Origin of the sequence: Sphingobium sp. YBL2 (genome assembly GCF_000943805.1) — a bacterium.
GTDB classification, from domain to species: domain Bacteria; phylum Pseudomonadota; class Alphaproteobacteria; order Sphingomonadales; family Sphingomonadaceae; genus Sphingobium; species Sphingobium fuliginis.
The window spans coordinates 57,672-114,488 of sequence record NZ_CP010954.1 but is presented as its reverse complement, the minus strand read 5'-3'; the positions used below and the strand labels follow the sequence as shown (position 1 = coordinate 114,488).

The following is a 56,817-nucleotide window of genomic DNA, read 5'->3' as shown; positions in this document are numbered from 1 at the left end:
TTTGGCGCCGGCTTCACCCTTATCGCCTTCGGAGGCGCGGATACGCGCGAGGCGGAGAATGACGCCGCGAAATCCGGCATTCCTCTCAAGATCGTGACAATCGACGAGCCCAGGGTGGCCGCGCTCTATGAACGGCGGCTGGCCTTGATACGGCCCGACCAGCATGTCGCCTGGCGGGGTGACATATGGCCGGCGGGCGACGTGCTCGCCCATGCCGCCGGCCTATCCCCGGCGTCCGACGACGGGGCAAGTGCGGAGTGAACGACCTATCGGATTCTCCCGACGCGTTGCCCGGCTTCTGGCAGGCGTTTCTCGATGCTCCTATGCATCGGGTGCAAAAGCTCTCCATCCTCGCGCTGACCGCGATGTGCGCGCTCGACGGACTGGATCTGTTCGCGATCACTTTCGCAGCGCCGGTCATCGGTCGAGAGATGGCGATCGGCAAGGCCGCCATCGGGCTGGTTCTGGCGGCGGCTCTGGCCGGCATGGCGCTGGGATCGCTCTTTCTCTCGCCGCTCGCCGACATCTATGGGCGGCGGCGCCCGCTGCTGTTCAGCTTGCTGATGATGATCGGCGGCACGCTTTGGACAGCGCTCGCGGGCAATCTCTTCGACCTTATCGGGTCGCGTCTGATTACCGGCCTGGGCGTCGGCACGATGGCGGCAGTCATCAACCCGCTTGCGGCCGAATATGCCAATGCGAAGCGGCGGGACATTTCGGTGGCCATCGTCAATCTCGGCCTGCCCGCCGGCGCGATCGTGAGCGGCATTCTGGCGGCGTGGATGATCCCGCTATTGGGCTGGCGGGCGCTTTTCCTTGTAGCGAGCGGTCTTGGCATGGTCATGCTGGCGATCGTCCTGCTCTGGCTGCCCGAGTCGATCGTCGGCATTCTGTCGAGGGGCGGGCCGGCGACGCAGACGCGGCTGAACCATTTGCTCAATCGGTGCGGCCAGCCGGCTAGCGTCGCACCCGACGCCATTCGCCCCCGGGCGCGGCGTCGGTCGATCCGCCTGCTGCTGACCCCAGCCGAACTCCCTGCAACGGTCGCCGCCGCGGCCATCTTTTTCCTGTTTACGCTTTCCCTTTATTATATCCAGAGCTGGGTGCCGTCGCTGATCACCGGCGCCGGGCACACCGTCTCTCAGGCGGCGCTGGCCGCCACGGCGATGAGCGTCAGCGGCGTGCTGGGCGGTTCCGCCTTTGCGTTTCTCGTGCCAAGGCTTGGGCTCAAGCGGGTCGTGATCGCCGCGGTCACGTTGAGCGGCCTGGCCATCGCGCTCTTCGGCGTGGTCCCCATGGATTTGCCGGTCCTCGTCGCCATGTCGGTCCTCGTCGGCGCCAGCACCATAGGCGGCATGGTCAACCTGTACGCCATTCTCTCGCGAAACTTTCCTCCCTCGGCGCGTGCCTCGGGCATCGGCTTCGTCATCGGGGTTGGACGGTTCGGGAGCGCACTTGGACCCGCGCTGGGCGGATTGCTGTTCTCGCTCGGACATGAGCGCGCAATGGTCTCCCTGGTCATGGCGATGCCGGCCCTGCTCGCGGCTGCCCTGCTTCTGCGCATCAGGCAGCGCGACTACGCCTGACATGAACGCTTGAACGCCGCCACCCACGCGCATACGATGCCTCCCACCTATTGCAGCCTGACATTATGATCGAATCAGGCATTGCTGGAGGATATGCATGAAGCTTAGTCATCTCCGCGACGTCGTCGCCGTCGCCGAAGCCGGAAGCCTGCGCGCGGCCAGCCGCCGGCTGGGCATCACCCAGCCCACCATCACGCGCAGCATACGCGATACGGAGAATGAGCTTGGCGTCTCGCTTTTCACGCGCCATGCCAATGGCGTGTCGCCGACCCCCCTCGGCAAGCTCTTCGTGCGCCGCGCGCTGGCGATCCAGTCCGAACTTCGGCGCGCGCATGAGGAGTTGGAGCAGGCCAAGGGCAATTTCGTCGGAGAGGTTTCGGTCGCATTGTCCTCCGCGTCCGGCCTGGCGCTGATGCCGTCCATTCTGGGACCGTTTCGGGCAAGCTATCCCCGTGCCCTGCTGAAACTCACCGAAAGCCTCTTCCAGCCGATCGAACATGACATCCTCACCGGTGAAATCGACTTTTACGTAGGGCCGCTGGACGAGCATCTGTCCGCCGCCACCTTGCTGGTGGAAAAGATTTTCGATAACAAGCGAATGGTCGTCGCGCGAAAGGGTCATCCATTGGCTCACGCGACAAGGCTCGCGGAACTGCGCGATGCCCAGTGGGTCCGCCCTTCCTTCTCGACCCAATATGGCGAAGTCGAGTTTGAGACGATGTTCGAAAATGCGGGCCTGACGGAGCCGGAGGTTGTCGTCCACTGCCAGTCCGCGCTGATGACGTTGCTTGCGGTCGCCAATTCGGATCTCTTGACGGTGCTCCCGATGCAGTGGCTCGATTTTGCGCCCAGCAGGGAAGGTTTGCAGACGATCGGCCTCGTTGACAGCCTCTATGCGGCGCCGATCTGTATCGTCCGCCGCGCGGACGTGCCGCTGACTCCGCTTGCCGAAAGGCTCTGCGACCTGACCCGCAAGGCAGGGCATAATTACCACCGGCGCAATTTGGGGCTCTAGGCGACGTGGATAAATTCAAGACCCGCTGGACTGAGTGATCCGGGTGGAACCAGGACATTCCCCCTCCCGCAGGCGGGAGGGGGCTAGGGGGTGGGCTGGCGCGGCACCTGCGCTGTTTTGCAACGGCTAAGTCAGAAGCTCGCTACGCTCGCGCCCACCCCTAACCCCTCCCGTTTACGGGAGGGGAAGGTCCTGAATTGGCCATTTCCCGGCATTCCTAATTTGTACACGCGGCCCAGGGTGCACGCAGGGAACCCGCGCAGGCTCAAATCTTGGGCAGCGCCGGGTTCCTTATACGGAACAATGTCTGCGCATTGCGGAAGCAGATATGCTCTGCATCGACTGGCGACAGCGGGGCCGAGCGGATGAACCGCACGGCTTCATCGCTGCGCTCATAAGGATAGTCGATTGCGAAAAGGATTCGCTCCGCACCCAAAATGTCCAGACAGTAGGCCAACACCTTGTGGGAGAAGGTTCCGCTTGTCGTGATGTAGACATTCGATTTGAAATATTGGCTGGGAAGTTGCCTCAGCGGCTTGAGGCCCAGCTTCTCCCCTCCTCGCGCCATGAGATTGCGATAACGATTGTCGATGCGCGTGAAATAATAGGGGATTCGTTCTCCCATATGCCCCAGCACCACTTTCAGCCGGGGGAACTCATCGAACACGCCCGCGAATATCATGCGAAGCAGGTGCAGGCTGCCATCGGCGCCATATCCCCACAGGGCGCCGCTCAACCCGTAATTCTCATAGGGTCCGATCATCGCCTGCGACGGAGAACGCGGATGCAGGTAGAGTGGCATGTCCTGCGCTTCGAGCGCGGCGAGAATGGATCTAAATTTCGGCTCGTCCAAATATTCGCCAAAGCTGTGCGAGTTGATGATCACGCCGTTGAGCGCCAGATCCTTCCGAGCGCGTTCGATCTCCGCGACCGATGCCTGGGGGTCCTGAGGCGCTATCGCCGCCAGCCCGGCAAAGCGCGTGGGATGGGCGCGAATGATCGCGGCAAGGCCATCGTTCAGGGAACGGGCGACGCGCGCGCCTTCCTTTGGCGGGAAGGCTTGCGGACCCGGAATCGTGATGCTCAACAGGTGCATATCGACGCCGTTCGCGTCCATTTCCGCAAGGCGCGCCTCCACGCTGCAAAGCTTGCGATTGAGCTCCGACGCTCCGGCGCCGGTTCCGCTGCGCAAGAGAGCGGTATAGGTCTTCTCAGCTTCAGTCATTCCAGGAGGTCCGGCGTCCAACGCGGCCATAAGCTCCGGCGTCGCATAGGCTTCTTCCGTGGCAATCAGAGGCGTTCCGGACGGTTGCGCCCGCGCGCCCTCGGCGCTGATGATCGGTCCCGCCAGGGCTCCCGCTATCACGGTGCGTCGATCCAGTTGCGTCATCAAGTCTCTCCTTTGGAAGACCTTTTGCCATCAGCCGCAATGGGTGAAAGATGTCGCTCTGCGGCACCCGATGCCTGCCGCCTATCTAAACCCGCAAAAAGCAATCGTCCCGTCGCGAGCAACACTGCCTATTGAACCGTCCAAACACCGCGCCCGGACAGGATGCCGCGCGCGAGGGGAGGATGAGATGCGCAGCAGTTTCTATCTTACGAGTGCCGCTTTGGCCTGCCTTACGCCAGGCGCTGTTTTGGCCCAGCAAGTCGATTCGGCTACAGGGAATGCGGTCGCCGACGCAGGCGAGATCATCGTCACGGCGCAACGCCGATCGGAACGGCTGCAGGACGTACCCATCGCCATTACGAACCTCGACAGCGGACGCCTGGCGAAAGCCAATATTCAGACGCTGCAGGATCTGCCGCGCATCGCGCCAACATTGAAGGGAGGCAATGGACCGGGGACATCAGGGGTGCGCCTGTCGATCCGCGGACTCGGTTCGCTCGGGAACAGCGCCATCGAACCCAGCGTGGCCACCTTCGTCGACGGGGTCTATATCGCACGCCCGGGCGCGATGTACGGGGCGCTCCTCGACCTCGACGCCATTGAGATATTGTCCGGCCCGCAGGGGACGCTCTTTGGCCGTAACGCATCCGTGGGCGCGCTGAACATCCGCACCAAGGCGCCGAGCGACCGGTTCGAAGGGAATATCGGCGTAGAGGCCGGCACCGGCGACCGGTACCGGCTGGACGGCGCGATCAACGTGCCGCTCGGCCAGGACGTCGCGCTTCGCGTTGCCGGTCTCGCGCAGCTTTTCGACGGCTATTGGAAAACCACGGGCACTGGCGGCAGAAGCGGTGTCGACAATTTTGCGGGGCGCGCGACGCTGCGCGCGAGATTGTCGGATAAGCTGACCTGGACGGGTCGTGGCGACTATACGCTCACGCGGGGCGGGGGATGGCAATATACGCCCCTGATCGCCAAGAGTCTGACGCCGGCGACGCTGGCGGCACTGACGGCGCGGATCGGCGCGCCTTCCGATCTCGACCGGGACGATGGCACCACCAACCAGTACACAGCCGGCAATCATGTGGATTCGAAGCATTGGGGCGTTTCCAGCCAATTCGATCTGGAGCTGGGCGATTTCGCCGTGAAGTTGACCGACAGCTATCGAGACTGGAACAATCTCGAACAGGATGGCGACGGATCCTTCCTTCCCATCCTGTTGCTCGCCCGCGACAATTTCTGGCGAAGCAAGAGCAACGCGCACGAGTTGCAGCTGAGTTCCCCCACAGATCTTCTGGGCGGCCGTTTCAGCTTCGTCAGCGGCGTTTATTATTATCATGAAGACTTGCGGATCAATTATAATTTCAACCTGTCGCCGGACTTCTGCAGGATTGTCGCGCCTTCGACCGCGACGGCGGCCTGCCTTGCGAACCCTCGGAATCCGGCGGCATTGTTCGTCTTCAACCAGAGGACGTCGAGTTTCGCCGGCTATCTTCAGGGAAGCTTCAAGATCGTGCCGTCGCTCGATCTGACGCTGGGCGCGCGCTACACCCATGATGACAAGGACGGAAGCTTCATAGGCAGGAATTTCAATCCCGCGGCGGCTTCGATTCAGACCAACGAAACGACGAAATTGTCTTACGCCGAAGGCCGTTGGACTTACAGGGCGAATCTCGCCTGGCGTCCAAGCAGGGAATTGATGCTCTTCGCAACCTATTCGACCGGGTTCAAGTCCGGCGGATTCAACTCCGGCAACTCAAATGCCGCCCTGGGCCAGCTTCGGGTCTTCAATCCGGAGATCGTCAAGGATTATGAATTGGGTTTCAAGTTCCAGACCCGTGATCGCGTCCTGACATTCAACGCCACCGCGTTCAGGATGGACGTGGACGACTTCCAGGAGCGCGCGCTCTTCGGAATCACGCCGGTCGTGCAGAATGTCGGTTCCTTGCGCCAGCAAGGCATCGAGGCCGAACTGACCGTCAGGCCGGTCGAAGGTCTTCAGTTGAACACCGGGATCGCCTATCTCGACTCAAAGTTCAAATCCTATCCCAACGCGCCCAACATTCCCGGCTTCACGCCAGCCACGCACGATCTGAGCGGCTTTCCATTGACCTTCTCGCCCAAGCTCGCGGGCACGAGCGGCGTCGAATATTCCGTGCCGGTCGGCGGAGACATGCGGATCAGCCTGCGAGGCGACATATCCTATACGACCAAATATTATGCGGGCACGACGATCGACGGAAACCCGTACACGATCCAGCCGGGTTATTCCTTGCTCAGCGCCCGCGCCACGCTGTTCGGCCGCGACGACAATTGGTCGATCGCTCTGTTCGGCGACAATCTCGCGGACAAGCGCTATTGCACCAACATCGCCGTGCAGGTGTTCGATGCGCCGCTGGGCTTGCGCAATCCCACCACGGGAACAGGCCTGCGCTGCTTTGTAGGCAATCCGCGCACATTTGGCGCCAGACTGACCAAGAATTTCTGACCGCGGCAAGGCGGGCGTGCGCCATTGTCCAGTTCCGGCATTCGAAGAGGCGGGTTAAGCGTGAACCCTTCGGGCCGCGCTTCCCAGGCTTCTCAGGCTCGCGGGAAAGGCGGGGTGGTGGCGGAATGGCGTGTGCCTGGTTGGAGACAGTGGCGTCGCCGACGAACAGGCGGTAACGGAATATCCCATTATGACCCGCAAAATACGCCAGGCCGCCTCCGCCCTCGACTATCGGGAACTTGCCCGTCGCCGTCTGCCACCATTCCTGTTCGAATATATCGACGGCGGCTCCTATGCCGAGGTGACGCTTGAGCGCAACCTGGCCGATCTCGCGGCGACAGCGCTGCGGCAACGCGTGCTCACCGATGTGTCGCGGCTCGATCTCACCACGACATTGTTCGGGCAGCATCTCGCGCTGCCGGTGGCGCTCGCGCCCATCGGCCTGGCCGGCATGAATGCGCGCCGTGGGGAGGTGCAGGCCGCGCGCGCCGCGGAGGCGGCGGGAATCCCCTTCTGTCTGTCGACCGTTTCGGCATGCCCGCTGGAGGAGGTTGCCGGGGGTGTGAATGCGCCTTTTTGGTTTCAACTCTATATGATCCGCGATCGCGGCTTCATGCGCGCCTTGTTGCAGAAAGCGAAAGCACTCGGCTGCTCCGCCCTCATATTTACCGTCGACATGCCGGTGCCCGGCTCCCGGTATCGGGACTATCATTCCGGCCTGGCCGGGGCGGCGGGCAAGGCTGGCGCCATCCGGCGGCTTGGCCAGGCGGCGCGGCATCCGCGCTGGGCGTGGGACGTCGGCCTGCTCGGGCGTCCGCATCAGCTTGGCAATATCGCGCCGGTGCTGGGGAAGAAAACGGGGCTCGAGGATTTCCTCGCCTGGATGCGCGCCAATTTTGATCCGAGCGTCAGCTGGCGCGACCTCGATTTCATCCGGGAGATTTGGGACGGCCCCTTCATCATCAAGGGCATCCTGGACAGGGAGGATGCGAAAATGGCGGCGCGCGTCGGCGCGGACGGCATTGTCGTGTCCAATCATGGCGGCCGTCAGCTGGACGGCGTGCCCTCTACGGCGCGGGCGCTCCCTCCTATTGCCGAAGCTGTCGGAGATCGCATGACTGTCCTGGTCGACGGCGGCGTACGATCGGGACTGGACGTCGTCCGCATGTTGGCGCTCGGCGCAAAGGGGGTGCTTCTCGGCCGCGCCTGGGCCTATGCGCTCGCGGCAGGCGGGCAGGCGGGGGTCGCGCATGTGCTGCAGCTTATCGAGGCGGAAATGAGGGTCGCCATGGCGCTGACGGGCAGCCCGGACATCGGCGCCATCGGCCGCCACATCCTTGTGGATGAGCTGTAAACGATCGCCCCGCCGCGGGATGCGACTGGTGTCCGCCCGCCGATGTTCAGGCCGATGCTATGCCCAACCCGCTTTGCGCGAGGTCTTTCCGATGCCCGGGTTGAAGCTGTTGCACGGGTCCAGCGTCATGTAAAAGCTGGCGAGTTCGGGCTTGGCCGCATAATGATGGCCGACATTATGCTCGGCGGGATATTCCGCTCCCTGCTCTGCGAGCCGATCCAGCAGGCGCTGTTTCACGGCTTCGACGTCGCACCCGGGCCGCACCAGATAGTCGCGGTGGAAGACGTGGCAGAAAAAATGCGCATAGGTGGCTCGCGCCACCAGTTGCGAGCCTATGTCGTCGGGCAATTGCTCGACCCAGTCCGTGCAGTTGCGCGGGAGCGCCACGTCAAGCGCCACGAGCCCGCCGACGGCGCCGTCCTTCAGCGAAGCGTATCGGATCGCCGCGCCTGCCGCCACGAACCGCAGGAGAAAGGCGCGTTCCGCCTCCGCATCGGTGCATTCGCGCCAACCGGTCGTCTCGCCCTCTCGCTCCACTCCCTCCAGATAGGCGCGCATTTCCTCGATGCCGTCGTCGGCAACCCGGATGACAAGATGATGTTCATATCGGTCGCGATAGTGCCGCAAGGTCGGCGGAAGCGGGCTGGGCAGGAGATTGCCCAGGCGCTGCAGCATCCGGTCGCCGGTGGCCTCCGAACCGGTCCCGAGCCATCTCGCCGCGCGGTCCAGCCCCCTTTTAAGGGCGAACAGGCGGGGCAGCCGCCGGGTGCCGAGATATTTGATCGCGAAAAAGCTGTCGCGACCATAGCGTTCCGACATCAGGATCGTCTCACGGCTCAGATATTCGGCGGAGACGGGAAGGTGTGAAAAGGTCCCCAGCACGGCGCGTCGCAATCGGGTGAAGACGGCTGCGTCGTTGGTCGCGACGTAGAATGTCCGGTTTCGATCGTCCCTCCGGAAGGTGTCGAGCCGCACGGCGAACACCGCGACGCGACCGGCGGAGCCGGATGCGCCATGGAGTCGCCCCGGATCGGCATTGTAGCGGGCGGGAGAAGGATCATCGATCTTTCTTACCCGCCGATCATAGTCGGTGTCCGAGGCGGCCCGGATATTGCCGGCCGGCGGCCCATCGTCGAAGCGACCGCTCTCCAGCCGGCCCAGAATCTCTTCGGCATCGTCGCCAAGTTCCAACCCCAGATCGTTCACGAGGCATAGCTGCCCGTCTTCCCGCAAACGGGCATAAAGCGCATATTCCGTGTAGGCCGGTCCGCGTCGCAAGAGCGCGCCGCCCGAACTGTTGCAGATGCCGCCGATCACGGAAGCGCCGATGCAGGACGATCCGATGACCGAATGCGGCTCGCGCCCCAGCGGTTTCAGCAGCGCCTCCAGGTCGTAGAGCGTGGCGCCCGGCAGGGCGACGATCTGCCGTCCTCCTTCCAGCAGGTGAATGCCGGACAGCCTGCGCGTTCCGATGATCACGACCGGGCGCCCGTCATAGCCGGCGACATGCGGCGTGGACCCGCCTGTCAGTCCCGTGTTTGCAGCCTGCATGATCACGATGCCCTTGGCCTCGACCACGGCCTGCAAACAACGCCACAGCTCGACGAGGGTGCCCGGCAGCGCCACGGCCGACGCCCCGCCACCGGGATATCGATAGCCCTGGGTGTAGGGGCGCATATGCGCTTCGCCGGTCAGGAGGTGTCGCCTGCCGACGATCCGGACGAGCTTTCCGGGCAGGTCCGCCGGATCCGAATTCAAATGCATGCCGAACTTGCCTGAAGGAAGAAACGAAGCGGACCAAGGTGACGGCGGATCGGCCTCGTAACAGCATCGGGGCGCCGATCCACGACTGATCGCTTCAGCAGCTTTGAACGTCGCCGGCGCCGCCATAGGCTGTCCAGCCGCCATCCACCGGCACCACGGCGCCCGTCATGTAACTCGCCATGTCGGACAACAGGAACGCGGCGACATTGGCGATTTCTTCGGGCTCGCCAAGCCGCGCCATGGGCGTCCGGCGCGCGATCCGGTCCGTATCGAACGCGCCGTCCTTCACAAGGCGATCGACCATCGGCGTCAGGATGTAGCCGGGCGCGATCGCGTTGACCCGAATGCCATGATGGCCCCATTCGGACGCCAGGTTGCGGGTCATGTGGGCGACGGCGGCCTTGGCCGGGCTGTAGGCGGGGCGCCGCGGAATTCCGCCAAGGCCGACCACCGACGAGATATTGACGATTGCGCCATGCCCTTGAGGGATCATGACCCGGCCCGCCGCGCGGCATATGAGGAAGGTGCCGCGCACGTTGATGTCGAGAATGCGCTGCCATCCGTCGATATCGGTCTCCACCACCGACCGCACATTGTCACTGACGCCGGCGCTGTGGAATAGCGCGTCAAGACCGCCGCAAACGCGCTGCACCGTCGCGATCATGGCATCGCAATCCGCTTCCGAGGTCACGTCGCCGGCCACGCTGGCCGCCGCGCCGATCCCGTCGGCCACCGCATCGAGCATTCCGGCGTCCCGGTCGGCCAGCACCACCTCCGCGCCAAGCGCACGGAAGATTTTCGCGCCCGCAAGGCCGATCCCGCTGGCGCCTCCGGTTACCAGAATGCGCTTGTTCTCAAGGGTCAAAGCCGACACCACAAGATCCTCTCCCTGGAGGACCGGGCCGGGCGCGGCTCCGCAAAGCCTTTCCCGGCCCGTCCCGTCTCCTCTGTCAAGCGGCGATCTTCATGGCATCGCGGCCCTTGAGCTGCAGCATCGCCCGGGCTTCGTCCGGCGTCGCCACCTCAAGCGACATGGCTTCCAATATGGTGCGGATGCGCTGGACCTGAACGGCGTTGCTGGTGGCGAATTTGCCGGGACCGTCCCAAAGCGAGTCTTCGAGACCGACCCGGACATTGCCGCCAATGGAGGCGGCGTGCGTGGCGATCGGAATCTGGTTCCGGCCCACGCCGAGAACGGACCATGTATAGGCATTGCCGAACAGGCGATCCGCCGTCCGGCGCATGGTGATGACATCTTCGTAATGCGTGCCGATGCCGCCCCGCGCGCCGAAGACGGTCTGGATGAAGATCGGCGGCTTCAGCAGGCCCTGCTCAAGGAAGAAGAGCGCATTATAGAGATGCGAGACATCATAGCATTCGATCTCGAAGCGCGTGCCGGTCTCGCTGCAGGCGCGCAGGATGCCGGCGATATCGCGGAAGCTGTTCTTGAAGACATAATTGTCGGAATTGCGGAGATACGGTTCCTCCCAGTCATGCTTGAAGTCCTTGAACCGCTTCAGCATGTCGAACAGGCCGAAGTTCATCGATCCCATGTTGAGGGATGCGATCTCCGGCTGGAACTCCAGGCAGGGCCGCAGCCGATCCTCAAGCGACAGGATGGGAGAGCCGCCCGTCGTGATGTTGATCACCACGTCGCATGCATCGACGATCCGGGGCAGGAACTGGCGATAGATGTCGACGTCCTGGCTTGGTTCGCCGGTTTCCGGGTTGCGCGCGTGGAGATGGACCACGGACGCGCCGGCCGCCGCGGCCTCGATCGCCTGGGTGGCGATTTCATCCGGCGTCACCGGCAGGTGCGGCGACATGGAAGGGGTGTGAATCGAACCGGTAATCGCGCAGGTAATGATAACCTTCTGTGGCATCCGACATCTCCAGGGGACGATAGGTGGTACAATCTGTCTTCGAACGGCGATCCATCCTGCGTGACGCGCGGTCCAGGGTCGGTCGCGCGCCTTGATTTGATCAGCCTCGTTTATGTTTTCCATCACCATTCTCGATGCCTGCTTCACCGTATGACGTCGTAAGTCATAGGGAGCGGTGCAGGGGCATCGATCAGGAGGCTTGTTTAGCGGGCGGCGGCCAGCTTGAGGTGATTGTAAGTTCGAGGGAGCTATGCATTTCAGGCATCGATTGGGATTTCACCGCGAATGTCGAATGCATGCCGGCCAGGCCAAGGCAGCATGATCGGAACTGAAGGGGGCGGCAAGACCCCAACATAAGCGAGAGGGAACAGGATGAAGTTGCATCATATCAGGGATGTTTCCGCCGTGGCGGAGACAGGAAGCCTGAGGGCGGCGGGCCGGCTGCTCGGCATCACGCAGCCCGCCATATCGAGAAGTATCAGAGACATTGAAAACGATCTGGGCGCGCCGCTTTTCGAGCGGCATGTGAACGGCGTCCGCCTGACGCCGATCGGCCACGCATTTCTGAAACGCGCCGAAGTCATCCAGTCAGAGATGCGGCGCGCACGCGACGAGGTCGATCAGCTCAAGGGCAATTTCGTCGGACAGGCGTCGATGGCCATGTCTCCGGGAGCGGCCATCGCGCTTACCTCGCGGATATTGCGGAGCTTCCGCCGGAAATATCCGAAAGCTCTGCTGCGCATGCGCCAGGATTTCTTCCAGCCGGTGGAACGCAGCATCAAATCCGGCGAGATCGATTTTTACCTGGGGGCCTACGACCATGAACTGTCGTCCACCTCGCTCTCGGTGGAACGGATCGCAGACAATCAACGGGTGATTATCGCCCGCGCCGGTCATCCGCTCGGCAATGCAAGGAGCATCAGGGAACTGCGTTCGGCTCAGTGGATCAGGCCATCACTCGCGAACCGGCCGGATGAAACGGCGTTCGAGGAGATTTTTGAGCGCGCAGGTCTGCCGCGGCCCGAAATCGTCCTGCATACCACGTCCACGGTGATGACGATGCTGGCGATCGCCGACAGCGATCTCTTGAGCTTCCTGCCCATGCAATGGCTGGAATCGCCGCTGATCAAATCCTTCGTTCAGCCGATTCCGGTCGCGGACGTCGCATTGGCCTGCCCTCCGCTCTGCATCGTGCGGCGCAGCGACCTGCCGCTGACGCCGGTGGCTCAGCATCTCTACGATCTCGCGCGCAATGCGGCCATGAACTATTCCATGGACAGGAAAGTGCCGATGGCGCCGATGGCGTTGTCGGTACCCGATCCGATCCTCGCGGAATGACGGCGGCGGCGGCGGTCGTTCCTGAGGACCGCCGCCGCTTTGCCTTGCTTTCGCGGCCAGGCCGCCGGCTCAGCGGATGCCGATGATTTCGGGGCCTGCCGGGCCGCTCGGCGGCCGAAGCTTGAGCTGCCGTTCGTCTTCTCCAGCCAGCAGGCGCTCGTACAGCGCATCGGGATCGAAGGGTACGCCGATGGGGTTGACGGCAAAGGCTTCGCTGTAGAAGAACGCCGTCGCCTCTTCCAGGCTGTCGTAATTGTCGACCTGGAATTCGACCTGGTTTCCGTCGGGGTCCGAATAGTAGAGCGATGTGGTCGGGCCATGATTGACCGACCATTTCGGCACAATCCCCTTTTCGCGGAGGCGGACATAATTGCCCAGCAGTTCGTGCAGCGACTTGTAGGAATAAGCGATATGCTGAAGGCCGACGACACCGTCCGGCTGTTCGGCCAATCCCTCCACGTTGAGGATCGCGACGCGATGATGTTCTTCGTCATAGGTGAGGAAGACCAGCATTTCCGTTTCGAAAGCGGCGTGCGCGTTCAGGGCGGTCTTGTACCAGTCGGACATCGCCTTGATCTGCGATGTACGGAAAACAACGTGCGCGAAGTGCGTGGGCGATACCACCGGCTGATGTTTTATATCTTCGATCGCGGCAGCGATGGCGGGCATTGGCATGGTTCACCTCCAGAAATTGGAACAAGGTTCCCATGCGCCCCCCGGGTGGGCAAGATTTCAAATTTCGCGCGATGATAACTGCCATGCAGCGCCCACCCTATGCGCCTAACCGGACGATCTTCGGCGTCGGGCCCGATAAGCAGCGTGCATCGCAATGATACACATCTCATCTCGGAAAGGGGCGGCATCGCGATAGTGTCCGGCCATCAGAAGCACGGTTAGCCGGCAACACTCAGGAGAGATCTTACATGACTGTCAGTGAATCCCGCGACGGCGAGCAATATCAGGTGATCATCGCCGGCGGCGGTTCAGTCGGAATGACCATGGCGCTCGAACTGGCCCATCGGGGCCTGCGGGTGCTGATGTGCGAAGCAAGTCCCGAAGGGCATTATCACACGGCGAAGACGAATCTGTCGAACGCGCGGACCATGGAGCATTTCCGGCGGCTCGGCGTGGCCGAGCGGCTGCGCGCCAACGATCCGGTACCCGCCAAATATCATCGCGACGTAACATTCGTCACCCGGGCGAACGGCCAGGTCCTGCTCAACATCGAAGGGGCCTGTGAGTGGAAGGAGCGCTTGCCCATCTCCGCGGAAGTGCCGGAATGGGCCCCGAACCAGGCGATCGAGAAGACGCTGCACGAATGCCTGCTCGAAAAGCCGACGGTCACCGCGCTGTTCGAGACGGAGGTCATCGACTTCTCGCAGGACGAAGGCGGAGTCTCCGTGCGCTACAACGGTCCGAACGGGCCAAGGACCGCGACGGCCGAATATCTTGTGCTGTGCGACGGCGCCCGGTCGAGGCTGCGGACCAAGCTCAACGCGGCCCTGTGCGGCGAGACGCTGGCCCAAAGCATGTCCTGGCACTTCCGGGCGCCGGAACTGACCCATCTGTTCGAAAAGACGCGACTGTCCTCCTTCACCTTTTTCCTCAACGAGGACGGCTATGCCGACGTCGTGCTGCCGCAAAGCGAGAATGACCATTGGGTCTATCTTTCCTCTCCGATTCCCCCGGGCATCGATCCGCTGAGCTTCGACGACTTTTCGAAGATGCTCTTCGCGAGCATCGGAACCGAATTTGAAATCACCGAGGCGACCGGCCGCGCATGGTCCAGCCACTCGCGCATGTTGCCGACCTATAATTTCGGCCGCGTGCTGGTGGCCGGCGATGCCGCCCACCTGACCTCGCCTTTCGGCGGGTTCGGCATGAACATGGGCATCGGCGACGCGGCGGACCTGGGCTGGAAGCTGGCGGCCGTGCTTCAGGGATGGGGCGGTCCGATGCTGCTGGGCACCTATTCTCTTGAGCGCAGGGAGGTGGAGCGCTTCATCATCGACGGGTCGGCCTATAATCAAAAGCTTCTCGGAAGCGAGTTGATCCGGCCTCATATGGAGGAGGATTCCGAGCGTGGCGAGGCGGCCCGAAAGGAAGTCTGCGAGCTGCTGGTCGCCGAGAAGATGCAGGAATTCCGAAGCCTCGGCGCCCAGCTTGGCTATCATTATTATTCATCGCCCATTATCGTGCGGGACGTTCGCGAGGCGCCGCGCATGGATTATGCGGAATATACGCCGATGGCCGTGCCGGGATGCCGGGCGCCGCACATCTGGCTGGACGACGGCAGCTCGCTCTTCGACCATTTCGGCGATGGTTTCTGCCTTCTGAAGCTTGGTCCGTCCGTATCGACCCGGGCGCTGGAAGAGGCCGCAGCGCGCTATGGCGTTCCCTTCAAGGTCTTCGAACTGGATCGCCAGGATGCGCGCGATCTCTACGAGCGCAGGCTTATCCTCATCCGTCCCGACCAGCATGTCGCGTGGAGAGGCGACGCGCTGCCCGACGATTGCGACTGGCTGATCAACACGGTCCGCGGCGCCCTCAGCTTCGCTTAGCCGGATCGCGCACCCTTCAGGAAGACCCATCACGATGAAGAAGTTCAATCTCACCATCAACGGGGTTTCGCTCGCCTGCATCGAGGCGGGCGAGGGGCCGCTGGTCCTGCTGATGCACGGCACCTTCGCCGGCAAGCAGCTCATGATGCCGCAATTGCTGCACCTCAGCCGGCACTTCCGATGCGTCGCGTTCGACTGGCCGGGCCATGGGGAATCCGGAGCGATCGCCGGGGGATGGACGGTTGAGGACCTCGTCCCCCTCCTGCCGGCCATGATCGAGGCGCTGGGCGAGGACCGCGCATTTCTGTGCGGGGTTTCGCAGGGCGGCGCGGTGTCCATGCGGGCAGCGCTGGCCTATCCGGACAAGGTCCGCGGCCTGGTCAACATGTGCGCGGGCCCGGGCGGGCCGCCGCCGCCCGCCGCGAAGGTGGTGGCCGACTTCGCGGCGCTGCTGGCCGACGAGCCGGACGAAACGACCCGACGGACGGCAGTCGAAGATTTCGTGAGGCGGATGTTCCACGATCCTCAATTCCCGACCCGCGCGCCGGACCGATTCAAAGAAGAAGTCGACCTTATCCTGTCGCATAAGCGCGGCTATGTGAAATATCTTCCGAATGTCCCGCTCACCTACAAGTTGCTGAACGACGAGGAGCTGGCCGCCATCCGATGTCCGACATTGATCGTCTGGGCCGAATTCGAAAATCGCCCGACGCTCGGCGCGCAGCTCGCGTCCGTGATTCCCGACAGCGAATTGGTGATCATCAAGAATGCCGGGCATCATGTGAATGTCGACCAACCGGAGGCGACATCGCTCGCGCTCGAAGGTTTTCTGCGCAAGCATGCCAAGGTCTAGGCCGCCCATTCGCCGGTGAAGCGATCCGCGCAGCGCCCTGGCCCGCCCGGATATGATGACCGGAATGCATCGCGACGAGGTTTTTCTCGTCTCTTCGATGTCCGGTAAAGCGCTAGCCTGTCGGCGCCGGGACAGCGTTCCAGCTTGGGCGGCCTGGGTCCCGATCGATAACCAACGAACAAAAATGGGGAGGAGAATATGGCGCACCGATATTTGACCGCAGGCGTTTGTCTCGCCGCACTTGTAGTCGCGCAACCGCTTTGGGCGCAGCAGGCGCCCGGCTCCGCGACCGCTGACGCGAGCGCGCAGTCCGGAGGACTGGAGGAGATCATCGTGACGGCACAGAAGCGGTCGGAAAGCCTGCAGAAAGTCCCGATCGCCATTGCCGCCGTCACTCCTCAGCAACTTACCAATTCCGGCATACAGAGCACCCAGGGTCTTGCCGCCGCGCTGCCCGGGCTGCAACTGCTGAATATCGGCGGGAACGTGACCCCCTATGTACGCGGCGTGGGCAGCGGTTTCGCTGCCGCCGGTCTGGAAAGCCCGGTCGCTACCTATGTCGATGGCGTCTATTACGCCAATCCGGCCGACGTGAATATGGATCTGTTCGACATCGAGCAGGTATCCGTGATCAAGGGACCGCAAGGCACGCTTTTCGGGCGCAATGCGACAGGCGGCGTCCTTCAGATCACCACCCGGGAACCGAGCGTGACATTCGGCGGCCGCGCCCGGATCGGTTTCGACGAGTATGAAACGCTGAGAGCCGACGGTTTCGTGGCGGGCCCCCTGTCGGAAACGGTTCGGGCAAGCCTTGCCGGAACGTTCAGCCATCAAGGGCAGGGCTGGGGACGCAATGTCTTCACCGGGCACGACACCTACAAGGCGGATCATATCGCCGGCGTGCGCGGAAAGGTGGAGGCCGATCTCAGCGACACGACCGTCATCCGCCTGTCGGCCGACTATTCGGATCGCCACGGGCCCATGGCCATGAACTTCCGCGCGCTGCCGGGAACGGGCATCGCATTTCCCACTCCCCAGCCGACGCGGCCATGGGACACCAAAAGCTATGTCGACGCCCAGAATGACTATAGCGGCGGTGGAGTCTCGGTCACGCTCGGCCAGGACCTTGGCGATCTGAAACTGACGATGATCAGCGCATATCGCAAGTCGAGGAACTTCTTCCGCCTGTCGCCATCGGTGACGACGACCCCCGTTCTGGACATTAATTCCACCGATCATTCCGAGCAGGTGACGCAAGAGATCCAGCTCGCTTCGTCCGACTCCGGGCGTCTGACGTGGCAGACGGGCTTCTATTATTTCTACAACAAGGCCAATCGGAAGCAGGCGCTTTTCTTCCGGCCGGGATTCGCCGCCAACCTCGGTCTGCAGGTCGCGGGCGATCCAGCTGTCGGACCGATGATCTTTCCCTTCGACGGAGAGAATGTCGATGGAACGCAGCGGGTGGATTCGGCTGCGGCCTATGCGCAGGCGACCTACAGGATCACGGATTCGACGCGGTTCACGGCCGGCTTCCGCTACACCTGGCAGTGGACGAAATTCCATGGCACCGATGTCTTTACGCTGCCGGGCGGAGGCGCGGTGACGGTGGCGGATATTGCCGGCGAGAAGAGCAGCTTCAGGAAGCCGACCTGGCGTCTGGCGCTCGATCATGATTTCGCGCCGAACGTCACGGGCTTCGTGTCCTATAATCGCGGCGTGAAGAGCGGCGGGTACAATATCAGTACGCCGATCAATCCCGTGTACCTGCCGGAACAGCTCGACTCCTACGAAGGGGGCCTGAAAAGCGAATTGTTCCAGCGCCGGGTTCGGCTGAATGTTTCCGGCTTCTACTATAATTACAAGAATATCCAGGTTCCGGCGTTCTCGACCGTCCTGATCATCGTCAATGGCGCATCGGCGGAGCTTTACGGCCTCGATGCCGAACTCACGGCGAAGGTGGGCGACAATCTGACGTTGAACGCCGGCGCCAACCTGCTGCATGCCAGGTTCAAGTCCTTTCCGGGGGCGACGTTCACGACGCCTCTGCCGAACGGCCAGCCGAACTCCGGCTTCCCCGGCGACGCGAGCGGGAACACCATTCCCTATTCGCCCAAGCTCACCTATACCTTCGGCGCAACCTACACGATCCCCAGTTCGGTCGGCGAATTCGCGCTCAATGCGACGGACAGCTACAATAGCGGTTTCATGGCGGAAGCGGACAACCGGTTGCGGCAGGACAGCTACCATTTCCTGAACGCCTCCATCGCCTGGACGTCGCCCAGCAAGGCGTTCACGGCGCGTCTCTACATCAACAACATATTGAACAAAGCCGTCGTCAGCCAGTTTTCGACCGTCGCCGGGATTTCCTACATCGGCGACTATACCAATCCGCCGCGTATATTCGGCGGATCGCTGGAATGGAACTTCTGACATGGCCCCGCGAAGGTCATCCAGGCTTATGGACGGTATCAGCCTCAGTGATTTCACGGGATATGGCCAAGCCGCTATGTTCGCTCAACAGCTATAAAGGACTAAGCATGACCGCATATATCATCGGCTGGTCGCACTCGAAATTCGGAAATCTTGCCAATGAGACGATCGAGAGTCTGATTGTCGAGGCTGGGGCCAGCGCGATCGCCGATGCAGGTCTGGAGCCCGGCGACATCGACGCGATTTTCGTCGGGACCATGAATGCCGGCATGACGCGGCAGGAGTTCGTATCCTCGCTGCCACTGGCCATCAGCGACGATCTCCGCTTCAAGCCTGCGACGCGGGTCGAGAATGCCTGCGCGACCGGCAGCGCCGCGGTCTATCAGGCCCGGAATGCGATCGCGGCAGGCGCGGCGCGGCGCGTGCTGGTGATCGGGGCGGAAAAGATGACAGAGCTCGGCAGCGCGGCGGTCGGCGATTGCCTGATCAAGGCATCCTATCTGCCGGAGGAAGGCGAAACGCAGGGCGGCTTCGCCGGTGTGTTCGCGGGCATCACGGACGCCTATTTCCAGCGCTACGGCGACAAGTCGGACGTGCTTGCCCGCATCGCCGCCAAGAACCACCGCAACGGCGTCGCCAATCCCTACGCCCATGTGCGGAAGGATCTTGGCTATGAATTCTGTCGCGGCAACGACAAGAACCCGCTCGTTGCGGGCCGTCTGCGGCGGACCGATTGCTCCATGATCTCCGACGGAGCCGCCGCGCTGGTGCTGGCCGACGCCGATACGGCCGCCGCCGCGGCGAAGGCGATCGCGTTTCGGAGCGCCGTGCACGTCAGCGATTTCCTGCCCGTGTCCAGACGGGACATCATCGCCATGCCCGGACCGAGCCGTGCCTGGCGGCAGGCGCTGGCCGATGCGGGCGTCGGCCTTGACGATCTCAGCCTGGTCGAGACGCATGATTGCTTCACCACGGCCGAACTGCTCGCCTATGAGGCCATGGGGCTCACTCCCCAGGGACAGGGCGAGCGGGCGATCCTGGAAGGCTGGACCGAAAAGGACGGCAAGCTGCCCGTCAATCCCTCAGGCGGCCTGAAGGCCAAGGGCCACCCGATCGGCGCGACGGGCGTATCCATGCATGTCCTGGCGGCCATGCAGTTGCAGGGCGAGGCGGGCGATTTCCAGCTTCCCGGCGCCGACCTCGTCGGGCTGTTCAACATGGGCGGCTCGGCGGTCGTCAACTATGTCAGCATCCTGGAAGCGCGGAAGTAGTCGTCACGCATCCGCGCAAACGGCTTCTCAGTTGGCATCCTTCCGGGCTTCCGACCTCTGGGTTGGGGCGTCGGCTCACGGCCAAAACCACGCTTGCACCCTTTCGGCGCGCGCGCCATGATCGAATGCCTATTCGGCGGCCCACCGTTCGCGCCCAGGCCTTCCAGCATGGGAATCGCGGCGGGGTGCGCTGAAGGGATTTCGATCGGGACCTGAACCGCCAGCAACAGGATTCCGGCTGGAGGGGATAGGATGGAGCTGACCCAGTTCGACATCAACCTGCTACGCGCCCTGGATGTGCTGTTGCAGGAGAAAAGCGTGACGCGGGCGGCCCGCAGGCTCTTCGTGACCCAGCCGGCGGCGAGCGGGTCCCTGCAGCGGCTGCGGGAGATTTTCCAGGATCCGCTGCTTATTCGCGTCGGCCGTGGGATGGAACTGACGCCGCAGGGGCAGGCGTTGGTCGATCCGGTCCATGAGGCGATCCTGGTCATTGAGCGGCTGCTGCAGGTCGGCCCCAGCTTCCATCCACGGACGTCGCAGCGCACGTTCCGCTTCGCCATGTCGGATTATTGCACCCATACGATCCTGCCGGGCCTGATGCAGCGGATCAGCATCGAGGCGCCCAATGTCAGGATTGCGGTGGCTGAGCGGTTCACCAAGGATTTCGATCCGCTTCAACTTGGCGACCTCGACATGCAGATCACCCTCGACGATCAGAGGGTCTTCGCCGATGATGACCAGTTTCAGGCGATGAACCGGATGCCGCTGATCGAGGACCGTTTCGTCTGCGTCGTCTCCGCCGATCATCCGGTGTCGTCGCCGTTGACGCTGGCCGAATATACGCGCTTTCCCCATGCAAGCTCCAACCATGACATTCCCACCGTGCCCGATGTCGCTCATCGGCTCGCGGGGGTCGCCACCCATGACCGCGTCATGATCGGCAGCTTCACCAGCCAGCTTTTCCAGCTCCCCGGAACCGACATGATCGCCATCGCGCCCTATGAATTGGCGGCGATGCTCGCGCCGATGCTCCATCTGCGCATCATGGAGCCGCCATTCGCCGTCGATCCGATCACGGAGGCGGCATTCTGGCATGCTCGCAACAACAGCGATCCGGGCCATGTCTGGTTGCGGGGGCTGCTCCAGGAAATCAGCGCGGACATCCGCAGCAGGCGAGAAGCGAGGCAGCGGGAAACGCCAGGCGCTGCCGCGTCAGGAGATCGCGGTCGCTTGAAACGCCTCTAGCCGCCACTGTCCGTCCTGCTGGACCCAGACCTGCAGGACCTGGGCGCGCAACGAGACGGTCTGGTCGTTCGCCCGTATCTGAATCACACTGTCCATCGAACCCGTCATGACCGCGACCGTGCCGAAGAGCCGAACGGCCAGCTTGTCCCGCCTTATGTCGAGGAAGAAGACATCTTCCCTGACGAAGCGCAGATACTCTTCCAGTGTCTCGCTATGTCCTGGCGTATGCGTGTGGGACAAGGTGGGCGACAGAAGCCGGGTCAGCGCGTCATGGTCGCGCGTCACCAACGCTTCGCGCCGGCGACGCTCGGCGTCATATACCGCCTGCACCTCTGCATCGTTCGTATCGGACATCATTGCCTTCATGCACCATGGGTTCTGAAATGCCGGCACTCTATTGGAACATGGAACGGCGGGCCAATCGGCGGCGCTGATAGGCATTATCAGTTACCGCGATACAAGCGGTGTCCTATCGAGGGGAGCGCGGTCGATCCGAGTTGCCGCGCGGCCGACAGATCCATCATCGATATTTATGTGCTGCATCATCCACAGCGATTTTGTGGCTTGGCCAAGGCCATTTAAGCGTTGGCGGTAACAGGCGGGGCTGGCGCCGTCCGGTCCCGGCGACACCCGGTCCCGTCACGGGCCGTCAGGACCGTCGGGATTCGCCCGGTTTGCCGCTGATGAAGCGGACAGGAAGCGAACGAATTGGGGAGGAATAAAGGCGATGGATCTGCAGGGATTGCCCGCTATCGTGACCGGGGGCGCATCGGGGCTTGGCCTGGCGACGGCGCGAATGCTCCGGGAGCAGGGGACCAAAGTCGCGATCTTCGACCTCAAGGAAGATCAAGGTGTCTCCCGAGCCGCTGAGATCGGCGCGTCTTTCCATCAGGTCGATGTATCCGACGATCTCAGCGTCGCGCGGGTAATGGAGGCGGCGGCGGCCCGGGACGGTACCGCGCGCCTGCTGGTAAATTGTGCGGGCGTGGCGCTTCCGGCGCGCACGGTGGACCGGGACGGGCTGGCGCACGACTTGGATCGGTTCCGCAGGACCATCGACGTCAACCTTGTCGGCACGTTCAACACAAGTTCGAAATTCGCAGCGCGCCTGGTCGCGGCCGACATTGCCGATGAGGACAAGGGACTCATCGTCAACACGGCGTCCATCGCCGCGTTCGACGGGCAGATCGGGACGGCGGCCTATACCGCGTCCAAGGCGGGCGTCGCAGGCATGACCCTATCGCTGGCGCGCGATCTGGCGGAGCATCGCATCCGCGTCGTGTCCATCGCTCCCGGCGTATTTCTGACCCCGATGGTGGAGGGTTTCAGTCCGCAGGTACAGAGCAGCCTTGCGGCACAGGTGCCCCATCCGCGCCGCCTGGGCCAGCCGAGGGAATATGCGCAATTCGTGCTCGCGATCGCGAGCAACCCCATGCTGAACGGAGAGACGGTCCGCCTCGACGGCGCGGTACGCCTCGGTCCCCGCTGAACCGGGACCGGCCAACGCGGCGGCCCGACCGAACCGCGCCAGCATCATCATCGGGAGAATATTCATGCCGGGAAGCAGCCAGGGAAAAGCTCTGACAGTGTGCGTCGAAGATGGCGAAGCCCGGCTCTTCATGACCGACGTCGCTTTGCCGCCGCTCGCCGCGCATGAAGTGCGGGTGCGAACAGCGGCCGTCGCGCTGAACTATCGCGATATTGCCATGATCTCGGGAAAGTCGATCGATCGACCGGGCCGGGCCTATATCCCGTTCTCGGATGCCTGCGGGATCGTGGAGGCGGTCGGCGACGGCGTCACGCGATGGCGGCCGGGGGATCGCGTCTGCTCGCTCTTTTTCCCGGAATGGATCGCTGGCGCACTCTCTCCTGAAAGCCGCCGCCCGCTTGGGGCCGCGCGTGACGGCGTTGGGCAGACGATGTTCACGGCGGCCGAGCAGGCGCTGGTTGCGGCTCCATCGCATCTTTCGGCGGCAGAGGCGGCAACCTTGCCCTGTGCGGCCTTGACGGCCTGGAACGCCGTCATGCACTCCGGCGCGGCGAAGCCGGGATCGGTCGTGCTCGTCCAGGGCACGGGAGGCGTCTCCCTCTTCGCCCTGCAATTCGCGAAGATGGCTGGCGCGGCGGTTCTGGCGACCAGTTCGTCCGACGCCAAATTGCAGCAGATGCGTGCGCTGGGCGCCGATGGCGGCATCAACTATCGAGACGATCCCCAATGGAGCGCCCCTGCGCTTTCGATGACGGACGGCCGCGGCGTAGACCTCGTCGTGGAGGTCGGCGGAGCCGGCACGTTTACGGAGAGCCTGAAGGCCATTCGGCTGGGCGGCGCGATTTCCGTGGTCGGCATGTTGAGCGGCGCGGTCGAGCCGATCGATGTGCGGCACATCTATGGCAGGAATGCCCGAATTCGCGGCGTCACGGTCGGTTCGCGAGAGATGTTCGAGGCGATGAACCGTGCGCTTGTTCAGCACGAGATCCATCCCGTCGTCGGCCGCGTCCTGCCTTGGGAGGAGGCCGGCGCGGCGATGGAGGCCCTGCAACGGGGAGATGTCGTCGGAAAGATCGTGCTGGATTTCGGCCTGGCGTGAATTACGAAAGATGCTGTTGGTTCAACGAACCGGCGGCATATCTCAGGATGAAACAACACCGGTATGGCAGCTATTTTGCCTCCAATTGTCCGCGTCGCGGGTCCACGTCTGGGTGACCACTGCATTCATGTCGATCCGCTTGTCGTCTCCCTGAAACGAGACCGTTTGCGACAGACGACCTACTACGATCGCCACATTCCCGAAAACGCGTATGTTGAGATCGCCTCGCTGGATGGAATGGTAACGATATTTGCTGGCCACACCTTGCAGATACTCTTCCTTATCGTCGATTTTCCCGTTTCCGTGCACATGCACGAGATCATCGGCAAGGAGATTGTTAAGGGCAGCCAGGTCCGTTGACACGAGAGCGGCGATCCTCCGATTCTCCAACTCCCGGATGACGTCCTCGACCGAGTGATTCATATGCTCGTCCTTTATGCTTGCCCGGTTCAGAGAAGTGCACTGGCGCCGCGACCGCCGGAAAAGCCCCTCATCGCGGCGTCGATCGCCGCTTCAGCGCATCGAGCTCCGCACGCATGTAGAGGCGTCCGGCGCGCATCACGGCGGCAATGCCGTGAAGGTTTCCAGCCGCCGCCAGTGGATTGGCATTGAGGACGACCAGATCGGCGGCCATCCCCGGCTCCACCGCGCCCATCGTCCGTTCCCGTCCGAGAAAGCGCGCCGCGTCGATCGTCGTCATCTGCAAGATGCGCAAGGGAGGAATGCCGGCTCGCGCGAGCAGGTCGAACTCATGATGCAATGAAGCAGGGGGCAGCCACCCTCCGCCGAAGTCCGTTCCAGCCAGCATCTTGACGCCCGCTTCGTCGAACAGCTTCGTCACCTTCAACTGGAGTTCGAACAGATTCCGAAGCGTCTCCCGGTCGCCCGCGGCCATTCGGCGGCTGAACGCATCACCGACCGAGTTCCAGAGCGCGCGCGATTCCGCGGGCACATATTTATTGTCCGGATTGTCGCGCAGGGATGGGCCGTCGCCTATCTCCATCGCTTCCAGTCGCGCCAGAGTCGGAACCTGCCACATGGTCCCGGCCGCGAGATCGCGGGCGAGCGTGCGGCATTTCGCTTCGTCGAACGTCGCTACCGTCCGCGCGATCAGCCTGATGGCGGGCGGCGGAAGCTGCGCCATGGGATTGGCCAAGAGCCGCTTCCACTCCTCCGGCGCGGCATTCGCCGGAGCCTCCGCCGGTTCCGGTGCCGAAGACAGGATTCGCCGCAACGCGTCCTCGTCGCGCGAGCAACTCAGCAGGACGCTGATGCCTGGGCCAAGATGCTCAACCGACGTCATCCCATGCCCGGCGGCCTCCCTGATCGTGACCGACGGGACAAGATGGCCTGCGATCGGAAGCCCGTTGAGACGCGCTTCGTCAATCGCCGCCAGATAGGCTTCGCGACCGGCATCCGCTATCTTGATGAAATCGGCGCCCTGTTGCTTCTGCCGGCGGACTTCGGCCCGCATCCACTCGGCAGTGGCGCTTGCTCCGGGGATGAGTATCGCACCGGGCATAGCCAACAGGGCCGGGGATTCTGGCGGCAGGATAGGCTTCCCCGATGCACGCGCCGCCAGCAATTCCGGAGAGCCGGCCATCTGGCGGAACCCCGTAATTCCGCTCGCCAGCATGAGCGGCAGGCTCGTCGCGGGACTTGCGCTATTCAGGTTGTGCGCATGCATGTCGTTGTAGCCAGGCACGACAAACCTGCCTGGCAGCGACACGCGGCGTGCTGTGCGAGCGACCTTGAAGCTGTGCGCCGGCGCAACCTTGACGATCCGTTCGCCCTGTATCCACACGGCGCTGTTGGGTCTTGCCGCGCCGGTGCGCGTATCGATGACGGTCACGCCGTCAAGGACCACGCCCTGGCGCACCATGTCCACGGGCGGCGCGGCGGCCAGCGGCGCGGCGGCGACTATCGACAGCAAGGCCGTTGCGAAGGATTTGACTTGGTTTCTCTTATGCACGGACATTTCCCAGCTAGAGCGTTTTCCAAGCAGATGGAATCATCTGCTGACTCGGAAAACACGACAAAACAAAAACTTAGAGCAGTCGAGCCGATGCAATCGGATCGGAATCTGCTCTAGAATTTCACAGCGGCGCGGGCGCCATAAGTGCGCGGCGCGGCGCGGGTCGATACGAGGATGTTGGCGATGGGTTGCGTCGAGGAGAAGACCGGGGTGCGGTTATTCTCGATGTTGCGAACGAACGCAGCGATCGACCAGTTTCCGTTCGCCGGACCGAAGCTCAACTGCGCATTGCTGCGCCAGACGCCCGAGGCGCGCTGTTCGGGGAGATAGAGGAAACCCAGATACCGGGAACTGCGATATTGCGTATCGGCACTGGCGACGAGGTCGAAATCGCCGACATGAATTGTCTGTTGGGCAGCGATGTTCAGCGTCCATTTCGGCGAGTTGAAGCCCGGCTTGCCCGCGCAATCCACATTATAACGGTTCGCCGCGGTATCCAGAGTGGCGATGCAGCCGGTCAATGGCGGCACGCCGCTATTCTGGTTTACGTAGGTGAACGACTTGTTGCGGCTGTCGAGATACTGGACGTCGCCACTGATCAAAGTCGTCGGAGTGGCCAACACCCGCGCCTCCACCTCGATACCGCGAATGCGCGACTGCCCGATATTCTGGGTGATATTGGTGATGCGTCCGGCAAGGTCGGGACGGACGGACGACACCTGCTGGTCCTTATATTCCCACCAGAAACCCTCGATGTTGAGCTGCACCCGGTTGTCGAAAAACCGGTTCTTCGATCCGACCGTATAGGCTGTGATAAATTCGGGATCATATGTCTCGAAACCGGTGGCGGCTGAAAAGCCGCCCGACCGATAGCCGGTTTCGACGCTCGCATAGAGCATCGATTGCTGGGCCAGATCGAACTCGACCGCGCCGCGATATGTCACGCGGCGGTTGGTCAGGCGCTGATCGTCGTTTCGGTCGCCGCGGATGAGGAGAGCCCCTGTGGGCACGCCGCCAACGCGCAGCGGCACCGGCGGTGATCCCGCCGCGGGGAAGGCGAAGGGAAACTGCGCCGGCGTCTCCACAACGGGAAAGAGCGGAGCGTTGGGACAGGTGGGCACGCCCGCGACCCGTAGCTGGCAGACGATCGCGCCTGAGATGCTCGTGCCGGCGAACCGCTTGCGATCCTCGGTATAGCGGATACCGCCGACAAGTCTGACGCGGTCGTTCAGATGGAGTGTCAGCCGGCCGAAGGGCGCGATCGATTCCGTGACGTAGCGCGCGTTGGAGAATGCTGCCGAAGCCGAGGTGCTCAGCGCGACATCGGCAGAGATGTCCTCATGATAGTAAAGCGCGCCTATCGTATAGTCGATGCTGCCGACGCGGTTGCCGGCGAAACGTGCCTCAAGGCTGTATTGCTCATCGGTCTCGCGCTGGAGCGCCCCGAAGGCGCCGCTGGTCGCCAGATAGTCGAGCTTGTTGTAGCGCCATGCAGGGATGACCGAGAGCGTGCCGATTGGCGTTGTCCACTCGATCAGCCCGTTGGCGCCGTAAAACCGATTGTTCTGATAGGGCGCGATGGCCAGCGGGTCCAGCTTGCGGCCTGCGGGGCCGGCGTTGACGGTGACGCGATAGGCCTGCGCCAAAGGCGTGAGCACGCCATCGGAGGCAGGCACGCTCGCCGGCGCAAAGGCGTATCGGCCGGCCAGAGGATTATAGACATAGTGCCCGTCGTAACCGACGCTCGTACCCACGCCGCCCAGATCCGCATGGTCGGCGGCGAGGCGAACGGTCAGGTTGGGCGTCAGGCGTGCCTTCAACTGCACGCGCAATGCGGCAATATCCTCGTCAGATGTTCCATCGCGATTATAGCCATCCCGCTTCGAGCGCATGCCCGATATGCGGAGAGCCCCGTCATCGCCCATGGGTATGTTGACCGCTGCTTCCGCGATGAGGGCATCGTAATTGCCATAGCTCAGGGAGCCATGGCCGGAAAAATCGCCAGGCTTCGGCTGCACGGGGATGACGTTGATCGCGCCGCCCGTCGCGTTGCGGCCGTACAGCGTTCCTTGCGGACCTTTCAACACCTCGACCCGTTCGAGATCGTAGAAAACGCCGACCGTGCCGGTCGGGCGGCCCACATAAACGCCGTCATAGTTGAACGCAGAGGCCGGATCGCTGTTCTGGGTAAGGGTAAAATTGCCGACGCCCCGGATGAAAATCAGATTGCCGGTACTCGTCGGCTGGATGGAGAGCGCAGGAACCTGTTCGTTGAGCCGATCCGCCTGCGTCACGCCGGCCTTCAGCAGCGCGGCGCCGTCGACGACATTTATAGCAACCGCCGCGCGCTGCGAGCTTTCGACCCGGCGCTGGGCGGTTACGATGATTTCTTCCAGACCCGTTCCATTGGCGGTGGATTCCTCCGCCGATGCGGGTTCCTGCACGGCCGACCCCGCCGGCGCGCCTTGCGAGAGGGCGATCCCCGGCATCAAACAAACGGACGCAACGGTCGTCACCAGCCATACACGCATCTTTTCCTCCCGACATTTATCTATGATCTGCCGACATTCACCGGCTTTGTTGTATTATTGAAGATTAGCTATTCAAGGAAACGATGGCGGTTTCTGTCCCATGATAGGCAGCGGGCATCAGGGCCGTCGGTTCGATGAAGCGGATGAAGCAGCCGGCGCCGCGCGTGCGCCAGCCGCAAGTTACGAGCAGCCCTGGGCCGACGGAATCCCTCGACCCTGTTCAGGCCCGGCACGCGGTTCCCGATGGAATCCCGGCCTCGTCAGATCTTGACTGCGTCCAGTCCCACCGGTCCGCTTGCAGGACGCCGTTTGAGTTCCGTCTCGTCCTCACCCGCAAGCATCCGCTGACGCAACATGTCCGGGTCGAACTCGACGCCGATGGGATTGACGTTGAACTCTTCCGTAAAGAAGAACTTCGTCGATTCTTCGACAGTCTCGAAATTCTCGACCTGGAATTCGAGATGATTGCCGTCCGGGTCGCGATAGTAGAGCGAGGTGGTGGGGCCATGATTGATCGCCCATGCAGGCGCGATCCCAAGATCTTTCAGGCGCTGATAATTTTCCAGCAGGTCGTGAAGCGAGTCATAGGTGAAGGCGATATGATGCAGGCCGACATCGGAACCGTCCTGGTCGTGCAGATCGGGAACGGCCACGATCGCGATGCGATGATGCTCTTCATCGTAGGACAGGAAAGACAAGCCCGGATTTTCGTAGGCGGCCGTCGCATGCATCACGAGCTTGTACCAATCCACCATCTCCGTGAAGCGGGACGTGCGGAGAACAAAATGAGCGAGTTTCGAAGGCGGAACAATTTTCGCCGCGATCTCGGATCGGCGTTCATCAAGCATCTGCATTGTCTTCTCCTTAGTCTCTCTTTTCCGTCGGGACGGCCACGCCGCCCATCATTTGTGCGCCTTGTTTCCTTCGGGCGCCGCCCTTCGCCGAACAAACCCGCAGGATTGCGCGCTCCGCATCGCGGGAGTTTAGTCGCCCAAAGCTATAAAACCGATATGGCAGAAACTTGCCGGCGATAGCTGGCACCTATCGGCTGCCTGGCATCCGCACATCCGCAGCAAGCGCAATCAAGGGACCTGAGCGATGCCTGCCACGCATCTCAGGGCGGGATGCGCCATCTGCCCATGCCATGGGGGCGCGCCTATTGGGAGGCTCATGCCGTCCGCTAGGCGAGGCAATAATCCAAGCGATCCGAGAGGTTTGCGCGGTGGCCTATTAATGGAGAGCTTCATGGCCAAAGTCATCATTTCATGCGCAATCACGGGAGGCATCCATACGCCGACCATGTCCGATGCGCTGCCGATTACCCCCGAACAGATCGCTGAGGAGTCGATTGCCGCCGCCGAAGCAGGGGCCGCGATCATCCACCTGCACGCACGTCGGCCCGAGGATGGCCACCCGACCGGCGATCCGGAGGTGTTCGCGCGTTTCCTGCCGGTGATCAAGCAGCGCACCGACGCGGTCATCAACCTTACCACCGGCGGCAGTCTGACCATGCCCGTCCAGGAGCGCATCGCGGCCGCGCTCCGGTTCCAGCCCGAGATATGCTCGCTCAACATGGGGAGCATGAACTTCGCGCTGTTTCCCGTGGCGGGCAAGATCACGGAATGGAAATATCCGTGGGAAAAGGACTATATTGCCAATTCGGACGATTATGTCTTCCGCAACAGCTTCCGTGACATCGCCTATATGTTCGAGACGCTGGGCGGCATGGGCACCAAATATGAGCATGAATGCTATGACCTTTCGCATCTCTACACGCTGGCGCACTTCATCGATCGTGGCCTGATCAAGCCGCCATTCTTCGTCCAGATGGTCTTCGGAATCCTGGGTGGAGTGGGCGCGCACCTCGAAAACCTCGTGTTCATGAAGGAAACCGCGGACCGGCTTTTCGGCAAGGAGAGCTATAAATGGTCGGTGCTGGCGGCGGGCCGCCACCAGATGCCGTTCATAACCCAGGCGGCGCTGCTGGGCGGGCATGTTCGCGTCGGGCTTGAGGACAGTCTTTATATCGGACGTGGCGAACTCGCCGCATCGAACGCCCAGCAGGTCGAGAAGATCAAGCGCATCCTGGCCGAACTCGGCCATGAGCCCGCGACACCCGCCGAAGCGCGCGAAATGCTGGGCCTGAAGGGCGCCGACCGGACGCTCATCTGATCACGCAAGAAGCCGCGGAGGGTGTGACACCCGCGGCGGCCCTCCTCAATTTATCGACCGCCGATCGAATTCGAAGGATCAAGTGCATGGAAGCCGCGAGCAGCCAGTCGCGACGCGACATCGTCAACGCGCTCGAGCATCTCGATACGCGATTATTGTGGCTTTCCTCCTGGATGATTCACAACGCCAATCATCTTCGGCCGAAACGTGATGGCCTGAAGGTCGGCGGCCATCAGGCCAGTTGTTCGTCGATGACCGCGATCATGGCGGCGCTCTACTTCCATGCCCTTCGTCCGCAGGACAAAGTGGCGGTCAAGCCGCATGCGGGGCCGGTACTGCATGCCATCCATTACCTGCTCGGCAACCAGACCCTCGATCGCATGCAGAAATTCCGCGGTCTGGGGGGTGTGCAAAGCTATCCTTCCCGTACCAAGGACACTATCCCCGTCGACTTCTCCACGGGCTCGGTCGGCCTGGGCGTCGCGGTCACGGCTTTCTCTTCACTCGTCCAGGACTATCTTATCGCGCACGGCCAGGTGCGGGAGGAGGATGCGGGTCGCATGATCGCGCTGATGGGCGATGCCGAACTCGACGAGGGCAATATCTACGAATGCCTGATCGAGGGTTACAAGCACGATCTGCGCAACTGCTGGTGGATCGTCGACTATAACCGCCAGTCGCTGGATGCGACCACGGCGGATCGCATGTTCCGGCGCTTCGACGATATCTTCGAGACATGTGGCTGGCGCGTTGTCACGCTAAAGTACGGAAAGATGCAGCAGGCCGCCTTCGCTCAGGCAGGCGGCAAGGCGCTGGAAGAGTGGATCGACAGCTGCCCGAACGCCGAATTCGCTGCGCTGACCTATCAGGGTGGTGCAGCCTGGCGCGAGCGGTTGATGGCCGACATCGGCCAGAAACCGAACGCCCGGAAGCTGCTCGACAGCTATGACGACGAGGCTCTGGCGCGGCTCATGACCAATCTGGGCGGCCATTGCATCGAAACGCTGGTCGACGCATTCGACAGCGCGCAGGACGACCGGCCGACCCTGTTCATCGCCTATACGGTCAAGGGCCACGGGTTGCCGCTCGCGGGCCACAAGGACAATCACTCGGGCATGATGAACCCGGCCCAGATGGAGCAGTTCCGCACCGGCCTGGGCATCAGGGAAGGCGAGGAGTGGGAACCCTGGGGCGGCCTTGGCGACAATGCCGCAACAGAGCTGAAGGCTTTCATCGCCGACAGTCCGATCGCGAAGGTCAAGACGGAACCGCTGGCGCCCGCAATCGCCGTTCCGGCGATCCGCGCGCCCGAGGGTGCCGAACAATCCACCCAGGCCGCTTTCGGACGCATCCTGCTCGACCTCGCCAAATCGGGCGAGGAGCTGGCCGATCGCATTGTCACCACCGCGCCTGACGTCACCCAGACCACCAATCTCGGCGCCTTCGTCAACCAGCGCGGCCTGTTTCGCCGGCAGGAGCTGGCCGACGTGTTCCACAAGGCGAAGATTCCCTCGGCACAGAAATGGGCGCAGCATGCGGCGGGTCAGCATATCGAGCTGGGCATTGCAGAAAACAACTTCTTCCTCATGCTGGCCTCGCTGGGCCTTGCCGCACCGCATTTCGGTACACGGCTGCTGCCGGTCGGCACTGTCTACGACCCGTTCATCGCCCGGGGTCTCGATTCGCTGAACTATGGCTGCTATTCGGACTCCCGCTTCCTCCTGGTGGGCACGCCGTCGGGAATCACGCTGGCAGCGGAAGGCGGCGCGCACCAGTCGATCAACACCCCGCTGATCGGCATGGGTCAGCCCAATCTCACCTATTTCGAGCCGGCCTATGCCGACGAGCTGGCCATGATGATGGCTTATGCCTTCGACCATATGCAGCAGCCTGACGGCAGCTCCGTCTATCTGCGCCTGACGACCCGATCGATCCCGCAGGTCGCACGCGATGACGTCAGCTGGCAAGCCGACCTGTTGAAGGGCGGTTACTGGCTGCGTCGTCCTTCCGAAGGGGCTGAAGCCGCGATTGCCTTCACCGGCGTCGTCGCGCCCGAAGCGTTGGCGGCGTGGGAAAAGCTTGTCGACGACATTCCGGGTCTCGGCCTGCTCAATGTCACCTCACCTGACCTGCTCCATCGCGGCTGGTCGGCCCGTCGCGCCGCGCGCTGGACCGATGAAACGGCCGCGCCCTGCCATGCTGAGACGTTGCTATCCGCGCTGGCACCGGGCGCGGGCCTGGTGACGGTGCTCGACGGATCGCCCGCCGCGCTGTCCTGGCTCGGCGGCGTCAAGGGCATGCGGGTGAGCCCGCTCGGGACCGACCGTTTCGGCCAGACCGGGGACCTGCCCGATCTCTATCACGCCTATCGGCTGGACAGCGACGCCATCATCGAAGCCGCCGCCGAACTTTTCCTGGGAAACTGACATGGCCATCGAACTGAAGATCCCGGCGCTGTCGCCGACGATGGAAAAGGGCACGCTGGCAAAATGGCTGGTCGCCGAGGGCGATCTGGTGAAGGCCGGCGATCTCCTCGCCGAGATCGAGACCGACAAGGCCACGATGGAATTCGAAGCCGTGGACGAGGGGAGGATAACGAACCTCGTGGTTCCCGAAGGAACGGCAGACGTTGCGGTCGGCACGGTCATTGCCGTCATGGCGGAGAATGGCGAGACCGCGCCCAGGCCGGTGCTGGCCGGCGCCGAGCCGACGATCGCCCGACCTGTCGAGGCCGCGCAAGCGCTCGCTCCATCCGCTCCAGAGTCGGTCCGGCCAAAGCCCGCGCCAAGGGTGCCGGCGCCGCGCACCCGTGTGTCGCCCGCCGAGCGGGTGAAGGTTAGCCCGCTTGCATTGCGCATTGCGGAGGCGAAGGGCATTGACCTTGGCGGCATCACCGGTACCGGCCCCAACGGCCGCATCGTTCGCGCCGATCTTGGCATCGGGCCATTGGTCACCCCGCGCCACGACCCGGTCGCACGGTCGATCGACGCCGTGCCGTCCCCTGTCGCGACCATCGCCCCACCGCCTTCCGGCGTTCCTGTCGAGACGGTCAAGCTCAGTTCGATGCGAAAGACCATCGCGCGGCGCCTCACCGAATCCAAGCAGACGGTGCCGCACTTCTACCTGACGGCACGCTGCAACATCGATCCGCTGTTGAAGCTGCGCAGAGAATTGAACGCCTCTCTCGCGCCGCGCAGCATCAAGCTCAGCGTCAACGACATGCTGATCAAGGCCCTGGCGCTCGCGCTCGTCGAAGTGCCGGACGCGAACGTCCAGTTCGGCGGCGAGGAGCTGCATCGCTTCGCGCGCGTCGACATATCGATGGCGGTTGCGATCGACGGCGGCCTCATCACTCCGGTGATCAAGGGCGCTGAGGCGCTGTCGCTTTCCGCCATAGCGACGCAGACGAAGGCGCTCGCCGCGAAGGCGCGCGATGGCAAGCTGCTGCCCGAGGAATATCAGGGCGGCACCTGCTCGATCTCCAATCTCGGCATGTTCGGGATCGACGAGATGTTTCCGGTGATCAATCCGCCCCAGGCTCTCATTCTGGGCACGGCCGCAGGGGTGGAGCAGCCGTGGAAGGTCGATGGTGCCGTGGGGCTCGCGACGATCATGGCGACGACGGCGAGCTTCGATCATCGCGCAATCGACGGCGCCCTGGCGGCCCAGTTCATGCAGTCATTCCGCGGCCTTGTCGAAACGCCGATCCTGCTGTGCAGTTGATCATGACAAGTGCCGGGGGGCGCTTGTTCTTCCTCAAATCATTCGAGGAAGGCGCTGTCCAGATCCGTGGAGCAGGAGCGGACATATCCGCCTGAAGCTGAAGGAAATTTATGCAGACCGACCCTATCGTGATTGCCAGTTATGCCCGCACTCCGATGGGCGGGTTTCAAGGCGCGTTTTCATCGGTCGCCGCAACGGAGCTTGGCGCTATCGCCGTCCGTGCGGCAGTCGAACGCGCCAAGGTGCCGGGCGAAGCAATCGACCGCATCTACATGGGATGCGTGCTGCCGGCGGCGCTCGGCCAGGCGCCGGCGCGACAGGCCGCTCTCGGCGCCGGGCTTCCGGAGAGCGTTCAGGCCACGACAGTGAACAAAATGTGCGGCTCTGGCATGCAGGCAATCATCATGGCGGCCGAAGCGCTGCGAGCGGGCGCCGCCGACGTCATCGTCGCCGGAGGCATGGAAAGCATGACCAATGCGCCCTATGCCCTTCCCAAACATCGCTCTGGCGCTCGGATCGGACATGACCGCGTCATCGACACAATGATGATGGACGGTCTCGAGGATGCCTATAGCGTGGGCAAGCCGATGGGCGCGTTCGCGCAGGATACGGCGGATGCCTATCAGTTCACGCGCGAGATGCAGGATGCCTATGCGCTTCGGTCGCTGGAGCGGGCGCGGGCCGCAATCGAAACGGGCGCCTTCGCCGAAGAAATCGTGCCGGTGCCTGTAAGGACGCGGTCAGGCTCGCAATTCATCGCAACGGACGAGCAGCCGGGGAGGGCGCGGCCGGAGAAAATACCGACGTTAAAGCCTGCATTCGCGTCAAACGGCACGATCACTGCGGCGAGTTCGGCATCGATCTCCGATGGCGCGGCGGCCATTATATTGACTCGGCGGAGCGTTGCCGAGCGGCTCAAAATGCCGGTAATAGCGCGCTTGAGCGGGGCCGCGGCGCATGCGCATGCTCCCGCGCTCTTCACCACCGCTCCCGTTCACGCCATCCGGACGTTGCTCGGCAGAACAGGCTGGTCGGTTGAGGATGTCGACCTGTTCGAGGTGAACGAAGCCTTTGCCGCGGTAGCGATGATCGCGGCGCGCGATTTGGCAATCCCCGATGACCGCCTCAATGTAAATGGCGGGGCGACAGCCCTGGGCCATCCGATAGGCGCGTCGGGCGCGCGCATTCTGGCAACCTTGCTGGCGGCGCTTCAACGCCGGGGCGGTCGGCGCGGCGTCGCGGCCCTGTGCATCGGCGGCGGCGAAGCGACCGCAATGGCAATTGAACTGATTTGAGGGAGAGACAAGCGATGAACATCGATGGCGTTGCAGCAATCGTCACGGGAGGCGCATCGGGGCTCGGGGCTGGCACGGCACTGCGCCTTGCCCGCTTAGGAGCCAGGGTCACGATCTTCGACCTCAATTCGAAGCTCGGCTCCGCACAGGCGGAGGAGTTGGGAGGACATTTCCTGGCCGTGGATGTGACGGACGAAGTCGCCGTTCACGCGGCGATCGCGGAAGCTGAGGCGCGGCACGGCGTCGCTCGCATCCTGATCAATTGCGCCGGCATCGCCACGCCGCGCAAGGTGATAGATCGCGACGGCAGTCCGATGCCGCTTGCCGACTTCTCCAGGATCGTGACGATCAATCTCATAGGTTCGTTCAATGTGCTCTCCGCCTTCGCCGCGCGGCTTCACACCGCCGAACCTGTTGGCGAGGAGCGCGGTGTCATCGTCAACACGGCGTCGGTTGCCGCCTATGATGGGCAGATCGGTCAGGCCGGCTATGCCGCGTCGAAGAGTGGAATCGTTGGAATGACACTGCCGATAGCGCGAGAGCTTGCGCGTTATGGCATAAGGGTCATGGCGATCGCACCGGGCATCTTCTGGACGCCGCTGCTCGCCGGACTGCCCCAGGAGGCCCAGGACTCCCTCGGAAAGCAGGTGCCGTTCCCCAGCCGGTTGGGGCAGCCCGGCGAATATGCGCAATTGGTGGAAAGCATCATAACCAACCCGATGTTGAACGGAGAGGTCATTCGCCTGGACGGAGCGATCAGGATGGCCCCCAAATAAGCGCGCAGCGGCGGCCCGAATGTCAAGGCAGAAATGATCGAGCGCTTTTCCGCAACGGCGCCAAATGCCGAAGCGGTTCGGGCGACTGCGGCGAGAGCATGGCCTCGCGGTCCATGCCGCCCTTGCCCTGTTCGACCCGGATCAGCATTCGCTTGCTGTCGATATTGTCGTCCTCTGTCGGAGATCCGCCTGAACGGCGTGGAGCCATGGCTTTTCAGAGGTCGGGTTTTGGGAAGAGAGAAGCGCTTCATCTTGGGGCTTCGTGGCTGAACATCTGTTTCCCGCGCGGCGACCAAGCTTGTCATCGGTGATCTCAACCGCCGGGATGGTTCGCCTTCAGAACATCCTCGATGCGATCCGCAACTTGGGTCATCGCCATCAAGCCGGTTCCACGGTCAGCACCGCAGCTTCCGCGCCCGTCACTCTCATTCTTGCACCGACTGGCGAGTCGGGGCCTCTGCACGACCAGACGCTGTCGCCCACCTTCACCCGGCCCCGGCCATTGTCGATGGGTTCGACGACGGTGACGACCTCTCCCACCAGCCGGGCGGTGCGGTCGTTGAGGAGCGGGTCTTGCGAGTCCACCGGATTGGCGGTGTACCAGCGTCGCCCGCCCCAGACCGACAGCAGGCAAAGGCCCGCGAAAAGCAGCAACTGAAGGGGGATGGAGACCGGAAACGCGAGAGCGACCAGACCGGTCAGCGCGGCGGCCAGCGCGACCCAGATCAGGAATACGCCCGGTATCACCACTTCACCCATGGCGAGCAGCGCGGCGAAGACCAGCCAGCCCCAATGGTCGTCCAGCATGGCGAGCCAGTCGGTCATGCCTGCCCCTGTCCGAACGGCCCGCGCCGCGACGGGGCAGGGGGCGGCGGTGGAGGCGCGGCGTCTCCCAGAGCCTCCCTGGCCAGCGCGCCGATGCCGCCCAATGTGCCGATCAGCTGAGTCGCCTCCACCGGAAAAAGGATCGTCTTGGCGTTGGGGGAGGTGGCGAACTGGCTCACCGCCTCGACATATTTCTGGGCGACGAAATAGTTGATCGCCTGCGCGTTGCCGCTGGCGATCGCTTCGGAAACCATCTGCGTTGCCTTGGCTTCGGCCTCCGCCTCGCGCTCGCGGGCTTCGGCGTCGCGGAAGGCGGCTTCGCGGCGGCCCTCCGCTTCCAGGATCTGGCTTTGCTTCTGCCCTTCGGCCTTCAGGATTTCCGATGCGCGCAGCCCCTCCGATTCGAGGATCAGGGCGCGCTTCTCGCGTTCGGCCTTCATCTGGCGGCCCATGGCGTTGACGATGTCGGCGGGCGGGCGGATGTCCTTGAGTTCCACGCGGGTGATCTTGATGCCCCATGCATTGGTGGCATGGTCGACCACCGAGAGCAGGCGGGCGTTGATCTCGTCGCGCTTGGACAGGGTTTCGTCCAGGTCCATCGACCCCATGACCGTGCGCAGGTTGGTGGTCGCGAGCTGCATGATCGCGACATAGAGTTCCGACACTTCATAGGCCGCCTTGGCCGCGTCCAGCACCTGGAAGAACACGACGCCGTCGACCGAGACCATGGCGTTGTCCTTGGTGATGATCTCCTGCCCCGGAATGTCGACCACCTGTTCCATCATGTTGATCTTCCGCCCGACGGCGTAGAAGAAGGCAGGGTAGAAATTCAGGCCGGGGCGCGCGACTTCGGTGAAGCGGCCGAAGCGTTCGATGGTATATTGATAGCCCTGGCGCACGACCTTGACGCTCACCGCCAGGTAGAACAGCACCAATAATGTCACCGTCAGCGCGAATGTCGTCAGCATCTCTGCCTCTCCCCCGAAATCCGCTTGGACTATGACGCGAAATCATGAATGGGAAAAGGCAAAGTGATAGGAGTTCCATCATGTTGTTGCGCCACGCCCGATCGCTGCTGTTCCTTCCCGCGTCCAACCCGCGCGCCATTGCCAAGGCGCGGACGCTGTCCTGCGACATGGTGATACTGGATCTGGAGGATGCGGTGCCCGACGGCCGCAAGGAAGAAGCGCTGGCCAATGCGGTCGAAGCGGTTGCGGAGGGATTTGGCAGTCGTCTCTCGGCAGTGCGCATCAATGTCGAGGGCGCGCCCTCTCATGGGCGGGAGATGGTCGCGCTCAAGGCATCGGCCGCGGATTATGTGGTGCTGCCCAAGGTGGAAAATCCCCGTCAGGTGAAGGATGTGTTCAGCGTCTGCCACAAGCCGGTGATCGCGATGATCGAGAGCGCGACGGGCGTGCTGGCGGCGCAGGCGATCGCGGCGGCGGAGGGCTGCGCGGGGCTGTTCATGGGGAATAACGATCTGCGGCAGGATTTGGGGATACCGCCGTCGGCCGGGCGGGAAGGGCTGGCCCTGTCCCTGCAATCCGTCATCCTTGCGGCGCGAGCGGCGGGGATCGCCGTGTTCGATGGTGTCTTCAACCGGCTGGACGATGAAGCGGGTTTCGAAAGCGAGTGCGCGGCGGGGCATGCGCTGGGCTTCGACGGCAAGACGCTGATCCATCCGAGCCAGGTGCCGGTCGCCAATCAGGTGTTCGGTCCCGACCCCCAGGCCGTCGCCGATGCACGGCGGCTGGTCGAGGCGGCGACGGGCGGGGCCGAGCGGTTCGAGGGGCGAATGATCGAAAGCATGCATGTCGAGGAGGCGAGGGCGCTGATCGCGCGGGCCGACGCCGTGACGGCATAGCCGATGCCGGAACTGAAATATCCGCATGGATAACCCGGTGCAACGGTCATAAAATCAGGGAAAGGACGTGAATCCGCGATGTTTCCGGATGCGTCATAAATGTCACTGTCAAATAAAAATTAATGGCATTTTTATGGCAAAATGTTAATGTTTGATTTGCGGGGTCGGAGATTCTGCGAGGTCCATCATGTCCAGGTTGAGGATGGCGGCGAGTGCCGCCAGTTGTATCGTTGCGCTCTTTTTCGGCGGCGCTGCGTCCGCGGGGGAGGTACAGTGCTGGCAGCCTTATGAAATAGAGGCAGCGCGTGTCAGAGATCTTCAGATCATGTTGATGCTGGGATCGCTGAAATGCCGATCGACCAATAGCGAAATCACCGCGAAATACGATAAATTCTATGAGAGGATGGGAAATGCGGACAAATATAATAATGCATTGAAACTGCGTTTCATGCGTGAAAACGGCATTGCCGACGGGCAACGTGCCTATGACGACTTCATCACGAAAATGGCCAACAGTCATACGGATGGCGTGCAATCGGCGGGTTTCTGTCAAATGGCCGACACGCTGATGACGTTGGCCACCAACGCCGGTCAGGACGAACTGCCTGTGTTGGCGCGGAATTTTTCGGAAAAGCCGGCTGGCGTGGGCGATGTCTGTGAACTGAAGACGGCTGCTGCGGCGCCTTTGGCCGCGCCGCCGCCGGTGGCGGAACCAGCGATGCCGGTTGCCGTGGCGGAAGCGGCACCGCCCGCCGTCACGCCGCAATCGGCGGCCGCAGCGCTGGAGGCGGCGGCCATTGCGCTACAATCGGCTGCCGCGAGCCTCAAGACTCCGGCTGCCGATGTGGCGCCGAAGGATGCCGTGTCGGATGCCCAGCCGACGATGGTGGCTGTGGCGAAGCCGGTGAGTTGAGGGTGTCATGGGTGCCGCGCCTTTGGGGAGCGCGGCACGGGGAAATGCGAGCCCCGGAACGCTTTTTCAGTCCCCGCTGCGTTCCTCCGGTCTCCATCCCCGGCTCACCGCTTCTCAGCGTTTTTCATATCTCCAGTTGCGGCCCTTGCCCGCCGCGATCCATTCGACCGCCTGTGCGATGCGCCTGTCGCGGGTGGCATCCGTTTGCGCATCGTTGATCCACTCGCAATAGTCGCGCACCTTGCCGGGCGGGAAGCCTGCCCATGTTGCCGCGGCGGCAGGGTCGGCGTCGAGGGCCGCCGCGAAAGCGGGATGCAGGGGGAGCGGTGCGCGAGGCGTCTTCACGCCGCTGCGTGGCTCGTTGCCTGCCTCTATCAACGCCATGGCTTTCCTCAAAAGAGCTGCGATCGTGGCATCGTCCGGCAGATCTTGCAGGCTTCGAATCCGGCCGAACTGGCCCATGGCTTCGCCACGACTGCTGTCCGGCGCAACCTTGTCATGCCAGAAGCCGAAGGCGACATGCCGCTGGAAGCCGGCCATGTTGCAGAGGTTTTTGTCCCGATAGGTGAAGAAGGGCATGCCCCATTTGACGGTTTCCGCAATGTCCGGCGATGCCGCGTGGATCAGACCGCGCAAATGGCGGAGGATCGGCTGTGCGAAATCGGCCTGCCGGGCGATGTAGGCGTCGATGCGGGGATCGACCGCCATCGCCATCAGCCCTGCCGGTGCCGGGCGGTCAGCAGATAGTTGATCGCCTTGTTGGGCGAAAGGATGAAGCCCCTGGCCGGTGAGAAGCTGAGTCCGCTGCTGTCGATCACCTCCAGCCCCGCATTCTCCAGCAGCTTCGCAAGTTCCTCGGGATTGAGGAATTTGTGCCAGTCATGCGTGCCCTTGGGGATGCCGCCGATGCTTTCCCCGATGGTGATCATGGCAAGGCGGGAGAGGGGGGTGCGGTTGGGCGTCGAAAGGATCAGCAGGCCGTCCGGGGCCATCTTTTCCGCCAGCGCGGCGACGAAGGCTGCCGGGTCCGCCACATGTTCGATCACCTCCATGCAGGTGACGAGGTCGAAACCTGTTTCCTCCAGTCGTTCCACCGGCGTGGCGCGATAGTCGATGGCGAGGCCTTGCCCCGCGGCATGGTTGCGCGCCACGGCGATATTCTCCTCCGCCGCATCCAGCGCGGTCAGGCTAGCGCCCAGGCGCGCCAGCGGTTCGGCCAGCAGGCCGGCGCCGCAGCCGACGTCCAGGGCGCGGCGGCCCGCCAGCGGACGGAAATCATGGCTCCGCCCCGGCCAATGCCGGTCGACGGCATCGCGAATATAGCGCAGCCGGACCGGATTGAGCTTGTGCAGCATGGCGCTGCTGCCATGGGGATTCCACCAGTCGGCGGCCATGGTGCCGAAATGGGCGGCTTCACGCGGGTCGATGGTGCTGGACGCAATATTCTCCATGGCCTCCTGCTACCAGTGTCCGGGGGTGCAGGCTATGGCTGTTTTTCGGCCTGTCTTGCATTGCCCGGCGCCGCCGATCCGAATTCGCGCGCCTTGTCCTCCTGGTCGAGGCGACGGTAGAGGTCCCGCGTCGCATCCTCGGTGCGGCGCATCTCTTCCGGCGTCCGGTGCCTGCGGTTGCTGAGCATCACGAAAATCAGCACGATCCCGAGCAGGATCGGCCCGCCGATCGTCACCATCGCCCATAAGCTGCTTTCCATCGCATCCTCCGTTCCTGGTCCCCGGACGGGCAATGACCGGCAGGCGGGTCGGTTCCTTCCGCTGCTGCCGCTACTCTGTCGCTTTGCTTGCCATATTCGCCGCTGCTGCTAATAGGAGCGCCGTTTTCGCGCCCCTCCGGGGCATTTTATTTCTTTTCAGCAGGCGGGTTCGACAGGCAAATGGCGCGCATCGTGATGAAATTCGGCGGCACCTCCATGGCGGGGATGGAGCGAATTCGCAACGTGGCCGCACGGGTCAAACATGTCGTCGAACAGGGGCATGAGGTCGCCGTCGTCGTATCCGCCATGGCGGGGGAGACCGACCGGCTGGTGGGTTTCTGCAAGGAAGCCTCGCCGCTCTACGATCCGGCGGAATATGATGTCGTCGTTGCTTCCGGCGAACAGGTGACGAGCGGCCTGCTGGCCATGACGCTGAAGGCGATGGGCGTGGATGCGCGGAGCTGGCTCGGCTGGCAGCTTCCGATCCGCACCAACGAAGCCCATGCCAAGGCGCGCATCGGGGACATCGACACGATCGACCTGCTGGCGTCGATGCGGTCGGGCACGGTGGCGGTCATCCCCGGCTTTCAGGGCATGATGGAGGATGGCCGCATCTCCACCCTCGGCCGCGGCGGGTCCGATACCTCGGCCGTTGCCGTCGCGGCGGCGGTGAAGGCGGACCGCTGCGACATCTATACCGACGTCGACGGCGTCTACACCACCGATCCCCGCATCGTGGCGCGGGCGCGCAAGCTCGACCTCGTCACCTATGAGGAGATGCTGGAACTGGCTTCGGTCGGCGCCAAGGTGCTCCAGACCCGCTCGGTCGGCCTCGCCATGAAGGAAGGCGTGGTCGTGCAGGTGCTTTCCTCCTTCGATGATCCCACCCAGGACGACCTCCCCGGCACGCTGATCGTCAGCGAAGAGGAACTGGAAGCCAAGCTCAAGGAAGACAAGATGGAACGTCAGCTCATCACCGGCATCGCCCATGACAAGAATGAGGCGAAGATCACCCTGACCCGCGTGCCGGACCGTCCGGGCGCGGTGGCGCACATCTTCGGGCCGCTGGCCGACGCCGCGATCAACGTGGACATGATCATCCAGAATGTCGGCCGCGACAAGGGCGAGACGGACGTGACCTTCACCGTGCCGGGCGCGGATCTTGCACGGGCGCTGGACGTGCTGGAAAGCCAGAAGGACGTGATCGGCTTCAACCGGGTGATCCCGGATACGAAGGTGGCGAAGGTGTCGGTCGTCGGCGTCGGCATGAAGAGCCATGCGGGCGTCGCCAGCACCATGTTCAAGTCGCTGGCTGATCGCGGCATCAATATCCTCGCCATCTCGACCAGCGAGATCAAGGTTTCGGTGCTGATCGACGAGGATGAGACCGAACTGGCGGTGCGTGTGCTGCACACGGCCTATGGCCTGGACGCGCCGGTCGCTTGACCTTTCCTTCCCTGCCCTTCAGGGGAGGGGCCGGGGATGGGGGACTGCCCCACAAAATAGCGCGTGGGGAGAACCCCCACCCCAACCCCTCCCCTGAAGGGGAGGGGCTTTATGATTCTAAGGGCTTGAACATGACCAACGCCAAACTCGCTTCCCTGATGGCCCGCGGCACCGATTTCCTGGGTTGCGAGGTCGCGATCCTGTGCGGGGCGATGAGCTGGGTGTCGGAGCGCAATCTGGTTGCGGCCATCTCCAATGCGGGCGGCTTCGGCGTGATCGCCTGCGGGGCCATGACTCCCGAGCTGCTCGACAGGGAGATCGCGGCGACCAAGGCGCTGACGGGCAAGCCCTTCGGCGTCAACCTCATCACCATGCACCCGCAGCTTTTCGAGCTGATCGAGGTTTGCGCGAAACATGAGGTCGGACATGTCGTCCTCGCCGGCGGCCTGCCGCCCAAGGGCAGTATCGAGGCGATCAAGGAGAAGGGCGCGAAGCTGATCTGCTTCGCTCCCGCGCTGGCGCTGGCCAAGAAGCTGGCGCGTTCCGGGGTGGATGCGCTGGTGATCGAGGGCATGGAGGCGGGCGGACATATCGGCCCGGTGTCGACCAGCGTGCTGGCGCAGGAAATCCTGCCGGAAATGGCGTCGCAGCTTCCCGTCTTCGTCGCCGGCGGCATCGGGCGTGGCGAACTGATCGCCGGCTATCTGGAAATGGGCGCGGCGGGCGTGCAGCTGGGCACCCGCTTTGCCTGCGCGGTCGAGAGCATCGCCCATCCGAACTTCAAGAAGGCCTTTTTCCGTGCATCGGCCCGCGATGCGATCGCCAGCGTGCAGATCGACCCGCGCCTGCCGGTCATCCCCGTGCGGGCGCTGAAAAACGCGGGAACCGAGGCCTTTACGGCCAAGCAGCGGGAGGTCGCCAATCTGCTCGACAGCGGCGCGGTCGACATGGGCGAGGCGCAGCTCCAGATCGAACATTATTGGGCGGGTGCGCTTCGCCGCGCCGTGATCGACGGCGATGTCGAGGGCGGTTCGCTGATGGCCGGGCAGTCGGTGGGCATGGTGTCGAAGGAGGAGCCGGTGGCCGACATCATCGCGCAATTGATGGACGAAGCGGCGGCGGCGCTGGAACGGCGCATCTAGGATATCGTGCAGAAAAGCGGGACCGGTTTTCTGCTTCAAAGGATACGCAACAAAAACTTGGAGCGCGCGACCAGCGTCCGATTTTGACGCAGCGGCCTGGGGCATACCGCATTCCCTTCGCAGGTGCGCGTCGCAGGGCAAATGGGACGAACCGAATCCCTCCCCGGACGAGCCGAGCCCGCTTTGGTCGTCAGGAACGCTTCGCTCTGCGATGAGTTGTGACGTCCGGATAATGATCAAAGGGATGCCAGGGTGCCGCCGCGTACCGTCGTTCGCCGTTTCTGTGAGTTTGCATCTGTCACCGCGCTCGCGCTGATCGCAGGCTGTTCCACGCCCGAGAAGAAGGCGCCGCCCACGCCGCCACCCCCGGTGGTGCCCACGATAAAGCCCCTGCCGCCGATGGGGGCGGTCGAGGAAATGGGCATTCCGGATGTGGGCGAGGACGGTAAATATCTGACGCCCAATCGCGGCGTGACGGCCAATACGGCGCTGTGGCACGTGCGCATGGCGCTGAACGTCGCGGCGCTTTCCTGTCATGGCGTGAACGAACCGGCGCGCATCCAGTATAACCGGATATTGCATGTGCATGAGGCGGCCCTGCGCGAAGCGAACGCGGCGGTCGACCGCAATTATTATGTCGCTTACGGTCAGGGCGGGCTGAAGGCGCGGGAACTGCTCAACACCGTCGTCTATAATTTCTTTGCGCTGCCGCCGGTGACGAAAAGCTTCTGCCCCGTGGCCATAGAGGTGGGGGCGAAGATACTGGCCATGCCGTCGAACCAGCTGCTGGCCTATGCGCCCGAAGCGCTCACCCAATTGGAAAAGCCGTTCCAGGAATTCTACGCCGCCTATGCCGATTATCTGCGGCGGCTGGCCGAATGGCAGTCGCGCTTCGGCGGGACGGTGAGCGTGGTGGTGTCGCCAACGCCGCTGCCGCCGCCGCCGACCCCGCCCAGGGAGATCGCGGCCGGTTTTGCGCCCGGTGCGCCGGGGACGCCGCCATCGGCTCTGGTGCCCGGCGCTCCGGTACGGGTAGAGGTGCCGACATTCCCGCTGACGCCCATGCGGGAAACCTTCATTCCCGCGCAATAATCCCTCAGTCGCGCGTGTCGAAACGGCGCCGGGCTTCCTCCACCGCTTCCAGATTGCGCTCCGCCCAGACCCAGACGCCGCAAAAGGCGGCGCTGAGGCTGTTGCCGAGCGGCGTCAGCGCATATTCGACGCGCGGCGGCACCACGGGATGGACGGTGCGGATGACGAGGCCGTCGCGCTCCATCTGACGCAATGTCTGGGTCAGCATCTTCTGGCTGATGCCTTCCACCTGTTCGGCAATGCGGGTGAAGCGGAGCGTGCCCCTTTCCTCCAGCAGTTCGAGGACCAGCAGCGTCCATTTATCCGCGACCCGGCCGATCAGATCGTTGACGAGTCGTTCGATCCGAGGGTCCAGCGGCGCTTCGGGATTGGTGTCGATAAAGGCTTCCGCTTCGGCGATTTCAGCCGGGGCAAAACGTTTTTGCAACGGATTTTCCATTTCTCACCTCTTGGTGCGTATGGCACTTTTCGGTGCCTTCTTTCAAAAAGAGAGTGTAGCTCTAGATTGCCGGTCACACCATCGCAAAAGGAGAAGACCATGCGTAAGAGCGGCAACACCATCCTCATCACCGGCGGCGGTTCCGGCATCGGCGCGGCGCTGGCGCATGAATTCCATGCGGCCGGCAATCAGGTCATCATCGCCGGGCGGCGGCAGGCGGCGCTGGACGCCGTGGCGGCGGAGCATCCGGGCATGGCAGCCCTGACCGTCGACATGGAGGACGCGGCGGCGATCGCGGCCTTCGCCGGAAAGCTGGTCGCGGACTTCCCCGCGCTCAATGTCGTGATCCATAATGCCGGGATCATGGTTGTGGAGGAGCGGATCGACCTTGCCATAGCGGAGGCCACCGTCGCCACGAACCTGTTGGGGCCGATCCGCCTGACCCATGTGTTGCTGCCGCATCTGCTGGGGCTGGAGGCGGCGACGCTGATGACGGTGACGTCGGGTCTGGCCTTCGTCCCGCTGGCGGCCACTCCCACCTACAGCGCAACCAAGGCGGCGCTCCATAGCTGGTCGCAGTCGATGCGGCATCAGCTCAGGGGTAGCAATGTCGAGGTGATCGAACTGGCGCCGCCGGGAGTGCAGACCGACCTGATGCCCGGCCATGCGGAAAATCCGCAGATGATGCCGCTGGACGAATTCATAGCGGAAGTCATGGGGCTGCTGGCGCAGCAGCCGCCGCTGGAGGAAATCTGCGTCGAACGGGTGAAGTTCCTGCGCGAAGCGGAGCGGCGCGGGGAGTTTGAGCAGGTGTTCGGGATTTTGAACGCCGGGCATTGAGCGGACATGAAACCTCCCCATGCCCGGCATGGGGAGGATTATGGGGCCTCATGACGCTGGCGTGGTCGTCGAAGGCGCCTTTGGCGGCAAGGGGAACAGGCGGACGAAGCGTGCCGCAAGGGCCCTGTCCCCCTCCACCTGAAGCGAGTCGGCCACGTCCTCGAACGTCAGGCCGCCATAGATCACGGCGGCCAGTCCATTCTGGTCGCCGGAGAAGATTGCGTCCGCACCGCCCGCTTCGCCGCGCCCGGCGGTGAAATCGCCATCCTTCAGGGTCAGGCGGAACTCCTCCTCCCCGAAGCGCAGGCCGATGGTCGCATCCAGATCGCCTATGCGGTCTCGGTCGATCATCGTGCGCATCGACAGGATCACCGACGCATTGCTCATCGGCATGCCGGGCTGCATCGTGGGAGAGCGGGATGCCCAGCGTCCCAGCACCTGGAACAATATCTCCGACTCGCGGCCCCATTCCGTCAGCTCATAAATCTGGCTGGCGGCGGGCGGGGGCAGGCGGCGGCGGATGAGGATGCTGGCCGCTTCCAGCTCCTCCAGCCTTTGCGTCAGCACGTTGGCGCTGATTCCGGGCAGGCTGGCGCGCAAATCGGTGAAACGCTTGGGACCGAGCATCAATTCCCGCATGATCAGCATGGCCCAGCGATCCCCGATCAGGTCCAGCGCATGGGCCGTTGCACAACCATCCTGATAGGCCCGCTTTTTCACGAGAGGAAGTCCTTGGTTATTTTTCCTAACTTATAGGTTGTATAAGATAATCTATCAGTGCATAAAGTTCAAGCCGGTGAGTCGGGAAAAGGCCACAGGCCAGGATGATCCCAAGGAGATGTGTGATGCCGAACGCCCCCGCTCCGAAAATGATTTTCGTCAACCTGCCGGTGAAGGATCTGGCCGCCTCGATAGCCTTTTACGAGGCGGTGGGCGCGGTCCGGAACAATGATTTTGCGGACGACAGCGCGCAGATGCTGAGCTTTTCCGACAATATCCACGTGATGCTGCTGACGCGGGAGCGGTTTGCCGGCTTCACGCCGCGTCGCATTCCGGACGCGCATGAAACGGCCCAGGTGCTGCTTGCCCTTAGCGAGGCGAGCCGCGCCGATGTCGACCGGACGACGGAGAAGGCGTTGGCGGCGGGCGGTGCGGAGCCCAATCCCCGGCAGGACCATGGCTTCATGTACGGCCGCAGCTTTGCCGACCTGGACGGCCATATCTGGGAAGTGGCGTGGATGGATATGGAAGCGGCGCTGGCGGTGAACAAGGAAGCCGCCGCCTGAACTCCGCCTTTCCTTAAGGAGAGAAACGATGAGCTATATGGACGGTTTCGTGATCCCCGTGCCCAAGGGCAACAAGGAGCGGTACAGGGAAGTGGCGGCCTATGCCGCGCCGATCTTCATCGAACATGGCGCGCTGCGGGTCGTGGAATGCTGGGCGAACGACGTCAAGCCGGGCAAGGTCAACGATTTCCGCACCGCCGTGATCGCGGAGGAGGATGAGGAGGTCGTCTTTTCCTGGATCGAATGGCCCGACAAGGCGACTCGCGATGCAGGGGCGGAGAAGGTCATGAACGATCCGCGGATGGAGCCGAAGGAAGGGGAAGACATGCCTTTCGCCGGTGCGCGGCTGATCTATGGCGGGTTCGAAGTGCTGCTCGACGCCAGGGCCTGAGGGCAGGGATCGAAAACTGGGCTTGAGGGAGGCTGGAAATGACCGACCTGAACGGCAAATTCTTCTGGTATGAACTGATGACCAGCGATCCGCAGGCGGCGATCGCCTTCTATGGCGACATCGTCGGCTGGACCGCGCAACCTTTTGGCGGGGAGCGGACCGATGATCCCTATCATGTCGTGTCGGGCAGCGCCGGGCCGATGGGCGGGATCATGTCCATTCCGGCCGAAGCGAAGGATCGCGGCATGTCGCCCTGGTGGGGTGGCTATGTCGGTTCGGCCGATGTGGATGCGGATGCGAAGCGGCTGGCCGGGGCGGGCGGCAGCGTGAAGCGCGCGCCGGAGGACATTCCGGGCGTCGGGCGCTTCGCGGTGATGAGCGATCCGGGCGGGGCGGCGTTCATGCTGCTCAAGGGGTCCAGTCCCGACGGGATGGAGCCCGCACCACCGATGGCGAACGGTCATGTCGGCTGGCATGAACTTTACAGCGGCGCTTTCGACGCCGACCTGGCCTTCTACACCGGGCAGTTCGGCTGGGCGAAGGGCGAGGCCATGGATATGGGGGAAATGGGCAGCTATCAGCTCGTCTCCCAGACCGGCGGCACCGATTTCCAGAGCATGACGGGCGGCATCATGGCCCGTCCCCCGGAGGTGCCGGTGCCGGTCTGGCTCTTCTACTTCGTCGTGCCGGACATCGACATCGCGACGGAGAAGGTGAAGGCCGGCGGCGGAACCGTGCTGAACGGCCCGATGGAGGTGCCGGGCGGGGCCTGGATCATCCAGGCGACCGACCCCCAGGGCGCGATGTTCGCGCTGGTGGGCATGCGATCCGGCACGGCATAAGGAGAGGAACCATGTCGAAGATTTCACCCTGCCTGTGGTATAACGGGCAGGCGGAGGAGGCCGCGCGCTTCTACACATCCCTGTTCGGGGGATCGGTGGATTTCATCAGCCGCTATCCCGACGATAATCCCAGCCCCAGTCCGTTCAAGGGCGGGGACGTGCTGCTGGTGGAATTCACCCTGTTCGGGGAAAGCTATCAGGCGCTGAACGGCGGGCCGAAATTTCCTTTCACAGAGGCGGTCTCGCTGTCCGTCGCCTGTCGGGATCAGGCGGAGATCGATCGGTATTTCGATGCCCTGACAGCCGATGGGGGGTCGCCGGGCCCGTGCGGCTGGCTGAAGGACAAATATGGCCTGTCCTGGCAGCTGGTGACGCAGGAGATCATGGACCTTTACAAGACCGGCGACCGACCGGGCATCCAGCGGATGATGAACGAGATGATGACCATGCAGAAGCTGGATACCGCCCGGATGAAGGCGGCTTTCGAGGGGAGGCCGGCATGAGCGCGGCGGAATTCGAACTATCGGTGACCTGTCACATCGCCGCCCCGCGCGAAATCGTGTGGAAGGTATGGACGGACCTCAAGGACCAATGGTTCTGCCCGAAGCCCTGGCGCGCCGAGGTGATCGAGGAGGATCTGCGGCCCGGCGGGCGGAGCGCGGTGCGGATGTTCGGCCCGAATGGCGAGGACACGGGGCCGATGGAAGGCATCGTGCTGGAGGTGGTGCCGCAGGAGAAGGTGGTGACGACCGACGCCTATGCCTCCGGCTGGATACCGCAGACGCCCTTCATGACGGCGATCTGGAGCTTTGCCGTGGAGGGGGAGGGGACGCGCTTCACCGCGACGGCCCGGCATTGGGATGCCGGAGCGATGGCGAAGCATGAGGAGATGGGATTCCACCCCGGTTGGGACCAGATGGCCGAGCAGTTCAAGGCTTTGTGCGAGACTTCGGCGGGCATGGCTTAGAGCCAATCGACATTCAGCCCTGACGGCCTGCAAATGACGCTTTTCCGTGCTTCCGGTGCTCACCTACTTTGAGTAGGCTGCGCTCCGGGTCACGGAAAACCACCATTTTCGGCTCGTCATCTTCTGAATGTCGATTGGCTCTAGGTCGGCCGCAGAGCGGACATCCCCCTCCCGACTACGGGAGGGAAATGCCTTGGATTGCCCCAGGATGGAAAGAAGGGTGCCCGGATATACCGGACGCCCTTTCTGCGACCCCTAGGGAAGGAAATCAGGCCTTGTACACCTTGTCCACGGCGGCGCGGAACTTCGCCATGTCGTCGGCCGAACCCACGGTCACACGCGAGACTGTGGGCCAGATCGGCCAGTTGCGCCCGATCTGCACCTTTTCCGGCGTGGCGATCAGGGCGGCCTGCATCTCCTTGGCCGGCTTGGTCTTCCAGTCGACCATGAACATATTGGCCTCGCTGCCGGGGTGCACCTCTATGCCCTTCTTGGTGAGCCAGGCGATGGTTTCCTCGCGGTTCGCGATCATTTCCGCGCGGCGTGCCTTGATGAGGCCGGCTTCGGGATAGACCGCATTGCCGCAGGCCATGGCGGTGATCGACAGACCGCCCGCCGTCGGGCCGAACAGGCTGATGCGCTTCTGCACTTCGGGGTCCGCGAAGGTCAGGCCGAGGCGCACGCCCGCCATGCCGAACAGCTTGGAGAAGGTGCGCATGACGATCAGGTCCTTGCGACCCGCCACCAGCTTCGCGGCGTTCGGGCCGTCGAACCAGTGGATATAGGCTTCGTCGACCAGCAGGAACGAATCCTTGGGCTTGTTCGCCAGCAGCCATTCGATGTCGGCCAGCGGCGTGATGGTGCCGGTCGGATTGTTGGGCGTGCAGATATAATAGAGCCCGGCATTGGGATTGGCGGCCAGCATCGCCTTGACATCGTGCCCCTTGCCAATGGCCTGGGGGGCCTTGGCGATAGGGGCCTTCAGATAATCGGCGGTGCGCCAGGCGGATTCGAAGGTCGGATCGGCGGTGACGAGGCCCTTGGTGGGCGAACAGAAGGCCGCGACCGTGCTGACCAGCGGCCCGCCCGAACCCGGCCACAGCATGATGTGCGATTCCGGAATCCCCTCCACCTTGGCGATGGTGGCGATCAGGTCGCCCTTGTAATTGTCGGGATCGTACCAGTTGCCGACGGCGGCGGCCCTGGCCGCGGCCTGAACGCCCGGTTCGAACGGGCCGGTCCAGCATTCGTTGGCGCCGATGCGCACCGCGCCCTTCACCCCGCGCGCCGCCTGCTGCTGCGCGAGGGCGGGCTGGATCAACAGGTTGCCGGCAGCCGCCCCGGCCGCCATCAGAGCGGAAATCTTGCCGATCGTGCGGCGGGAATAGCCCCGGTCGAGCAGGTCTTCGCGGGCGTCCTTTTCCAACATCATGGTCATGTCGTCTGTTCCCCTAGTTGTTCCATCAACTGCGCATATTCCACCGGGGGAAACGAAGGAGGCGGCGCATTTCCACAATGCGCCGCCTCCGGATTCCTGAAATTTTATGAGCCGTTAACCTGGATCAGGCTTTCCAAACCTTGTCGATGGCATCGCAGAAGGCCTTCATCTCATCGGCCGAGCCGACCGAGACGCGCGACACATTGGGCCAGATCGGCCAGTTGCGCCCGATCTGCACCTTTTCCGCAAGGATGGCGGCCTGCATGGCCTTGGCCGGCTTTCCCCAGTCGACCATGAACATATTGGCCTGGCTGCCGGGGATGACCTTGATCCCCTTCTTCCTGAGGTGGGCGATGGCCATTTCGCGATTGGCGACCATTTCCGCGCGGCGGGCCTTGATGAGGTCGGCCTGCGCCACCGACACGGTCCCGCAGGCGACGGCGGTCATCGGCAGCATCGCGGTCACCTGCCCGCCGTCATAGCGCATCATCTTTTCCATGATCGCGGGGCTGGCGAAGGTGAGACCCAGCCGCATGCCCGCCATGCCGAACAGCTTGGAGAAGGTGCGCAGGATCAGCACGTCGTCGCGGCTGGCCGCCATCTTCGCGGCGTTCGGACCATCGAACCAGTGGATATAGGCTTCGTCGACGACCAGGATCGCGTCCTTCGGCTTGTTGTCGGCCAGCCACTGGATGTCGGCCAGCGGGGTCATCGTGCCGGTCGGATTGTTGGGCGAGCAGATATAATAGACACCCGCATTGGGATCGGCCGCCAGCATCGCCTTCACGTCATGGGCATAATCCTTGGTGAGCGGCACCTTCGTCACCTTCGCGCCCAGCCAGTCGCCGGTGCGCCAGATCGCCTCATAGGCAGGGTTGCCGGTGACGATGCCGCGCGTGGGCGATGCATAGGCGACGGCGACGCGGCTCAGCGGATCGCTGGAGCCCGGCCAGGCGGTGATGCGGTCGGCCGGGATGCCCTCCACGGCGGCGACGGCGGCGAACAGCTTCGCATGTTCGTCATTCGGTTCGTAGCGATTGCCTTCCTGCACCAGCTTGAACGCGGCTTCGGCGGCGACGGGGAAGGGGCCGGTCCAGCATTCATTGGCGCCGATGCGCACCGCGCCTTCCACCGGCTTCGCCGCCTGCTGCGCCATGGCGCCGGTGACGCGCAGGGCGGCCGCGCCCGCGCCCAGCAGGGCCGCGACCTTGCCCATCTGGCGGCGGGAATAGCCGCGGTCGATCAGATCCTGTTCGAAGGCTTTAGTATCGATTTCTGCCATATGCTCGTCTCCCTGACTCGCTGACTTTCGAGATTTTAAGGCTGTAAACGAAAGCCTCGTCCATTTCCGCCATATCCATAGACGGAAAATCCGCTGGAACCGCGCATATTCGCCTTGGAAAGCGGACGCGCGATCTGTTAGCGCTTGGCACATGCCCAGCACGCCCGCCGCCGCCGCCCGCCAGATCCTCATTCGCCTGCAGGAAGTCATGGCCGCGCGCACCAGCGCGCAGGCGAAGCTGAACAAGGTGGTGGAGATCATCGGGGAATCGCTGTCGAGCGAGGTCTGCTCCATCTATCTGGTGCGCGAAGGGCTGCTGGAACTGTTCGCGACGCGGGGCTTGAAGCAGGAGGCCGTCCACGTCACCCGCATGGCGATGGGCGAAGGGCTGGTCGGCATGATCGCCACCAATGTCGAGACGCTGAACCTGGACGAGGCGGCGTCGCATCCCGACTATAGCTATCGGCCCGAAACGGGCGAGGAGCTGTTCCACAGTTTCGCGGGCGTGCCGATCGTGCGGCGGGAGCGAGCGATCGGCGTCCTGTGCGTGCAGCATGTGGAGCCGCGCCGTTATGAAGAGATCGAGATCGAGGCGCTGCAGACCGTGGCGATGGTGTTGTCCGAACTGATCGCCAATGCCGAACTGGCCGATGACGGTCCGCTGGACAGCCGGGTGCAGGATACCGGTTCCTCGGTGCTGCACGGGCTGCAACTGGTGATGGGCATGGCGCGGGGCCATGCCGTGTTCCACCAGCCGCGCGTCCATATCGAACATACCGTGGCCGAGGATACGGAGGCGGAGCGGGCCCGCGTCATTTCCGCCTTCACCAAGATGCGCGAACAGATCGACCGCATGACCGGCACGGCCGAGTTCGGCACCGAGGGCGAGCATCAGGAGGTGCTCGAAACCTACAAGATGTTCGCCTATGACGAAGGATGGATCAGGCGGATCAACGAGGCGATCGACAGCGGCCTGACCGCCGAGGCGGCCATAGAGCGCGTGCAGCAGCGCACCCGCATGCGCATGCGCCAGATCGACGATCCGCTGCTCCAGGACCGGATGCACGATCTGGAGGATATGGCGAACCGGCTGCTGCGCATCGTGTCGGGGCAGCTCGGGACGGCGGCGCAACTCGGATTGCGGCAGGACGCCATCCTCATCGCGCGCAACCTGGGACCGGCGGAACTGCTGGAATATGACCGGCGGCGGTTGAAGGGCGTGATCCTGGAGGAAGGGTCGCTGACGGCCCATGTGACCATCGTCGCGCGCGCCATGGGCGTGCCGGTGCTGGGCCGGGTGCGCGACATCCGCCATCAGGTGAACGAAGGCGACCTGATCCTGATGGACGTCGCCGACAACAATCTGCTGATCCGTCCGACGCCCGACATGGAGGAGGCGTTCGAGAACAAGCTGCATGTGACGCAGAAGCGCCGCGCGGAATTCGCGGCGATGCGCGACCTGCCGTCCGTCACGGTGGACGGGCAGCGGATCGAACTGATGGTGAATGCGGGCCTGCGGGAGGATGCGCAGGCGCTGGACATCGTGGGGGCGGACGGCATCGGGCTCTTCCGCACCGAATTCCAGTTCCTCGTCTCCGCCACTTTGCCGCAGCGGGAAAAGCAGCAGCGGCTTTATCGAGACGTCCTTGATGCCGCGGGCGACCGGCCGGTGATCTTCCGCACTGTCGACATCGGCGGCGACAAGGCGTTGCCCTACATGTCCCGCGACGATGAGGAGGAGCTGGAGGACAATCCGGCCATGGGCTGGCGCGCCTTGCGGCTGGCGCTGGACCGAGACGGCCTGATGAAGGCGCAGGCCCGCGCGCTGCTGGAGGCGGCGGCGGGCAAGGTGCTGCACGTCATGTTCCCGATGGTGTCGGAGCCCTGGGAATATGAGCAGGCGAAGGCGCTCGTCGAACATCAGCGCGAATGGCTGGTGGCGCAGAAGAAGAAGCTGCCGGTCGCGGTGCGCTATGGCGCGATGCTGGAGGTGCCCGCGCTGGCGGAGGTGCTGGACCTCCTGCTGCCCAGGCTCGATTTCCTCTCCATCGGCACCAACGACCTGACGCAGTTCCTGTTCGCCGCCGACCGCGCGCATCCGCGCCTGGCGGAGCGCTACGACTGGCTGAGCATCGCGATATTGCGCTTCCTGGACCGCGTGGTGCGCGCCTGTGAAACCTATGAGGTGCCGGTCGGCGTCTGCGGCGAAATGGGCGGGCGCACGCTGGAAGCGATGGCGCTGATCGGCCTTGGCGTGCGGCGCCTGTCGATCACCCCGGCATCGGTCGGCCCGGTGAAGGCGATGATCCGGACCATCGATGCTGCGGAACTGCGCCGGTTCATGCGCGATCTGCTGGACAAGGGCGTGACGGATATTCGTTCGGCGCTGGTCGACTGGGCCGGCGAACATGCTATTGAATTGAATTAATGGGGATCGCGGCGATGCATCCCGCCTTTCCGGGGCGGCGCGGCGTTGACAATCCCCGTCCCGCAATGAGACAAGGCCAGCCTTCAAAAGTCGCGGAGCAGCATGGCAGAAGAACCTGAACTGGAACCCGGCGTCGCGGCGCCGGAACGGCAGCCCAATACTCCGGGCGCGCGCCTGCGCGCCGCGCGGGAGGCGCAAGGACTGTCGATACAGGATGTCGCCACGCGGACGCGCATCGCCCAGCGGCAGTTGGAGGCGATAGAGCGCGACGATTATGCCGCCCTGCCCGGCATTCCCTATGCGGTGGGCTTTGCCCGCGCCTATGCCCGCGCCATCGATGTGGACGAGGTGGCGATCGCCGCCGACGTGCGCAACGCGGTGCATAATTCCGACCTTGGCAGCAACCGCTATGAGGCGTTCGAACCGGCCGATCCGGCGCGGGTTCCATCGCGGGCCCTGGCCTGGACGGCGGCGGCAATCGTCGTGATCCTGGTCGCCGGCTTCGCCGTCTGGCGCACGCAGGTGATGACGCCGCCGACAGGCGAGGAGATCGCCGCGCAGCAAAGTGCCCCCGCGCCCGCGACCGCGAAGCCGGCAGCAGGCGCGCGCCCGGCGGCGCCGGTGGTGCAGACCGTGCTGTTCACCGCCAATGACGATGTCTGGCTGCGCATTTATGACGAGGCGGGAGAGAGGCTGAAGGACGGGCTTATGAAGAAGGGGGAAAGCTTCACCCTTCCCGCCAATGCCCGCAATCCGATGATCCTGACAGGCCGGCCGCAGGCGCTGACCGTGACGGTCGGCGGCAAGCCGATTGCGCCGCTGGGGCCGCCGGACCGGACCATCGCCGATGTGCCGGTCAATGCGGAGGCGCTGCTGGCGCGGGCGGCGCCTGCCGCGGCGCAGGGTCAGGGTCAGGGGCAGGCGGCTCCGGCCTCCACGGCCCCGGTTCCCACGGGTCCGGCCGCCCCGGTGCCCGCCGCACCTGCGCCCGCTGCGGCCGACTGATCCGTTCAGGGGCGATTCAGCGGAATTTGGCGCAAAGTCGCGCTTTACCGGGCGGATTATCGCCCTATGGTTAACACCGGATATAAGTCGGGGATCATCCATGCGTAACGCTTTTTTCGCGACGGCTGCACTGGCGCTCATCGCGCTCGCGCCGCCGCTCGCGGCCCAGAATGTCAGCGTCGATGTTCGGGTCGACCGTCTGGAAAAGGAAATGCGCGCGGTCCAGCGCAAGGTGTTCCCGGCCGGCGCGCCGCTGGAGGCGGAGATCACGCGTCCCGCCGCGCCGGCCGTGGTGCCGGGATCGCCTGCCTCCACGCCGGTGGCGGATTTGACGGCGCGGGTGAATGCGCTGGAATCGCAACTGGCCTCGATCACCGGGCAGGTGGAGGAAAACAGCTTCAAGCTGAAGCAGTTGGAAGAGGCGTTCAACCGCTACAAGGCGGAACAGGAAAGCCGTGCCGCGCCCGCGGTCGTGCCGCCGGCGGTCGGCCCCTCCGCCTCGGCCGCTCCGGCCTCCACCACCGCATCGGCGCGGCCAGGTGCGCCGCGCCCGGCCGCCAATGGTGCGAGCGAGGAACGAAAGACCGCCGTCGCCGCGATCGAGCGGCCCTCGACGGGTAATGAGGCCGACGACGCCTACACCTATGGCTTCCGCCTGTGGGACGCGA

Annotated in this window: 51 protein-coding genes (2 of these 51 running past the window's edge); 32 read left to right on the top strand and 19 right to left on the bottom strand. The window is 63.5% G+C overall.

Annotated elements, in window-relative coordinates; all coding sequences use genetic code 11:
- From TZ53_RS00550 to TZ53_RS00540, 3 genes are all read left to right on the top strand, one after another.
- Window positions 1-261, top strand: the final stretch of a protein-coding gene (locus tag TZ53_RS00550; protein WP_044660077.1) for an FAD-dependent monooxygenase. 1,398 nt of this gene lie to the left of the window's left edge; the window shows 261 of its 1,659 coding nt (coding positions 1,399-1,659); its start codon lies beyond the left edge, outside the window; its stop codon occupies window positions 259-261.
- Entirely contained in the window at window positions 258-1,586 is a 1,329-nt protein-coding gene (locus tag TZ53_RS00545) for an MFS transporter (protein ID WP_165363306.1), read from the top strand. The genes TZ53_RS00550 and TZ53_RS00545 overlap by 4 nt, the downstream gene beginning before the upstream one ends.
- Before the next feature lie 97 nt (window positions 1,587-1,683).
- Window positions 1,684-2,601 (top strand): LysR substrate-binding domain-containing protein, encoded by a 918-nt coding sequence (locus tag TZ53_RS00540; protein WP_044660075.1) that lies wholly within the window; start codon window positions 1,684-1,686, stop codon window positions 2,599-2,601.
- 265 nt (window positions 2,602-2,866) lie between these two features.
- Here TZ53_RS00540 and TZ53_RS00535 read toward each other — a convergent pair whose 3' ends face one another.
- A complete protein-coding gene (locus tag TZ53_RS00535; protein WP_052628059.1) occupies window positions 2,867-3,991 on the bottom strand; it encodes an amidohydrolase family protein in 1,125 nt (374 codons plus the stop codon).
- A 247-nt stretch (window positions 3,992-4,238) separates the two neighbouring features.
- Between TZ53_RS00535 and TZ53_RS00530 the strand changes: the two genes are divergently transcribed.
- Both TZ53_RS00530 and lldD read left to right on the top strand, forming a co-directional pair.
- Window positions 4,239-6,479, top strand: coding sequence for a TonB-dependent receptor (locus tag TZ53_RS00530; RefSeq protein WP_044660074.1), 2,241 nt, complete (start codon window positions 4,239-4,241; stop codon window positions 6,477-6,479).
- 190 nt (window positions 6,480-6,669) lie between these two features.
- On the top strand, window positions 6,670-7,833 hold the full coding sequence (gene lldD, locus TZ53_RS00525) for an FMN-dependent L-lactate dehydrogenase LldD (RefSeq protein WP_044660073.1): 1,164 nt from the start codon (window positions 6,670-6,672) through the stop codon (window positions 7,831-7,833).
- Window positions 7,834-7,890: 57 nt separating this feature from the next.
- Here the strand turns inward: lldD and dld are convergent, their stop codons facing one another.
- The 3 genes from dld to TZ53_RS00510 form a co-directional block, all read right to left on the bottom strand.
- Entirely contained in the window at window positions 7,891-9,597 is a 1,707-nt protein-coding gene (gene dld / locus TZ53_RS00520; RefSeq protein WP_044660072.1) for a D-lactate dehydrogenase, read from the bottom strand.
- 94 nt (window positions 9,598-9,691) lie between these two features.
- Window positions 9,692-10,471, bottom strand: coding sequence for an SDR family NAD(P)-dependent oxidoreductase (locus tag TZ53_RS00515; RefSeq protein WP_229742397.1), 780 nt, complete (start codon window positions 10,469-10,471; stop codon window positions 9,692-9,694).
- 76 nt (window positions 10,472-10,547) lie between these two features.
- Complete coding sequence (locus TZ53_RS00510; protein ID WP_044660070.1) at window positions 10,548-11,480, bottom strand: 3-keto-5-aminohexanoate cleavage protein; 933 nt, start codon at window positions 11,478-11,480, stop codon at window positions 10,548-10,550.
- Window positions 11,481-11,852: 372 nt separating this feature from the next.
- Here TZ53_RS00510 and TZ53_RS00505 point away from each other — a divergent pair, with 372 nt between their 5' ends.
- Entirely contained in the window at window positions 11,853-12,818 is a 966-nt protein-coding gene (locus tag TZ53_RS00505; RefSeq protein ID WP_052628058.1) for a LysR substrate-binding domain-containing protein, read from the top strand.
- A 69-nt stretch (window positions 12,819-12,887) separates the two neighbouring features.
- On the opposite strand, the gene TZ53_RS00500 is transcribed toward TZ53_RS00505, so the two are convergent.
- Complete coding sequence (locus tag TZ53_RS00500) at window positions 12,888-13,493, bottom strand: VOC family protein (RefSeq protein WP_083198884.1); 606 nt, start codon at window positions 13,491-13,493, stop codon at window positions 12,888-12,890.
- 248 nt (window positions 13,494-13,741) lie between these two features.
- Here TZ53_RS00500 and TZ53_RS00495 point away from each other — a divergent pair, with 248 nt between their 5' ends.
- From TZ53_RS00495 to TZ53_RS00475, 5 genes are all read left to right on the top strand, one after another.
- A complete protein-coding gene (locus TZ53_RS00495) occupies window positions 13,742-15,379 on the top strand; it encodes an FAD-dependent monooxygenase (protein ID WP_052628057.1) in 1,638 nt (545 codons plus the stop codon).
- Window positions 15,380-15,413: 34 nt separating this feature from the next.
- Window positions 15,414-16,232 (top strand): alpha/beta fold hydrolase, encoded by an 819-nt coding sequence (locus tag TZ53_RS00490; RefSeq protein WP_044660069.1) that lies wholly within the window; start codon window positions 15,414-15,416, stop codon window positions 16,230-16,232.
- A gap of 198 nt (window positions 16,233-16,430) precedes the next feature.
- Complete coding sequence (locus TZ53_RS00485; protein ID WP_052628056.1) at window positions 16,431-18,662, top strand: TonB-dependent receptor; 2,232 nt, start codon at window positions 16,431-16,433, stop codon at window positions 18,660-18,662.
- A 107-nt stretch (window positions 18,663-18,769) separates the two neighbouring features.
- Window positions 18,770-19,933: an acetyl-CoA acetyltransferase gene (locus TZ53_RS00480; RefSeq protein ID WP_044660068.1), complete on the top strand. Its 1,164-nt coding sequence runs from the start codon at window positions 18,770-18,772 to the stop codon at window positions 19,931-19,933.
- Between the two features lie 252 nt (window positions 19,934-20,185).
- Window positions 20,186-21,178 carry a LysR family transcriptional regulator gene (locus TZ53_RS00475; protein WP_052628055.1) on the top strand — a complete coding sequence of 331 codons (993 nt, stop codon included), beginning with the start codon at window positions 20,186-20,188 and terminating at the stop codon, window positions 21,176-21,178.
- On the opposite strand, the gene TZ53_RS00470 is transcribed toward TZ53_RS00475, so the two are convergent.
- On the bottom strand, window positions 21,146-21,544 hold the full coding sequence (locus TZ53_RS00470) for a nuclear transport factor 2 family protein (RefSeq protein ID WP_170825560.1): 399 nt from the start codon (window positions 21,542-21,544) through the stop codon (window positions 21,146-21,148). The two genes, TZ53_RS00475 and TZ53_RS00470, sit on opposite strands and share 33 nt — an antisense overlap.
- Window positions 21,545-21,905: 361 nt before the next feature.
- Between TZ53_RS00470 and TZ53_RS00465 the strand changes: the two genes are divergently transcribed.
- A complete protein-coding gene (locus TZ53_RS00465; protein WP_044660067.1) occupies window positions 21,906-22,667 on the top strand; it encodes an SDR family NAD(P)-dependent oxidoreductase in 762 nt (253 codons plus the stop codon).
- Between the two features lie 64 nt (window positions 22,668-22,731).
- A complete protein-coding gene (locus TZ53_RS00460; RefSeq protein WP_130029761.1) occupies window positions 22,732-23,766 on the top strand; it encodes a zinc-dependent alcohol dehydrogenase family protein in 1,035 nt (344 codons plus the stop codon).
- A 42-nt stretch (window positions 23,767-23,808) separates the two neighbouring features.
- On the opposite strand, the gene TZ53_RS00455 is transcribed toward TZ53_RS00460, so the two are convergent.
- From TZ53_RS00455 to TZ53_RS00440, 4 genes are all read right to left on the bottom strand, one after another.
- Window positions 23,809-24,189 (bottom strand): nuclear transport factor 2 family protein, encoded by a 381-nt coding sequence (locus TZ53_RS00455; RefSeq protein ID WP_044660066.1) that lies wholly within the window; start codon window positions 24,187-24,189, stop codon window positions 23,809-23,811.
- A 67-nt stretch (window positions 24,190-24,256) separates the two neighbouring features.
- A complete protein-coding gene (locus tag TZ53_RS00450) occupies window positions 24,257-25,699 on the bottom strand; it encodes an amidohydrolase family protein (RefSeq protein WP_170825561.1) in 1,443 nt (480 codons plus the stop codon).
- A 155-nt stretch (window positions 25,700-25,854) separates the two neighbouring features.
- Window positions 25,855-28,272, bottom strand: coding sequence for a TonB-dependent receptor (locus tag TZ53_RS00445; RefSeq protein ID WP_044660065.1), 2,418 nt, complete (start codon window positions 28,270-28,272; stop codon window positions 25,855-25,857).
- A gap of 260 nt (window positions 28,273-28,532) precedes the next feature.
- Complete coding sequence (locus TZ53_RS00440) at window positions 28,533-29,126, bottom strand: VOC family protein (protein ID WP_044660064.1); 594 nt, start codon at window positions 29,124-29,126, stop codon at window positions 28,533-28,535.
- A gap of 391 nt (window positions 29,127-29,517) precedes the next feature.
- Here TZ53_RS00440 and TZ53_RS00435 point away from each other — a divergent pair, with 391 nt between their 5' ends.
- The 5 genes from TZ53_RS00435 to TZ53_RS00415 all read left to right on the top strand — a co-directional run bounded on the left by TZ53_RS00435 (window position 29,518) and on the right by TZ53_RS00415 (window position 36,238).
- The gene (locus TZ53_RS00435) at window positions 29,518-30,444 is read left to right on the top strand and encodes a 3-keto-5-aminohexanoate cleavage protein (RefSeq protein ID WP_037483882.1); all 927 of its coding nucleotides are present in this window, start codon (window positions 29,518-29,520) and stop codon (window positions 30,442-30,444) included.
- A gap of 86 nt (window positions 30,445-30,530) precedes the next feature.
- On the top strand, window positions 30,531-32,870 hold the full coding sequence (locus TZ53_RS00430; RefSeq protein WP_044660063.1) for a transketolase: 2,340 nt from the start codon (window positions 30,531-30,533) through the stop codon (window positions 32,868-32,870).
- Window position 32,871: 1 nt separating this feature from the next.
- Window positions 32,872-34,167 carry a pyruvate dehydrogenase complex dihydrolipoamide acetyltransferase gene (locus TZ53_RS00425; RefSeq protein ID WP_044660062.1) on the top strand — a complete coding sequence of 432 codons (1,296 nt, stop codon included), beginning with the start codon at window positions 32,872-32,874 and terminating at the stop codon, window positions 34,165-34,167.
- Between the two features lie 110 nt (window positions 34,168-34,277).
- A complete protein-coding gene (locus tag TZ53_RS00420) occupies window positions 34,278-35,462 on the top strand; it encodes an acetyl-CoA C-acyltransferase (protein WP_044660061.1) in 1,185 nt (394 codons plus the stop codon).
- Window positions 35,463-35,476: 14 nt separating this feature from the next.
- Entirely contained in the window at window positions 35,477-36,238 is a 762-nt protein-coding gene (locus TZ53_RS00415; protein WP_044660060.1) for an SDR family NAD(P)-dependent oxidoreductase, read from the top strand.
- Window positions 36,239-36,616: 378 nt separating this feature from the next.
- Here the strand turns inward: TZ53_RS00415 and TZ53_RS00410 are convergent, their stop codons facing one another.
- Window positions 36,617-37,063: an NfeD family protein gene (locus tag TZ53_RS00410; RefSeq protein ID WP_025551422.1), complete on the bottom strand. Its 447-nt coding sequence runs from the start codon at window positions 37,061-37,063 to the stop codon at window positions 36,617-36,619.
- The gene (locus TZ53_RS00405) at window positions 37,060-38,031 is read right to left on the bottom strand and encodes an SPFH domain-containing protein (RefSeq protein ID WP_044660059.1); all 972 of its coding nucleotides are present in this window, start codon (window positions 38,029-38,031) and stop codon (window positions 37,060-37,062) included. Before TZ53_RS00405 ends, TZ53_RS00410 begins: the two co-directional genes overlap by 4 nt.
- An 80-nt stretch (window positions 38,032-38,111) precedes the next feature.
- Here TZ53_RS00405 and TZ53_RS00400 point away from each other — a divergent pair, with 80 nt between their 5' ends.
- On the top strand, window positions 38,112-38,927 hold the full coding sequence (locus TZ53_RS00400; RefSeq protein WP_044660058.1) for an HpcH/HpaI aldolase/citrate lyase family protein: 816 nt from the start codon (window positions 38,112-38,114) through the stop codon (window positions 38,925-38,927).
- A 325-nt stretch (window positions 38,928-39,252) separates the two neighbouring features.
- Complete coding sequence (locus TZ53_RS00395; protein WP_044660057.1) at window positions 39,253-39,840, top strand: hypothetical protein; 588 nt, start codon at window positions 39,253-39,255, stop codon at window positions 39,838-39,840.
- A gap of 114 nt (window positions 39,841-39,954) precedes the next feature.
- On the opposite strand, the gene TZ53_RS00390 is transcribed toward TZ53_RS00395, so the two are convergent.
- From TZ53_RS00390 to TZ53_RS00380, 3 genes are read right to left on the bottom strand one after another with little or no spacing between them, the layout of a single operon-like run.
- Window positions 39,955-40,548: a YdeI/OmpD-associated family protein gene (locus TZ53_RS00390; protein WP_044662742.1), complete on the bottom strand. Its 594-nt coding sequence runs from the start codon at window positions 40,546-40,548 to the stop codon at window positions 39,955-39,957.
- A 5-nt stretch (window positions 40,549-40,553) separates the two neighbouring features.
- The gene (gene ubiG, locus TZ53_RS00385; RefSeq protein WP_044660056.1) at window positions 40,554-41,291 is read right to left on the bottom strand and encodes a bifunctional 2-polyprenyl-6-hydroxyphenol methylase/3-demethylubiquinol 3-O-methyltransferase UbiG; all 738 of its coding nucleotides are present in this window, start codon (window positions 41,289-41,291) and stop codon (window positions 40,554-40,556) included.
- A 32-nt stretch (window positions 41,292-41,323) separates the two neighbouring features.
- Complete coding sequence (locus TZ53_RS00380) at window positions 41,324-41,551, bottom strand: hypothetical protein (RefSeq protein ID WP_044660055.1); 228 nt, start codon at window positions 41,549-41,551, stop codon at window positions 41,324-41,326.
- 180 nt (window positions 41,552-41,731) lie between these two features.
- Here TZ53_RS00380 and TZ53_RS00375 point away from each other — a divergent pair, with 180 nt between their 5' ends.
- The 3 genes from TZ53_RS00375 to TZ53_RS00365 all read left to right on the top strand — a co-directional run bounded on the left by TZ53_RS00375 (window position 41,732) and on the right by TZ53_RS00365 (window position 45,231).
- Entirely contained in the window at window positions 41,732-42,997 is a 1,266-nt protein-coding gene (locus TZ53_RS00375; protein ID WP_025551431.1) for an aspartate kinase, read from the top strand.
- A gap of 131 nt (window positions 42,998-43,128) precedes the next feature.
- Window positions 43,129-44,139: an NAD(P)H-dependent flavin oxidoreductase gene (locus tag TZ53_RS00370; protein ID WP_044660054.1), complete on the top strand. Its 1,011-nt coding sequence runs from the start codon at window positions 43,129-43,131 to the stop codon at window positions 44,137-44,139.
- A gap of 252 nt (window positions 44,140-44,391) precedes the next feature.
- The gene (locus TZ53_RS00365) at window positions 44,392-45,231 is read left to right on the top strand and encodes a hypothetical protein (RefSeq protein ID WP_044660053.1); all 840 of its coding nucleotides are present in this window, start codon (window positions 44,392-44,394) and stop codon (window positions 45,229-45,231) included.
- 4 nt (window positions 45,232-45,235) lie between these two features.
- Here the strand turns inward: TZ53_RS00365 and TZ53_RS00360 are convergent, their stop codons facing one another.
- A complete protein-coding gene (locus TZ53_RS00360; protein WP_025552091.1) occupies window positions 45,236-45,670 on the bottom strand; it encodes a winged helix-turn-helix transcriptional regulator in 435 nt (144 codons plus the stop codon).
- Between the two features lie 99 nt (window positions 45,671-45,769).
- On the opposite strand from TZ53_RS00360, the gene TZ53_RS00355 reads away from it, so the two are divergent.
- A complete protein-coding gene (locus TZ53_RS00355) occupies window positions 45,770-46,510 on the top strand; it encodes an SDR family oxidoreductase (protein WP_044660052.1) in 741 nt (246 codons plus the stop codon).
- 48 nt (window positions 46,511-46,558) lie between these two features.
- Here TZ53_RS00355 and TZ53_RS00350 read toward each other — a convergent pair whose 3' ends face one another.
- Window positions 46,559-47,230, bottom strand: a complete 672-nt coding sequence (locus tag TZ53_RS00350; protein ID WP_044660051.1) for a winged helix-turn-helix transcriptional regulator — start codon at window positions 47,228-47,230, stop codon at window positions 46,559-46,561.
- Window positions 47,231-47,355: 125 nt separating this feature from the next.
- Between TZ53_RS00350 and TZ53_RS00345 the strand changes: the two genes are divergently transcribed.
- Genes TZ53_RS00345 through TZ53_RS00325 form a run of 5 tightly spaced genes read left to right on the top strand, consistent with a single transcriptional unit; the run spans window position 47,356 to window position 49,996 of the window.
- Window positions 47,356-47,796, top strand: coding sequence for a VOC family protein (locus TZ53_RS00345; RefSeq protein ID WP_025552095.1), 441 nt, complete (start codon window positions 47,356-47,358; stop codon window positions 47,794-47,796).
- Between the two features lie 28 nt (window positions 47,797-47,824).
- Window positions 47,825-48,187, top strand: coding sequence for a DUF1428 domain-containing protein (locus tag TZ53_RS00340; RefSeq protein WP_044660050.1), 363 nt, complete (start codon window positions 47,825-47,827; stop codon window positions 48,185-48,187).
- 38 nt (window positions 48,188-48,225) lie between these two features.
- On the top strand, window positions 48,226-49,029 hold the full coding sequence (locus TZ53_RS00335) for a VOC family protein (protein WP_044660049.1): 804 nt from the start codon (window positions 48,226-48,228) through the stop codon (window positions 49,027-49,029).
- 11 nt (window positions 49,030-49,040) lie between these two features.
- Entirely contained in the window at window positions 49,041-49,532 is a 492-nt protein-coding gene (locus TZ53_RS00330) for a VOC family protein (protein ID WP_025552101.1), read from the top strand.
- On the top strand, window positions 49,529-49,996 hold the full coding sequence (locus TZ53_RS00325; RefSeq protein WP_044660048.1) for an SRPBCC domain-containing protein: 468 nt from the start codon (window positions 49,529-49,531) through the stop codon (window positions 49,994-49,996). Before TZ53_RS00330 ends, TZ53_RS00325 begins: the two co-directional genes overlap by 4 nt.
- Window positions 49,997-50,264: 268 nt before the next feature.
- Here the strand turns inward: TZ53_RS00325 and TZ53_RS00320 are convergent, their stop codons facing one another.
- Both TZ53_RS00320 and TZ53_RS00315 read right to left on the bottom strand, forming a co-directional pair.
- Window positions 50,265-51,434, bottom strand: a complete 1,170-nt coding sequence (locus TZ53_RS00320) for a pyridoxal phosphate-dependent aminotransferase (RefSeq protein WP_044660047.1) — start codon at window positions 51,432-51,434, stop codon at window positions 50,265-50,267.
- Between the two features lie 124 nt (window positions 51,435-51,558).
- Window positions 51,559-52,716, bottom strand: coding sequence for a pyridoxal phosphate-dependent aminotransferase (locus tag TZ53_RS00315; protein ID WP_025549721.1), 1,158 nt, complete (start codon window positions 52,714-52,716; stop codon window positions 51,559-51,561).
- A gap of 151 nt (window positions 52,717-52,867) precedes the next feature.
- Between TZ53_RS00315 and ptsP the strand changes: the two genes are divergently transcribed.
- From ptsP to TZ53_RS00300, 3 genes are all read left to right on the top strand, one after another.
- Window positions 52,868-55,144: a phosphoenolpyruvate--protein phosphotransferase gene (gene ptsP / locus TZ53_RS00310; RefSeq protein WP_044660046.1), complete on the top strand. Its 2,277-nt coding sequence runs from the start codon at window positions 52,868-52,870 to the stop codon at window positions 55,142-55,144.
- 102 nt (window positions 55,145-55,246) lie between these two features.
- Window positions 55,247-56,149 carry a helix-turn-helix domain-containing protein gene (locus tag TZ53_RS00305; protein WP_044660045.1) on the top strand — a complete coding sequence of 301 codons (903 nt, stop codon included), beginning with the start codon at window positions 55,247-55,249 and terminating at the stop codon, window positions 56,147-56,149.
- A gap of 100 nt (window positions 56,150-56,249) precedes the next feature.
- Window positions 56,250-56,817: the 5' portion of a tetratricopeptide repeat protein gene (locus TZ53_RS00300; protein WP_044660044.1), read on the top strand. 344 nt of this gene lie beyond the right edge of the window; only the first 568 of its 912 coding nucleotides appear in the window; it begins with the start codon at window positions 56,250-56,252; its stop codon lies beyond the right edge, outside the window.

Excerpts from the sequence above, each read along its gene's own strand:
- TZ53_RS00540 (WP_044660075.1), top strand. The coding sequence starts at position 1,684 with ATGAAGCTTAGTCATCTCCGCGACGTCGTCGCCGTCGCCGAAGCCGGA.
- TZ53_RS00535 (WP_052628059.1), bottom strand. The coding sequence starts at position 3,991 with ATGACGCAACTGGATCGACGCACCGTGATAGCGGGAGCCCTGGCGGGA.
- lldD (WP_044660073.1), top strand. The coding sequence starts at position 6,670 with ATGACCCGCAAAATACGCCAGGCCGCCTCCGCCCTCGACTATCGGGAA.
- dld (WP_044660072.1), bottom strand. The coding sequence starts at position 9,597 with ATGCATTTGAATTCGGATCCGGCGGACCTGCCCGGAAAGCTCGTCCGG.
- TZ53_RS00510 (WP_044660070.1), bottom strand. The coding sequence starts at position 11,480 with ATGCCACAGAAGGTTATCATTACCTGCGCGATTACCGGTTCGATTCAC.
- TZ53_RS00505 (WP_052628058.1), top strand. The coding sequence starts at position 11,853 with ATGAAGTTGCATCATATCAGGGATGTTTCCGCCGTGGCGGAGACAGGA.
- TZ53_RS00500 (WP_083198884.1), bottom strand. The coding sequence starts at position 13,493 with ATGCCAATGCCCGCCATCGCTGCCGCGATCGAAGATATAAAACATCAG.
- TZ53_RS00495 (WP_052628057.1), top strand. The coding sequence starts at position 13,742 with ATGACTGTCAGTGAATCCCGCGACGGCGAGCAATATCAGGTGATCATC.
- TZ53_RS00490 (WP_044660069.1), top strand. The coding sequence starts at position 15,414 with ATGAAGAAGTTCAATCTCACCATCAACGGGGTTTCGCTCGCCTGCATC.
- TZ53_RS00485 (WP_052628056.1), top strand. The coding sequence starts at position 16,431 with ATGGCGCACCGATATTTGACCGCAGGCGTTTGTCTCGCCGCACTTGTA.
- TZ53_RS00480 (WP_044660068.1), top strand. The coding sequence starts at position 18,770 with ATGACCGCATATATCATCGGCTGGTCGCACTCGAAATTCGGAAATCTT.
- TZ53_RS00475 (WP_052628055.1), top strand. The coding sequence starts at position 20,186 with ATGGAGCTGACCCAGTTCGACATCAACCTGCTACGCGCCCTGGATGTG.
- TZ53_RS00470 (WP_170825560.1), bottom strand. The coding sequence starts at position 21,544 with ATGAAGGCAATGATGTCCGATACGAACGATGCAGAGGTGCAGGCGGTA.
- TZ53_RS00465 (WP_044660067.1), top strand. The coding sequence starts at position 21,906 with ATGGATCTGCAGGGATTGCCCGCTATCGTGACCGGGGGCGCATCGGGG.
- TZ53_RS00460 (WP_130029761.1), top strand. The coding sequence starts at position 22,732 with ATGCCGGGAAGCAGCCAGGGAAAAGCTCTGACAGTGTGCGTCGAAGAT.
- TZ53_RS00455 (WP_044660066.1), bottom strand. The coding sequence starts at position 24,189 with ATGAATCACTCGGTCGAGGACGTCATCCGGGAGTTGGAGAATCGGAGG.
- TZ53_RS00445 (WP_044660065.1), bottom strand. The coding sequence starts at position 28,272 with ATGCGTGTATGGCTGGTGACGACCGTTGCGTCCGTTTGTTTGATGCCG.
- TZ53_RS00440 (WP_044660064.1), bottom strand. The coding sequence starts at position 29,126 with ATGCAGATGCTTGATGAACGCCGATCCGAGATCGCGGCGAAAATTGTT.
- TZ53_RS00435 (WP_037483882.1), top strand. The coding sequence starts at position 29,518 with ATGGCCAAAGTCATCATTTCATGCGCAATCACGGGAGGCATCCATACG.
- TZ53_RS00430 (WP_044660063.1), top strand. The coding sequence starts at position 30,531 with ATGGAAGCCGCGAGCAGCCAGTCGCGACGCGACATCGTCAACGCGCTC.
- TZ53_RS00425 (WP_044660062.1), top strand. The coding sequence starts at position 32,872 with ATGGCCATCGAACTGAAGATCCCGGCGCTGTCGCCGACGATGGAAAAG.
- TZ53_RS00420 (WP_044660061.1), top strand. The coding sequence starts at position 34,278 with ATGCAGACCGACCCTATCGTGATTGCCAGTTATGCCCGCACTCCGATG.
- TZ53_RS00415 (WP_044660060.1), top strand. The coding sequence starts at position 35,477 with ATGAACATCGATGGCGTTGCAGCAATCGTCACGGGAGGCGCATCGGGG.
- TZ53_RS00410 (WP_025551422.1), bottom strand. The coding sequence starts at position 37,063 with ATGACCGACTGGCTCGCCATGCTGGACGACCATTGGGGCTGGCTGGTC.
- TZ53_RS00405 (WP_044660059.1), bottom strand. The coding sequence starts at position 38,031 with ATGCTGACGACATTCGCGCTGACGGTGACATTATTGGTGCTGTTCTAC.
- TZ53_RS00400 (WP_044660058.1), top strand. The coding sequence starts at position 38,112 with ATGTTGTTGCGCCACGCCCGATCGCTGCTGTTCCTTCCCGCGTCCAAC.
- TZ53_RS00395 (WP_044660057.1), top strand. The coding sequence starts at position 39,253 with ATGTTGATGCTGGGATCGCTGAAATGCCGATCGACCAATAGCGAAATC.
- TZ53_RS00390 (WP_044662742.1), bottom strand. The coding sequence starts at position 40,548 with ATGGCGGTCGATCCCCGCATCGACGCCTACATCGCCCGGCAGGCCGAT.
- ubiG (WP_044660056.1), bottom strand. The coding sequence starts at position 41,291 with ATGGAGAATATTGCGTCCAGCACCATCGACCCGCGTGAAGCCGCCCAT.
- TZ53_RS00380 (WP_044660055.1), bottom strand. The coding sequence starts at position 41,551 with ATGGAAAGCAGCTTATGGGCGATGGTGACGATCGGCGGGCCGATCCTG.
- TZ53_RS00375 (WP_025551431.1), top strand. The coding sequence starts at position 41,732 with ATGGCGCGCATCGTGATGAAATTCGGCGGCACCTCCATGGCGGGGATG.
- TZ53_RS00370 (WP_044660054.1), top strand. The coding sequence starts at position 43,129 with ATGACCAACGCCAAACTCGCTTCCCTGATGGCCCGCGGCACCGATTTC.
- TZ53_RS00360 (WP_025552091.1), bottom strand. The coding sequence starts at position 45,670 with ATGGAAAATCCGTTGCAAAAACGTTTTGCCCCGGCTGAAATCGCCGAA.
- TZ53_RS00355 (WP_044660052.1), top strand. The coding sequence starts at position 45,770 with ATGCGTAAGAGCGGCAACACCATCCTCATCACCGGCGGCGGTTCCGGC.
- TZ53_RS00345 (WP_025552095.1), top strand. The coding sequence starts at position 47,356 with ATGCCGAACGCCCCCGCTCCGAAAATGATTTTCGTCAACCTGCCGGTG.
- TZ53_RS00340 (WP_044660050.1), top strand. The coding sequence starts at position 47,825 with ATGAGCTATATGGACGGTTTCGTGATCCCCGTGCCCAAGGGCAACAAG.
- TZ53_RS00335 (WP_044660049.1), top strand. The coding sequence starts at position 48,226 with ATGACCGACCTGAACGGCAAATTCTTCTGGTATGAACTGATGACCAGC.
- TZ53_RS00330 (WP_025552101.1), top strand. The coding sequence starts at position 49,041 with ATGTCGAAGATTTCACCCTGCCTGTGGTATAACGGGCAGGCGGAGGAG.
- TZ53_RS00325 (WP_044660048.1), top strand. The coding sequence starts at position 49,529 with ATGAGCGCGGCGGAATTCGAACTATCGGTGACCTGTCACATCGCCGCC.
- TZ53_RS00320 (WP_044660047.1), bottom strand. The coding sequence starts at position 51,434 with ATGACCATGATGTTGGAAAAGGACGCCCGCGAAGACCTGCTCGACCGG.
- TZ53_RS00315 (WP_025549721.1), bottom strand. The coding sequence starts at position 52,716 with ATGGCAGAAATCGATACTAAAGCCTTCGAACAGGATCTGATCGACCGC.
- ptsP (WP_044660046.1), top strand. The coding sequence starts at position 52,868 with ATGCCCAGCACGCCCGCCGCCGCCGCCCGCCAGATCCTCATTCGCCTG.
- TZ53_RS00305 (WP_044660045.1), top strand. The coding sequence starts at position 55,247 with ATGGCAGAAGAACCTGAACTGGAACCCGGCGTCGCGGCGCCGGAACGG.